Raw genomic sequence first — 57,671 nt, forward strand, 5'->3', positions numbered from 1 at the left:
AACCACCCGTTAGACGGGTGGTTATGATTTATATACTGCTACCAGCAATCAGACTCACTGGAAGTACATAATCACGATTAACTGTTTTGCCTTTAATTTTCTTGAGAAGAATTTCGACACAAAGTTTAGCAATTTCATCCAAAGGTTGTTGGATAGTTGCTAACTCTGGGTAGAAGTGACGGATAAAGGCGGTACCGTCATAACCGATGATTTTTAGGTCATCTGGGATAGAAAGTCCCAATTGTCTAGCTATCTTCATAACCAAGATAGCTGTTAAATCGTCCGAAACAAAGATGCCATCTGGTTTTTCACGAGAGATAATAGATTTGATTTCTAATTCTCGTCGCATGAGAGACAAATCGTTTGGAACAGGACAAATAATACCTTCCTTGTCCAATTCATAATTAAAACCTAGTTGACGAAGTCCTGTTGGAGAATCCGAATTATCATAGCCTGTAATCATGACAATGCGTTGACAGCCAGCCTTGACCATAGCTCTTGCGGCTAACTTGCCACCTTCAAAGTTGTCAGACGAAACAATAGGAATCTTTGGGGCGAGATTACGGTCGAAGGCAACGATGGGAGCTTCAACCTTCTCATAATCCTCAATACCAAGATTGTGACTAGATGAGATGATGCCGTCACATTGGTTGGCGGCGAGCATCTCCAAATAGTCCCTCTCCTTGTTAGGATCATGCTCACTATTACAAATAATGGTTTTATAACCTTGCTTAAAGAGTTCATCCTCAAGACGTTCAATAAGTTCGGCATAAAATACATTGGAAATATTTGGGAAAATCAAGCCAACGAGTTTGGCCGACTTTCCTTGAAGACCTCGAGCTAAATTATTAGGTTTATAGTTGAGTTCTTGCATAGCAGCGTGAACTTTGTCAATGGTCTTCTGTGAGAGGTAGCCCTTTTTGTTTATGACGCGAGAAACTGTGGTTGGGCTCACACCAGCCAGTTCGGCAACGTCAGTAAGCTTTGCGACCATAAATCACCTTAGTATTTCAAGTCGAAGTAGTGTCCAGAAACGTTTCCTGACGTTACTTTGATACCAGTTTGTTCTGCACTTGGGAAAACACGACTAGTGAAGACTTTCTCACCTTTGTTGAAGTAAATTTCAACGATTGAGTTATCTACAAAGATGTTTGCTGTTGCAGCTTGACCGGCATCAAGTGTACATTCACGACTTGTTCCAAAGTCAGTAGCATATTGTTCACCAGCTTTAGAACGGTCAAGGATAACTTTTCCGTTTTCAGTATCAACTGTAAGTGACAAGCCATTTCCTTCTTGGTCTGCGAAGAGGACAAGTTCTGTTTGAGTGTTAGCTTCAAAGTTAAGTTCAAGCTCGTAAGTGTTAGTTGTTGCCGTTTTTTCAGAGAAATCTTCTTGGCTAGCACGTAAGCTTGTAATGGCTTCGACTGGATATTGGTAGAGTTTGCCATCTTTAATAGACAATTCTTTAACCAAGCTCATAGCCCCTTGGTAGTCGTATTTGTCAGTTGGATAGTCCACATCTGGAAGACCGATCCAGCTGACAATAAGGGCACGACCATCTGGAGTATTAAAGCCTTGAGTTGCATATGCTTCAAATCCGTAGTCCAAGTTGATAATTGGTGTGCCATCAACGAGGGCAGGTTTTTCTGTGTCGAAATCTTGGAAAATCTTATAAGTGTTAGGGTAGATGTTACCGTAGTCAAGTTCAGCTTTATCGAGACCTTGTGGGCTATAAAGAAGAACAGGTTTGTCATCTACAAAGACAAGGTTAGGACACTCAACCATGTACTCTGACCCAGTGCCACCAAAGTCAAGATTACCAACCTCAACCCAGTTTTCGACATCATTGTCTACTGCCTTGTAAAGTTTGATATAACCTTGTTTATCGTGGTTTTGAGCACCTACGATAGCGTAGAATTGTCCCTTGTAATCGAAGATTTGAGGGTCACGGAAGTGCCCAGTAGCGTCAGCAGGTTGTTTGATAAGAACCTTGTCGAATTTTTCGATTTTGCCGTCTTTATCCATCCAAGCGCCGATTTGACGTGGGTCACGAACCCAGTTTTCATCACGAACGTTCCCAGTATAGAAGATAAAGAGTTTATCACCGATTTGATAAGCAGAACCTGAGTAGGCACCGTGGCTATCATTTTCATGGTCTGGCAAGAGTTTGACACCAGTTTCTGTAAAGTGAACCAAATCTTCAGTTTCAGTATGCACCCATTGTTTCAAACCATGAGCAGCTCCAAATGGCCAACTTTGGTAGAAAAGTTGGAACTTACCATTAAAGTAAGAAAAACCGTTTGGATCATTAAGAAGCCCTGTTTCTGGTTCGATATGGTAACTTGCACGCCAAGGTGATTTAGCGACATTTTCTCTAATCTTTGTTTTTTCTTCGTCTGTCCAATCTGCGTATGGACGGTAACGAACTTCTGTTGGTAGATTCATATTTAGTAATCTCCTAATCTATTTGTTAATAATATAGTAAACGTTTTACCTAGAAAAATCAACGATTTATCATAAAAAAACAAAAAATTATGCTAAACGGTTGACATATGACAGAAAGATGCTAAAATAGTTACCGTAAAGAAAAGCTAAACGCTTTCATACCAAATTTTATTAAGGAGAATTTTGCAAATGGATAACAAACAAATTGCAAAAGAAGTCATCGATGCCCTCGGTGGACGTGAAAACGTCAACAGTGTTGCTCACTGTGCGACTCGTCTACGTGTGATGGTTAAAGATGAAAACAAAATCAATAAAGAAAAGGCTGAGAACATTGAAAAAGTTCAAGGTGCTTTCTTCAACTCAGGTCAATACCAAATGATTTTTGGTACAGGTACTGTTAACAAGATTTACGACGAAGTCGTTGCTCAAGGTCTTCCAACAGCATCTAAAGACGAACAAAAAGCAGAAGCTGCTAAACAAGGGAACTGGTTCCAACGTGCTATCCGTTCATTCGGTGACGTTTTCGTTCCATTGCTTCCAGCTATCGTAGCGACTGGTCTTTTCATGGGTATCCGTGGAGCAATCAATAACGATACAGTTCTTGGTTTGTTCGGTACAACATCAAAAGCTTTTGCTGCTACTGATTTCTATACTTACACAGTTGTATTGACAGATACAGCCTTCGCCTTCTTCCCAGCCTTGATTTGTTGGTCGGCCTTTAACGTATTTGGTGGTTCACCACTTCTTGGTTTGGTTCTTGGTTTGATGATGGTTAACAACGCCCTTCCTAACGCTTGGGATGTTGCATCAGGTGCTGCTAAACCAATCTACTTCTTTGATTTTATTCCAGTAGTAGGTTACCAAAACTCAGTGCTTCCAGCCTTCTTCGTAGGTTTGCTTGGTGCTAAGTTCGAGCAATGGGTTCGTAAATGGGTTCCAGACGTTCTTGACCTTCTCTTGCGTCCACTTATCGTCTTCGCAGTAATGTCAGCTTTGGCCCTCTTTATCATTGGCCCTGTCTTCCATACTGTTGAAAGCTATGTTCTTGCTGCTACAGAATGGATTCTTAACTTGCCATTTGGTCTTGCTGGTCTTGTCCTTGGTGGAGTTCACCAAGTTATCGTCGTTACAGGGGTTCACCACGTCTTTAACTTGCTTGAAGCTAACCTCATTGCTAATACTGGTAAAGATCCACTTAACGCTATCATCACAGCTGCTATGACTGCCCAAGCTGGTGCGACACTTGCAGTGGGTGTTAAAACTAAAGATGCTAAATTGAAAGCACTTGCTTTCCCTGCAACTCTTTCAGCGGTACTTGGTATCACTGAGCCAGCTATCTTTGGGGTTAACCTTCGTTTCGGTAAACCATTTATCATGGGTCTTATCGCCGGTGCTGCTGGTGGTTGGTTGGCATCAATCCTTAACCTTGCTGGTACAGGATTTGGTGTAACAATCGTTCCTGGTACACTTCTTTACCTTAACGGTCAAGTACTTAAATATGTTCTTATGGTACTTGTAACACTTGCTCTTGGTTTTGCTCTTACTTGGATCTTCGGTTACAAAGAGGAAGAAGTTGAAGCTCAAAAAGAAGTTGTTGCTGAAGATATTGCATCTGCAGAATCAACTCCAGTTGCATTGCAAGCTGAAACAATCGCTGCACCACTTAAAGGTGAAGTTGTAGCTTTGGAAAATGTTAATGACCCAGTCTTCTCATCAGGAGCTATGGGGAAAGGTGCCGCTATCAAACCTTCAGGTAACCAAGTAGTCGCACCATTTGATGGTGAAGTGCAAATCGCCTTCCCAACAGGTCACGCTTACGGTCTTAAATCTGATAAAGGTGCTGAAGTGCTTATCCACATCGGTATCGACACTGTCTCACTTGACGGTAAAGGATTTGATGCTAAAGTTCAAGCAAATCAACGTATTAAAAAAGGTGATGTTTTGGCTACCTTCGATAGCTCAGTAATCACTGAAGCAGGTCTTGACGATACAACTATGGTAATCGTTACAAACACTGCAGACTTCGAAGATGTTTCATCAGTAGCGACTGGTTCAGTTGCTGAAGGTGCAGACTTCATCGCAGTTAAATAATAAGCTAAAAAAGTCGAAGCCAATTCGGCTTTTTTAGTTAAATGGCTCATAAAGAAAAGTATGAAGCAGAGCAGTCTGTGTCTCCTTAAAGAAGGTCTCATTTAGATTGTCTTTTGCCTAGCTTTTCTTTATAATAGTATAAATAGTTATTATTGATCATAAAAGGAGATAGCTTTACCTATGGCTAAACTATACGGAAGCTTGGAAGCTGGTGGTACAAAATTTGTTTGTGCTGTCGGTGATGAGAAATTCCAAGTCGTTGAAAAAACTCAATTCCCAACAACTACACCTTATGAAACAATTGATCGTACGATTGAATTTTTCAAACGTTATGAAGACCAATTGGCTGGAATCGCTATTGGTTCATTCGGTCCAATTGATGTTGATCCAAACTCTGAAACATATGGTTTTGTGACTTCAACACCAAAACCACATTGGTCAAATGTTGACCTTCTTGGTTTGATTGCTAAAGAGTTTAATGTTCCTTTCTACTTTACGACTGATGTTAACTCATCTGCTTATGGTGAGACACTTGTTCGTAAAGGTGTTAAGAGCCTTGTTTACTACACTATCGGAACAGGTATCGGAGCCGGTGCTATTCAAAATGGTGAATTCATTGGTGGTATGGGTCATACTGAAGCTGGTCACGTATATGTACCGCTTCATCCAAATGATGTTTCTAATGAATTTAACGGAACTTGTCCATTCCACCGTGGATGTTTGGAAGGTTTGGCTGCTGGACCATCGCTCGAAGCTCGTACAGGTATTCGTGGTGAATTGATTGATCAGCATTCTGAAGTTTGGGATGTTCAAGCTTACTACATTGCTCAAGCGGCTGTCCAAGCAACAGTCCTTTACCGTCCTGAAGTTATCGTCTTTGGTGGTGGTGTTATGGGGCAAGAACACATGCTTCGTCGTGTTCGTGAAAAATTCACAGCTCTTTTGAATGGTTACCTTCCAGTACCAGATGTAAATGAGTATATTGTGACACCTGCTGTTTCAGGTAATGGCTCTGCAACACTTGGTAACTTCGCACTTGCTAAAGACGTAGCTGACAAGCATGCAAACAAATAAACAAAATATGTAAAATCGCTTTAAGAGATAATCTTAAGGCGTTTTGCTCTATACAGGAGGAAGTAATGGAACCTTTATTTTTAGATTCACCAATGCATGAGAAAATCTGGGGAGGGAACCGCCTCAAGGCAGAGTTTGGTTACGATATTCCCAGTGAACACACTGGTGAATACTGGGCAATTTCTGCCCATCCTAATGGTGTATCCTATATCAAAAATGGAAAATATGCTGGTTTCCACCTGGCAGAGCTTTACAAGGATAAACCAGAACTTTTTGGGAACCCCAAGACTAGTGTTTTTCCTTTATTGACCAAGATTTTGGACGCTAATGACTGGCTCTCAGTACAAGTACACCCTGATGATGCTTATGGACTAGAGCATGAAGGTGAGCTAGGAAAGACAGAATGTTGGTATATTATTGATGCTGAAGAGGGTGCAGAGATTATTTATGGTCACAAGGCTAAGACAAAGGAAGAATTAGCGTCCTTAATTGAAGCAGGTGATTGGGACGGACTTTTGTCGAAAACTCCTGTTAAAAAAGGTGACTTTTTCTTTGTACCAAGTGGTACCATGCATGCTATTGGTCCAGGTATCCTGATCTTAGAGACTCAACAATCTAGCGACACCACTTACCGTGTCTATGATTTTGATCGTAAGGATGATCAGGGCAATAAACGTGAGCTTCATATTCAACAGTCTCTTGATGTCTTGAATCTAGGGGACCCAGAAAATAGCGTTCCAACAACTGTTAAGACCTTGCAATTAGAGTCGACTTGTTTGACATCAAACTCCTTCTTCACCGTATATAAATGGAAACTCAGTGGCTTGGTTGACTTCAAACAATCAGCTCCTTATTTGCTTTGTTCGGTACTTTCTGGCAATGGGACTATGACTATCGATTCACGCATTTATTGTCTAAAAAAAGGTGATCACTTCATTCTTCCAAATGATGTGACAGATTGGGAAATTGATGGACAATTGGAGATGATTGTCAGTCACCCTAACGAGGCTTAAGTATGAGTAATGAAAAAGTTTTAGCTGCACTATTTGAGCGTATTGAGATCGGCAAATCCTATTATTTTGAGGGAGCTTACTATCGTCTAAAAGACTATGGAGATCACATTTATGGCTTACAACGGGCCATTCCTGGGATGTGCGGTGAAAAAACGGCCTCCCCTAGCATCAAATTTTACTGGAAAAATGGTGTCTTGGACTATCAATTCTACGTTGATTTTGAAGCTAGCCCTATGATAATGAAGGCCTATAGCGGCACCGACCATGCCTTCTTTGAACAGGCTTTTGAAAATCTCTTGCATGATTTTGAGGATATCCTAGAGAGCCAAGAGAACTCTAAGAAGTAGTTTTAAAGCATTATTGTCGATATTTTCAGTGAATCTAATAAAAAAGTTTTACTTTATTTGCGAATCCATTGTGAAAGCCCTTAAACTAGGGCTTTTTTCTTTGTCAATCCTTGAGTGATTTCTTGTTTAAAGGGGGCTTTTGTGGTAAAATATGGAGATAAAGACTGTCGAAAGGAAAAAAGATGGCAAATATATTACGCAAAATCATTGAAAATGATAAAGGCGAAATTAAGAAACTAGAAAAAACTGCCAAGAAAGTCGAGAGCTATGCTGATGCAATGGCAGCTCTTTCAGATGAAGAACTTCAGGCAAAAACAGAAGAATTTAAAAAACGATATCAAAACGGAGAAAGCCTAGACCAACTCTTGCCAGAGGCATTTGCAGTTGTTCGTGAAGGGGCAAAACGTGTCCTTGGACTTTTCCCATATCGTGTGCAAATCATGGGTGGTATTGTTCTTCACCATGGTGATGTACCAGAGATGCGTACAGGGGAAGGGAAAACCCTGACTGCGACAATGCCTGTTTACCTAAATGCTATTTCAGGTGAAGGTGTGCACGTTATCACCGTTAACGAATACCTCTCAGAGCGTGATGCGACTGAAATGGGTGAGCTTTATAGTTGGCTTGGTTTGTCAGTAGGGATTAACCTTTCAGCCAAATCACCAGCTGAAAAACGTGAAGCTTATAACTGTGACATCACTTACTCAACCAACTCAGAGGTAGGTTTCGACTATCTTCGTGATAACATGGTTGTTCGTAAGGAAAACATGGTACAACGTCCATTGAACTATGCCTTGGTCGATGAGGTTGACTCAGTTCTTATCGACGAAGCTCGTACACCATTGATTGTATCAGGTCCTGTAAGTTCAGAAACTAATCAGTTATATCACCGTGCGGATGCCTTTGTTAAGACCTTGACAGAGGATGATTATGCCATTGATATTCCAACAAAAACGATTGGTTTGAATGACTCAGGTATTGACAAGGCTGAAGAATTCTTTAACTTGGACAACTTGTACGATATTGACAATGTTGCCTTGACTCACTATATTGACAATGCCCTTCGTGCCAACTACATCATGTTGCATGATATTGACTATGTGGTAAGTCCTGAGCAAGAAATTCTTATCGTCGACCAATTTACAGGTCGTACCATGGAAGGTCGTCGTTTCTCAGATGGACTCCACCAAGCCATTGAAGCAAAAGAAGGTGTACCGGTTCAAGAAGAAACGAAGACATCTGCCTCAATCACTTACCAAAATATGTTCCGTATGTACAAGAAATTGTCAGGGATGACTGGTACTGGTAAGACTGAGGAAGATGAATTCCGTGAAATCTATAACATGCGAATCATTCCGATTCCAACTAACCGTCCAATTCAACGTATTGACCACGACGACCTTCTTTACCCAACCTTGGATGCTAAATTCCGTGCTGTGGTACAAGATGTTAAACGTCGTTATGAAAAGGGACAGCCAGTCCTTGTTGGTACGGTTGCCGTTGAAACATCTGACTTGATTTCTAAGATGTTGGTTGAAGCAGGCATTCCTCATGAAGTGCTTAATGCTAAAAACCACGAAAAAGAAGCGCATATTATCATGAATGCGGGTCAACGTGGTGCCGTTACGATTGCGACCAACATGGCCGGTCGTGGTACCGACATCAAACTTGGTGAAGGTGTTCTTGACCTTGGTGGACTCTGTGTCATTGGTACAGAGCGTCACGAAAGCCGTCGTATCGATAACCAGTTGCGTGGTCGTGCGGGACGTCAAGGGGACCCAGGGGAATCTCAATTCTACCTTTCACTTGAAGACGAATTGATGCGTCGTTTCGGTTCTGATCGTATCAAACAAGTCTTGGAACGTTTGAATGCTGATGATGAAGATATTGTTATCAAATCACGTATGTTGACACGCCAAGTGGAAGCGGCTCAAAAACGTGTCGAAGGAAATAACTACGATACTCGTAAACAAGTCCTTCAGTACGATGACGTTATGCGTGAACAACGTGAAATCATCTACGCTGAGCGTTATGATGTTATCACAGCGGAACGTGACCTTGAACCTGAGATTAAGGCTATGATTAGGCGTACGATTAACCGTACGGTAGATGGTCACAGTCGCAATGATCAAGAGGAAGCTCTTAAAGGTATCTTGAACTTTGCTCGTCAGGCTTTGGTTCCTGAGAATGCCATCTCACTTGAAGATTTACAAGAAGTGGGAGAGGTAACGAAACGTAGTGTTAATTATGACGCTATTAAAGTTTACTTGAATGAGTTAGCAGATGATGTTTATGATCGTCAAATCAAGAAATTGCGTTCAGAGGAAGCTATCCGCGAATTCCAAAAAGTCTTGATTTTGATGGTTGTTGATAACAAGTGGACGGACCACATCGATGCCCTAGATCAATTACGTAATGCCGTTGGTTTGCGTGGTTATGCACAAAACAACCCAATCGTTGAGTATCAATCTGAAGGGTTCAAGATGTTCCAAGATATGATTGGGGCAATTGAATATGATGTGACACGTACAATGATGAAAGCACAAATTCATGAGCAATCTCGTGAAAATGTGAATGAACGTGTTTCGACAACAGCAACAGGCAATATCCAGGCCCACCAAGCAGATGCTAATGGTCAAGAAATTGACTTTAGTAAGGTTGGTCGTAATGACTTCTGTCCATGTGGCTCTGGTAAGAAATTTAAAAATTGTCACGGTCGTAAACAATTTTAGGAAAAAATAGGTAATTATTATGGTTTTTAAAGCAGTAAGTGAAAAAATTGATTTTGATGCAGTTAAAGAATCAACGACATTAACAGGTGAAGCCCTTGCCAAGAAACAAGCTCGTGATAAAGAGCTTGAAGCAATCATCAAGGGTGAAGATGACCGTACGCTTTTGGTTATCGGTCCATGTTCATCTGATAATGAAGAAGCTGTTCTTGATTATGCTCACCGTTTGGCTAAACTTCAAGAAGAAGTTAAAGATAAAGTCTTTATGGTTATGCGTGTCTATACAGCTAAACCTCGTACAAATGGTGATGGCTATAAAGGACTTGTACACCAACCTGATGCTGAAGGTAAACCAAACCTAATCAATGGTATCAAGGCTGTGCGTAATCTTCACTACCGTGTTATCACTGAAACTGGTATCACAACTGCTGATGAAATGCTTTACCCAGAAAACCTTCCTTTGGTAGATGACCTTGTGTCATATATTGCCATCGGTGCACGTTCTGTAGAAGACCAACAACACCGTTTTGTTGCATCAGGTATTGATGTTCCAACTGGTATGAAGAACCCAACATCAGGGAACCTTAACGTCATGTTTAATGGTATCTACGCTGCACAAAACAAACAAAACTTCCTCTTTAACGGTGAAGAAGTTGAAACTTCAGGTAACCCATTGGCACACGTTATTCTTCGTGGTTCAACGAATGAATATGGTAAAAACGTGCCTAACTTCTACTATGATGATGTTCTTGAAACAATCGAACACTATGAACAAATGGGCCTTGAAAATCCATTCATCGTTATTGATACAAACCATGATAACTCAGGTAAACGTTACTTGGAACAAATCCGTATCGTTCGTCAAACCTTGATTAACCGTGACTGGAATGAAAAAATCAACAAAGTTGCACGTGGTTTCATGATTGAATCTTACCTTGAAGATGGCCGTCAAGATGCGCCAGATGTCTATGGTAAATCAATCACTGACCCATGTCTTGGTTGGGATAAGACAGAAGAATTGATTCGTGAAATCCACGATACTTTGTCAAAATAATAAGGTAACAGAAACCATATATGGGGAGTGAACCGTTTGGATGACCAAGCGGTTCGCTCTCTTTTCACAAAGAGAGGGAAATAAATGGGAATTCATCAAAATAGTCCGCTGATTGATGTAGCGGAGGTAAGGAAATTACACGCTCTTACGGGAGACGCTCTAGTAACTAAACAGGCTAATGATGAGGCTTTGGCAAAAATTATCAAGGGTGAGGACAAACGTATTCTCTTGGTTATTGGTCCATGTTCGTCTGATAATGAAGAAGCTGTTCTTGACTATGCTCACCGTTTGGCCAAACTTCAGGAAGAAGTGAAAGATAAAATCTTTATTGTTATGCGTGTTTATACAGCTAAACCACGTACTAATGGGGATGGTTATAAGGGGCTTATCCACCAACCAGACGCAGAGGGTGATGTAGACCTTCTTGCTGGAGTTAAGGCGGTTCGCCACCTTCAGTCACGTATTATTACTGAAACAGGCCTCCCAATCGCTGATGAGATGCTTTATCCGTCAAATCTTTCCTTCTTTGATGACCTGCTTAGCTACCACGCTGTTGGAGCACGTTCGGTTGAGGACCAAGAACACCGCTTTGTAGCTTCAGGTATTGATGTGCCAATTGGTTTGAAGAACCCAACGTCAGGGAATTTGAATGTCATGTTTAATGGTATCTATGCTGCGCAGAACCAACAGCATTTCCTTTACAATGGCGCTGAAGTTAAAACAGATGGTAACCCACTCGCTCACGCTATCTTGCGTGGTGCCAACAATGAAAATGGACAGAACATTGTCAACTACCATTACGAAGACTTGGTTAAGGCTTTGGACAAGTATAGTGCATTTAATTTGGAAAACCCATTTATTCTTGTTGATACTAACCATGATAACTCAGGTAAAAACTTCATGGAACAAGTTCGCATTGTGCGTGAAGTCCTTCTTAACCGTGAGTGGGATGAGCGTATCGCGGATGCCGTGCGTGGCTTTATGATTGAGTCTTACCTTGAGGATGGTCGTCAAGACACACCTGAAGTTTACGGTAAATCAATCACAGATCCATGTCTTGGTTGGGATAAGACAGATAGCCTTATTCGTGAAATCCACAATCGACTTTCGTAACAATTATGATTTTTGGACATGGTATAGACTTGCAGGAAATTTCAGCAGTTAAAAAGGCTTATGACCGCAATCCACGCTTTGCAAAAAAGGTATTGACACCAAAAGAGTGGGAGCGTTTTGAATCCCTTTCTGGCAATCGTCAGATGTCCTATTTAGCAGGTCGCTGGGCTGGTAAGGAAGCATTTTCAAAGGCCTGGGGTACAGGTATTGGAGCAGTCGGCTTTAAGGATATTGAAATTTTGACCAATGACAAGGGAGCTCCAGTGGTGACCCAGTCGCCTTTTGAAGGCAATGTCTTTATCTCGATTTCCCATAGCGGTGATTTTGTTCAGGCAAGTGTCATTTTAGAAAAAAACTAAGAGATAGATGTTGGAAGAGGATAGCTTATGATCTCAAGTTTACATCGACCAACCTTGGCAAAGGTTGATCTATCAGCAATTTCAGAAAATATTGAACAAGTGGTTAGCCACATTCCTAAAAAGGTGCAGACTTTTGCAGTTGTTAAGGCCAATGCCTATGGTCATGGTGCTGTTACGGTGGCCAAGTATTTGTCTAAACAGGTAGATGGTTTTTGTGTTTCCAACCTAGACGAGGCACTTGAACTCCGTCAGGCTGGCTTAGAGCAACCGATACTCATTTTAGGAGTCGTCTTGCCAGACGAGGTTCCTTTGGCTATTCAAGAAAACATCACTCTGACGGTAGCTTCGCTTGAGTGGTTGAAAATGGCTAAGGATCAAGGGCTTGATTTGACTGGTTTGACCTGTCATATTAAGATTGATTCAGGCATGGGACGCATTGGGGTGCGTAGCCAAGGAGATGCAGATAGTTTGATTGCTGGTCTGAAGGCACTTGGTGCGGATGTCGAAGGTATTTTTACCCATTTTGCAACAGCTGATGAAGCAGATGATAGTAAATTCAAGCGTCAATTGGCCTTCTTCACGGATTTGGTTAATAACTTGGTGGACCGCCCTCGCTTGGTACATGCTAGCAACTCTGCGACAAGTATCTGGCATGCAGAAACAGTCTTTAATGCGGTACGTCTGGGTGTCGTCATCTATGGTCTCAATCCTAGTGGCAGTGTTTTAGACCTTCCATATAACATTCGTCCTGCTTTAAGTTTGGAGACAGCACTTGTTCATGTTAAGACTCTGCCAGCAGGTCAAGATGTGGGTTATGGTGCAACGTATACGACGACAGCTGATGAGGTTATTGGAACCATTCCGATTGGCTATGCGGATGGTTGGACCAGAGATTTACAAGGTTTCCACGTTATTGTGGATGGACAGCTTTGTCCAATTGTTGGGCGTGTGTCTATGGACCAGATCACTGTTCGCCTTCCTAAGGTTTATCCCCTAGGAACTCCTGTCACTCTTATGGGTGAAAATGGGGGAGCAAGTATCACTGCGACAGAGGTGGCTGAAAAACGCGGCACTATCAACTATGAGGTCCTTTGTTTGCTTAGTGATCGTGTACCTCGTAGCTATGACTAATATAAATAACGAGAAATCCAGTTTGATACTGGATTTTTTGATTTTAGTGAAGTCCATTTTCATGTGTTATAATAGCTGATAAGGCTTCCTCTTTCACGAGGAGAAGAACACGATAGAAATGATAGAGGATATGATTCAACTAGATTCACCGATTGCGGATTTGAAAGGCTTTGGTCCTAAGTCCGCTGAAAAATTTACCAAATTAGATTTGCACACGGTTGGGGACCTCTTGCTTTATTTTCCTTTCCGATATGAAGATTTTAAGAGTAAGTCTATCTTTGAACTGATGGATGGCGAAAAGGCTGTTATTACGGGAACGGTGGTGACCCCTGCCAATGTGCAATATTATGGCTTTAAACGTAATCGTCTGAGTTTTAAAATCAAGCAAGGAGAGGCAGTGATTGCCATTAGTTTCTTCAACCAGCCTTATCTTGTGGACAAGATTGAGATGGGGGCAGAAGTGGCTATTTTTGGCAAATGGGACCAGAAGAAGTCGGCTGTGACTGGTATGAAAGTATTGGCTCAAGTTGAGGACGATATGCAGCCGGTCTATCATGTGGCCCAGGGTGTTAGTCAGGCCCAGCTGATAAAGGCAATAAAGGCAGCTTTTGATAGTGGGGCTCTTAATTTGTTGGAGGAGAGTCTCCCACAGGTGCTGCTGGACAAGTACCGTCTTATGGGACGCCAAGAGGCTGTGCGTGCTATGCATTTTCCGAAAGATTTGGCTGAATATAAGCAGGCTTTACGTAGGACCAAGTTTGAGGAGCTCTTTTATTTCCAGATGAATTTACAGGTGCTGAAGGCTGAGAATAAGTCCGAAACCAATGGTCTAGCAATTGCTTACGATGAAGCCAAAATTAAGGCCAAAATTGCAGAATTACCATTTCCCTTGACAGAGGCCCAACAGCGCAGTTTATCGGAAATCCTAGCTGATATGAAATCTGGAGCTCATATGAACCGTCTTTTGCAAGGAGATGTGGGTTCAGGGAAAACAGTTATCGCTAGCCTGGCTATGTATGGGGCTTATACGGCAGGATTGCAGTCTGCCCTCATGGTACCGACGGAAATCTTAGCAGAGCAGCATTATCAGAGTTTGCAGGGGCTTTTTCCTGAGCTAGAGGTAGTGCTCCTAACTTCTGGGATGAAGGCGGCGGACAAAAAAGTAGCTCTTTCCAAAATCGAATCTGGGGAGGCTCAGATGATCGTGGGGACTCACTCACTGATTCAGGATGCTGTGACTTATCACAGGCTTGGGCTAGTAATTACTGATGAACAGCACCGTTTTGGGGTTAATCAACGTCGTATTTTCCGTGAGAAAGGTGATAATCCTGATGTCCTTATGATGACAGCGACCCCTATTCCTAGGACCTTGGCGATCACTGCCTTTGGGGAGATGGATGTGTCAATCATTGACCAGATGCCAGCAGGACGTAAGCCTATTATTACCCGTTGGGTTAAACATGAGCAACTAGATACCGTACTGACTTGGATCAAGGGAGAGTTGGAAAAAGATGCTCAGGTCTATTTTATTTCACCTTTGATTGAAGAGTCTGAGGCTCTCGATTTGAAAAATGCGGTGGCCCTTCATCAGGAACTCACAGATTTCTTTGGGGATTCAGCTACAGTGGCTCTGATGCACGGTCGCATGAAAAATGATGAAAAAGACCAAATTATGCAAGATTTCAAGGATAAAAAATCTCAAATTTTAGTATCAACCACAGTTATCGAAGTGGGGGTTAACGTGCCAAATGCTACGGTTATGGTCATTATGGATGCCGACCGCTTTGGACTTAGCCAGCTGCACCAACTTCGTGGCCGTGTAGGTCGTGGCCATAAGCAGTCCTACTGTGTTTTGGTGGCTAATCCTAAAAATGATACCGGGAAAAAACGCATGCAAGCCATGTGTGAGACTACGGATGGTTTTGTTCTAGCAGAAGAGGACCTTAAAATGCGTGGTTCAGGAGAGATCTTTGGGACACGTCAGTCAGGAATTCCTGAATTTCAAGTGGCTGATATTGTGGAAGACTACAATATCTTAGAAGAAGCAAGGCGCGTGGCCAGCCAAATTGTGTCTGACCCTAACTGGCGCGAGAATCCTGATTGGCAGGTGCTTGGAGCTCATTTGAGAAGCCAAGGCGAGTTTGATTGAGGAGGAAACCCATGAAAAAGAAACGGTTAAAACTCGATTTTTTTGCGATCTTGCATCCCTTATTTCTTATGATGTTAGGTCTCCTGTTTTATTTTTTCGCCTTCATCTTGATTTGGTTTATTACCGAATTGGCAAAGCTGATAGAAGGAAAGACGGACTTTCATACTCTATATCTTTATTCACTTCTTATCTCTCTAGTTTGTTCGGTATTACTGATTATGTACGTCGCGGGTTTTATAGCTCAACTGATTATCCATATACAGCATCAAAAGGAAAGGACGCTTTTGCCGGTCTGGTGTATGCTTACGGCTGTACTGATGCTTGTGCCCCTATTCGAAGATTTTAGTATCTTAGGCTCGTCCTGGAATTTTAAAGGGTATTTTCTTTCCATAGTTGCCTACATTGCCTATCTCTTTACAAAGCTACCCAAGGTTATTGAAAGTTACCGTTATCATGCGACAATTCGCTATGCCGTTTGGGTGGCTCTGGTCTTGGGAATTATTTTATCCATGATTTAGACAGAAAAACTCTCAGTAAACTCACTGAGAGTTTTAAGTTTCCTTCAAGCTTATTACAAGCTTTCTTTAAGTTAGGACACCTATAATAAAACCATCAAAACGAGATAGGTTTTGATAATAAAACGTTTTGGCTAAGCCAAACCATTCCTAAAAAGGAGGACATAACAATGACAGTAAAAATTAAAGTAACCTACAACCGAAATTTCCAGAAGCATCCTCAAGACTTTAAGGTTTATCAAAACTAGTATTGATGCTAGGAAGAGGCTAAATTTACCCATATTCTACAACTTTCATCCCTTATTTTCCAAAATCCCTTTTTCCTTTTTTTCATAACGTAGAATCCCTCTTCTTAAACTCATAAAAAGTCTAGACGGAAGCATGACCAGTCTAGGCGATTAACATAAGTAAGCTAACCAGTTGAGATTTTCTTGACTGGTTTTTATTTTTTGATTTTTAGACAAAAAATATCGAAAAACGATAAAAATGTGTTGACAAGGAGAAATAAAGAGTGTAATATATAATTATCGATAAACGGTAATAAGTTTTCGATAAAGATAATCTTATTCGCGAAAAAGAGAAATTATATACCAAAAACTATTTAATAAAGGAAATACTTATCATGAAAACACTTAAATCAATCATCAACGCAGTTCTTATTCTTCTTATGGCAATCTACGGTCTTGCAATGCTTACTTTACTTATCCTTCCTTTTGTGGATGTGACTAATCTTTTCCCAGGTGCTGAGGTTCATTATCTTTCTGGATGGGGTTACTGGCTTGTATCAGAGTTACAATTCGCCTTCTATCTTGCCTTGATTTGTCTCCTTCGTAAAGAGTTTAAAGACTTTACTTGGAAGGCATTTTGGACAGAAGATTTTTCTCTCTTCTTGAAAAAGGCTGCTCTTCTAACCTTTGTGCCATCAGCCTTGAATATCTTCTTACAGTTGGGAACGACTAATCACCTTGTAGTGGACTTCAGCACATCAGTCTGGCTCCTCTTGGTCTCTCTAGCTTGTGATGCTGTCCGTCTTCGTAAGGGACAAACAGCTGTCAAATAATTGAAGGAATCTTATTTGAAAAGTAGTAAAATCTTACCTATAAACTAGTATTTTATATTGATATTCGATATAATTGATACTGTTAATAGTTAGCTAATGATTTAGTATGAGGTCAAGGGCTCCTAGAGGCACCTTGGCTTTTTCTAGTCTATGCTCAAAGAAATCAAATGAATTTACAATCGAGGTAACACATGACAACTATCTTATTTTATTTTTTAATCATCCTAGCCTTGGCTGGCTCTAGTTATTATGGTTGGAGATCGGCCAAAAGTGCTAAAAATCGTCAGGAAACGCAAGAACAGAAACGTCTACGTAGTATTCTCCTGTTCGTTAATGTCCTCCTTTTTGCGGGCTTTTTAAGTCTTGTTATTACCATTCTTAATGATGCCTTTATCCTGACTGGTCATGAAGGACTCTTACACCAAGGTTTGCGTATGCTTCTTGGTTCGGGAGTTACCGTGAAAAGTACTAGCACTAGTCTGACGCTTTTTACAGCAACCATTGATTTCCTTCGTATGTCAGTCAACATAGGCTTCTTGTTGTGTCTACGTGCCTTTCTGATTAATCTTTATCGTTCTGATATTTTTATCGCTAAAAATGCTAAGTTGGTTCGTTGGTCAGCACATTTGCTAGTTCTTGGGGCCTTTATCAATAATGGTATCTTTACATTTGGGACAGGCAACCAGAGTTATAGTTTTTTTAACATAAGTTATTTGCTAGTTAGCTTTGTTCTCTATGCTGTTGCCATGATTTTGACTAAGGCTAATGCCATTGCTGAGGAAAATGAGTACACGATTTAGGAGGGGCTTATGATTATTGTCAATTTGGACGTTGAACTTGCCAAGAAGAAGATGCGCTCGGGTGAGCTGGCAGAACGTATTGGTATTACCCCAGCCAATCTCTCGGTTCTTAAGACAGGCAAGGCTAAGGCAATCCGTTTTACAACACTGGATGCTATTTGTAAGGAGTTAGATTGCCAACCAGGAGATATTCTTGAATATAGACCAGACGAAGAAAACTAAAAGCCTGAAGCAGTTCAGTCACCTTTCTAGTGACCATGCTTCAAGCTTTTTATTTTTTCTTCAACCATGCGACCAAGGCTAGACTGGCTAGCACGGTGCCACAGACCATGGCGATATGTGTTTTTGAGACTGTCAGCTCATAGTGGAAATCTTTATTTTCCAATTTATCGGTTGCTTCAATACTAAGTTTCATGTCTTATCCCTCGATATAGTCTTTCAATTCTTGGTCTTTGAGTCCCGCACTGAGTGCGATGAGGAGTTTGAGGCGAGCCTTTGGTGCGTTGAGTTCTTTAACAAACATAACGCCAGCTTCTTGGAGTTTGACTCCCCCGCCTTCATAGGCGTAAACAGGTTCGGCGATACCGTTGAAGCAGCGGGAAACGAGCACAACAGGGACACCTTTTTCCATAAGATTTGTGATTTCTCCTGCAGCTAGTGGTGGGAGATTTCCGGCACCTAGTGCCTCGATAACTACACCGTCAATCTTTTCAGGGTCTAGGAGACTAATAATCCCATCTCCGATACCCATCCCAGCATAGGCCTTGATGATTGGTACTGTTCCTGTGATTTGTTCCAAGTCAAAGCGAACACGAGGCTCAGCAGTTTTGAACCAGAGGATGTCATGCTTCATGATGATACCTAGTGGACCATGAGTTGGTGTGTGGAAGGTTGCCACGTTTGTGGTATGGGTCTTAGTCACATACTTGGCTGCATGGATTTCATCATTCATAACGACCAGGATTCCTTTGTCAGCGGCCTTGTCGTCGCTAGCAACACGTAGGGCTGAGAGATAGTTATAGACCCCGTCGCTACCTAGTTCGTTCGACGAACGCATGGCACCGGTTAGGACGATTGGAATCTCAGGGACGGCCATGGTGTCTAGGAAGTAGGCTGTCTCTTCCAGAGTATCTGTTCCGTGGGTGATGACCACACCATCATATTGCCCAGCTGTTTTCTTGATTTTTTTGTAAATATCCAGCATGTGGTAGGGTGTGATATGTGGGCTAGGGATATTAAGAAAATCGAGAACGGTTAGTTCTAAATTGTCTAAATCAAGCCCTACATGGTTCATGGGATTATCAGCATTTTGACTGACCTTGCCATCATTATCTGCTGACATGGAAATTGTTCCTCCAGTGTGAAGGACTAGGATTTTTTTTTTTTCATTTATATTACTCACCATTGTATTATGTGTTATAATTTATTTTAGCATAAAATGTTAGAAGGAGGGGAGCTCTGTGGCCATTAAAGCAGTCTTTTTTGATATTGATGGGACTTTTCTAAATGACCGAAAACGCGTGTCTAGTTCAACCAAAAAAGCCATCAGTCAAATGAAGGAAGATGGTATCTTAGTTGGTTTGGCAACAGGTCGTGGTCCAGGATTTGTTCAGCCTTTCATGGACAATCTGGGTCTGGATTTTGCAGTCACTTATAATGGTCAATATATTTTGACTCATGACAAGGTCCTGTATCAAAATCAGCTCCCTAAATCAACAGTCTACAACTTGATTCGCTATGCCACCAAGCACCGTAGAGAGATTTCTCTAGGGACTAGCACAGGTCTTGTTGGTTCCAATATTATTAGTATGGGGACGAGTAAGTTTGGGCAAATCGTTAGCCGTATTGTCCCTAAGTCCTGGGCTAAGATGGTGGAACGTAGTTTCAAGTCTTTGATTCGTCGTTTCAAGCCACAAAGTATTGAGACTCTTAAGACTATCATGCGTGAGCCTATTTATCAGGTGGTTATGGTAGCGACGGTGGGGGAAACACAAGATATTGAAGAAAAGTTTCCTCATGTGAAGATTACCCGTTCAAGCCCTTATTCAGCCGATATTATTTCAGCGGACCAATCTAAGTTGAAAGGTATCGCTCATTTAGGTGAGGTTTTTGGTTTCGAACTCAGTGAGGTTATGGCCTTTGGGGATTCGGAAAATGACCTAGAAATGCTGTCTGGCGTCGGCATTGGTGTTGCCATGGGTAATGGTGAAGACGAGCTGAAAGACCAGGCTACCCATGTCACTGACACTAATAACCAGAATGGGATTGCCAAAGCCTTATCTCACTACGGTTTGATTCACTTTGAGACAGAAAATTCATTTACCAGTGATGATGACAACTTCAACAAGGTTAAGGATTTCCACCATTTGATGGATGGTTCAACTACCGACATGCCTCGTGTTTACGGTATTGAGGAAGCTAGTCACCGTTCGGACTTCAAGTTGGAAGAAATTGTCGAGTTTATATATGCTTCATCAGGTGGGGACAAGCGTGTCTTTGGTCAGGCTGTTCTGGATTTGCATGCTGCTCTTGATAAGGCAGCCCTCAAAGTTAGTTCTAAAGAGCACTCAGAGTCAACGATGGTTGGTCAGGTGGATGCTTTGACTGACTTGCTTTACTTGACCTATGGTTCATTTGTCCTTATGGGGGTTGATCCTAAACCTTTCTTTGATACGGTTCATGAGGCTAATATGGGTAAAATTTTCCCAGATGGCAAGGCTCATTTTGATCCTGTGACCCATAAAATTCTTAAGCCAAGTGACTGGGAAGAGCGATTTGCACCAGAACCACACATTAAACGAGAGCTGGATCGTCAGATTCAAAAATCTCTACAAAGAAATAAGTAAGAAGATATAAAGGTTTGGACAGTTTGCTCCAAGCCTTTTTCTAATAAAAATGACATTTATTAATGTCTTTATTTGTGATAAAATAAAGACATTCTATGTATTTTTAAGGAGATTATTATGACTAAAGCAGATTGGTTAGACTTTTTTGAAGCCATCAACGGTCGTTCAGCGACTGAAGAAGAAATTGCAGCAGCACTTGCAGCTGGTGAGTTCCAAGATGACGCACCAGCAGTAGAAACTGCTCCAGTACAAGAAGCGCCAGCACAACCAGCTTTCGCTAATGTTCAAGAAACACCAGTTCAAGAGGCGCAACCACAGCCAACTTTCGCTGGTACCCAAGAAGCGCAACCACAGCCGACTTTTGCGAGTGCACAAGACGCACAAGCGCAAGCTTCTTTTGCAAATGCTCAGGCAGCCCAACCTCAACCAACCTTTGCGGGCGCTCAAGCTGCTCCAGTACAAGGTGTGCCAAATCAAGCAGCGCAACCACAAGCTGGTTTTGCCAATGCTCAAGCTGGTCAACAAGCAGCTTTTGCTAACGGTCAACCTCTTCAACCAGGTCAAAACGTTCAATTTATCAATGGACAAGCCGTAGTTGTTCCAGCACAACCATCAGCATTTGCGACAACTTTCAAAAACTACTGGACATGGTTGCTTAATGCATGGCGTCGTCCAGCTGACATGACAGATTATGGTAAACACAATGGTTGGCTTAACTATATCTTCTTGTCACTTTTCACTGGATTTGCATCATTTGCAATTTTGAGCGCTATGGCACGTAAACTTGTTAGCTCAGTTGTATCAACAACAAATGCATTGTCTAGTCTGTTTGGTTCTTATGGAACAGATAGTTATTCATCTTCAATTTCAAGTCATACGTCTAGCATTGGTTTTGGAGCTTTCTTCGCAAGTATCCTAGCTGCCTTCCTCTTCATCTTTGCCTTTATCTTGGCAGGATTTGTGACACGTAAGGCCATCTTCCGTGATCCTGAGACTACTTTCTTGAATAGCTTTGACCGTTTTGGTCGCTTGACATCATTGGCCTTGCCAATCTTGCTCGTAACAATCTTGTTTGGAGCTATTGGACTTGTTGGCTTCCCTAGCTTCTTGTTTAATATCGTTAGTGTTTTGTTTGTACTGGCTAACATCTTTACAATTGTACCTGTAAAAACGGCTTGGAAGGCTGATAAGTTCTATCAATTGATCTTGGCAGCACTGTTGAATGGTGTGATTTTGGTAATTTTGTTTGCAATCGTATTTGCTATCATGTCATCATTTTTAATAGGTCTTTTATTCTAAGTAAACCTCTAGCATTTTTTGAAAAAGTAAGTTTATAGGAGTCTTTATGGCAACAAAAGAAAAGTGGATTGATTTATTTGAAAAGGCAGTTGGTCGTCCGCCCCATGCTTTGGAGATTGAAGAAGGCCAGAAAGCAGACTTTGACTTAAAGGCTATTAAAGGCATTGCGGCAATGGGCTTGGACCAAGAAGCCACTCCTTCTGAACCAACAGAAGAAGTGGATGAGTATGACGTTGCCGAGGAAGTATTTGAAGATGTACCGCTTGGTGACGAAGAGGAAACGACTCCTTTAGAAACAGAGGAGCTTGCACCAGTATCTCAAGCTGATCAAGGTCAAGCCGAAGAAAATTCCGAAGCCGCTTCTAAAGAAGCACAAGCTATCTGGATGAAGGCTTTTAAAACCTATGTTGGGCGTCAACCTCTTCCTGAGGAATTCCTACTTGGTAAGTCTTCAGGTTATGATGTGTCAACCATCCATCAATTTATCTCAGATGGTAAGGCTGCGAAACCAGCCAAGCCAGCTATGACTAAAGGAAAGAAAATCCTGATTATTGCTGGTGTTGTTGCAGCAGTCTTAGCACTTGCTGGTTACGGCTTTGGTTCTTATTACTACTCACGTGGTCAAGTAGCAGAACGTTATGAAGCAGCAGCCAAGAAGAGCTTTAAAGATAGCTTGGAATACCAAGTATGGTCTGATACTAAAAAGGAAATTAAAACATCTGAAGTCAAGTACACAGACACTAAAAGTACACAAGCCTATAGCAAGAGCCAACTCATGTCTGGCGAACGTATGCAAAAGGTTGGACGTCAGTTCCTTATTTTTCCTAAGTGGCGAGTCGTGGTAGATCCTGGAACAGTTGATTTGACCGTTAATACAGCTGATTTGAATGTGACCATTAACGGGGTTTCTTACGCGACCACAGATGGCAATAACTACACGGCTAAATTGAATCATCTCTATCCAGGAACCTACAATTTTGTGGCTTCTGGTAAGGTCAATGATCAAGATATCACTGTCTCATCTGAGGAAAATGTGACCTCTAAAACAGAAGTCAATCTTTCAGTAGAGTATCTCAGCTTTACTGTTAAGTCTAATCTTAAGGATGGAGACCTCTATGTTGGTGGTACTAAGGTTGGAACCCTTAACTCAGGGAAACTAGATGTTAACAAGGTAGCAGTAGCTGGATCATCAGCCGTTTATGTTAAGAAGAATTTCGAAGATGGCAGCTCTATCAAAACAGAGACACTGTCTATTAAGAAAATCTCTGAAGGTCAAACGGTTACTCTAGATGCTGATGGAGTTCTTGATCGTGATACGGCAGATCGTCTCTTGACTGCTGCCTACGGTAAATTTGGTAGCTACGCTTCTAATCACAACACGACACCAGATGGTGTATCCGACATTTTCCTTAATGGTACTGATGATACCATGTACAAGGATGTAACGGCTGACATTGACAAAAATACTACAGGTGCTAAAAACCGTGCCGCTGATAGTATTTCTTTCTCAGACGTTGACGTCACAGAAGTCGTTCAGACTGGTGAGAAGACCTTCAAGGTGACCTTCACAGCAGTTTATGATTTCTATTATGGTTATGATTCGAAATTCAAGTCATCAGGAGATATCAAAGATAAAATCTCTTGGTCATGTAATGTGGAATATGTTGGTGACGATAGTGACTCTAGCAGTAGTAGTTCTGACTACAGCAACTATCGTATCAACGGCAAGGCTGGTGAATCACAAAATGTGAGCCGTGAAAATACTGTGAAATAACAGTTGCTTGCTCAGTTCGTTAGCATTGAACAGATTACAAATAGGAGGCTAGACCTCCACACTAAAAATGAGAGCCTGGTAATTGCCAGGTTCTTTTGTTTGTCTGTTTTTACCTCTTAGGGGCTAAACTGTGCCACTTACCTAAAAGGCCTTGTTTTGTGTAAAGCACTTGTTATAATGGAACCATCAAAAGGACAGGAAAGGAGTCTTATGAAAGTTAGAATCGAATTAGACCCATCCATGGATGAGCCTGAAATCTTGATTCGAGCTCCTCGGTTAACACAGGAATTAGCCCAGCTCCAAGAGTCTATTCTAAAGCAAAAGTTAGTTCCTTTAGCCTTTTACAAGGATCGCAGTGAATATTTTCTGGATTTGGCAGATATTCTCTTTTTTGAAACAGACGGGGAGAAAATTTATGGTCATACTAAGGATGAGGCCTATGAGGTAAAGCAAAAGCTCTACGAATTGGAAGACTTGCTTCCGATTGCCTTTTGTCGGATTTCCAAATCGACGATTGTTAATGCTAAACAGATTTATTCTTTGGAGAAGTCTTTTTCAGGGACCAGTACGGTGAATTTCTATCAGACCCATAAGCAGGTCCATGTATCAAGACGTTACTATCAAGTTTTAAAAGAACGACTAAACGAAATGAGGTAAGATAATGAGAAAGAAATTAATTGGGGTCCTCTTGATCCTTTTGGCAGCTTTGGTAATTGTACAAGACTATTTTATAAAATGGGAAATTAGTATTTGGATGTTGGCCTGGGTAGTCTTATTGGCAATTTTGTCCCTTTCTAGTCTTTTGAAGCGACATTTTGGTCTTGGTTTCGCCTATGGCATTGTGGCTCTATTTTCACTTAATGGACAGTTCCATTTTCTTCCAGTATCTAATTCGGTCCTTATCTTTTCTTCCATTCTTGCAGTTATTGGCTTGAACATTCTCTTCAATTCTTCTAGTAAAACAAAGAATCGTTTTGGACTGGGTTCTACTGGCTCAGACGCTAATAATGGTGGAAATGATATTGATGTCACTTTTTCAGCAGTGACCAAATATCTCAATGACCAGCAATTTACGCATGGGAGTGCGGATGTTAGTTTAGGACAGGCTTCCGTTTATTTGGATAATTGCCGTATTGAGGGGCCATCTGCCCAGTTTGATGTGGACGTTTCTCTTGGAAGTCTTAGTCTCTATGTGCCCAGTGATTGGCGAGTACATGTGAATGTGGATAACTCTCTTTCAGCTGTACAGCATGAGGAAAATCCTAGTAACCTGACTAGCAAGGACTTCTACATCAAAGGAGATGTTTCCTTGGGTAATTTAGAAATTATTTATGTTGGTGAGAGTTCGATTAATTAAGTTAGTGGAGGGAACCTCTGATTAATATAATACCTATTGTTTTATCTCATCTCCTGTGATAAGATAGGCTCAATCTATTTTCAGGAGGGTCAAGACATGGTTTCTACTATTGGTATTGTGAGCTTATCTAGTGGAATTATCGGTGAAGACTTTGTCAAGCACGAAGTGGACTTGGGTATTCAACGTCTCAAGGACCTTGGACTCAATCCTATCTTTTTACCTCATTCGCTAAAAGGCTTAGATTTTATCAAAGAACATCCTGAAGCTCGTGCAGAGGATTTGATTCATGCCTTTTCTGATGATAGCATCGACATGATTCTATGTGCCATTGGTGGAGACGATACCTATCGCTTGCTACCCTACCTCTTTGAAAATGACCAACTACAAAAGGTTATCAAACCAAAGATTTTTCTCGGTTTCTCGGATACAACCATGAACCACCTCATGTTGCATAAGCTAGGGGTCAAGACTTTTTACGGCCAATCATTTTTAGCAGACATTTGTGAGTTAGACAAAGAGATGTTGCTACATTTTCTAAAAACGTTCTAATGTAAAGTCTTTCCTTAGAATCCCGAGGTTTTGTCCTTGAATCCAAGTTGTTTTTCTGTTATACTAATAAAGTAATAAGGAGAAATATATATGACTAAACAGAGAATTAATCAAGTTGTTGGTTCAATTGGTGCCTTTATCGGGATTATTGTATTTATAGCCTACATCCCTCAAATTTTTGCCAATTTACAAGGGAACAAAGCTCAACCATTCCAACCTTTATCAGCAGCTGTCTCTTGCTTAATCTGGGTCATTTATGGATGGACACAAGAGCCTAAGAAAGACTGGATTCTAATCATTCCAAACTCAGCCGGGGTTATCCTTGGCGGACTGACTTTCCTTACTGCTCTATAAGAATACAACTACTATAAAAAGCAACCACATCGAGCGGTTGCTTTTTTACTATTTTCTCGATCTAAAAGTCTTCTTCTGACTCTAATTCTTGTTGTTTTATCTCATCTCCTGTGATAAGATAGGCTCAATCTATTTTCAGGAGGGTCAAGACATGGTTTCTACTATTGGTATTGTGAGCTTATCTAGTGGAATTATCGGTGAAGACTTTGTCAAGCACGAAGTGGACTTGGGTATTCAACGTCTCAAGGACCTGGGACTCAATCCTATCTTTTTGCCCCATTCACTAAAAGGCTTAGATTTTATCAAAGAACATCCTGAAGCTCGTGCAGAGGATTTGATTCATGCCTTTTCTGATGATAGCATCGACATGATTCTATGTGCCATTGGTGGAGACGATACCTATCGCTTGCTACCCTACCTCTTTGAAAATGACCAACTACAAAAGGTTATCAAACCAAAGATTTTTCTCGGTTTCTCGGATACAACCATGAACCACCTCATGTTGCATAAGCTAGGGGTCAAGACTTTTTACGGCCAATCATTTTTAGCAGACATTTGTGAGTTAGACAAAGAAATGTTGCCATATAGCCTCCACTACTTCAAGGAATTGATTGAGACGGGAAGAATCTCGGAAATTCGCCCTAGTGACGTTTGGTATGAGGAAAGAACTGACTTCAGTCCCAAAGCCTTGGGAACTCCTCGTGTCAGCCATGCAAATACAGGTTTTGACTTGTTACAAGGCAATGCTAAGTTCGAGGGGGAACTCCTCGGCGGTTGCCTCGAATCCCTCTACGATATTTTTGACAACTCTCTACACGCAGATAGCACAGACCTCTGCCAAAAATACAAACTTTTCCCTGACTTATCCGACTGGGAAGGAAAGATTCTATTGCTAGAAACAAGTGAAGAAAAGCCTGAACCTGATGATTTCAAAAAAATGTTGCAAACTTTAAAAGAAACTGGGATATTTGAGGTCGTCAGTGGACTCTTGGTCGGGAAACCTATGGATGAAACCTTCTATGACGACTATAAAGAGGCACTATTGGATATCATTGATAGCAATATCCCAATTGTCTATAATCTGAATGTCGGACACGCAACTCCAAGAGCGATTGTTCCCTTTGGAGTCCACGCCCATGTAGATGCAAAGAAGCAAGTCATTCGCTTTGACTATAACAAAGAAAGCTGAGATAAGACTCTCAGCTTTTTTTAGAAAGTAGGAGTATCTTAGTTGCTATAAAGCATGACACTTTAAGTGGATAATACTCCTGTATTTCTAAGTTCATCCAGTCTATCAGATTGATTGAGACTCAAGGGAGTGGGACAAGGAACAATTTTTAAAAAGTTGTTCGGTCCTACTCCCTTTTTTCCTATTTTATAGTCTCTTTATTTGTGATAATATAGTATAGTGAAAAAAACTAGACTGGAATAACTTTACTCTTTTGGAGTTTTATGTGACAGCGATGAATAGAGACAATCTAAGCGGATGCCTGCTTGGAGCTATAGTCAAGAAAACTCAAAATGAGGAATGAGGCTAGAAGGGAAATTGTTATGAGAAAAAAAGCGATTGGTATTGATTTAGGGACAACGAATTCCGTTATGGCTGTTGTTCGTGAAGATGTGCCAGAGATTATTCCGATGGGGACGAATGACGATCAGGTCTTACGTTCAGCGGTTTACTTCTCAAATATTAGTGGCCAAAACCATGTATCTTTTGGTAAAGAAGCCATCGAGCGTGGGACAGAAATCGGAAGTACAGAAAACTTTAAATTTGACTTCAAACGTGACATCGGGCGTCCGATTGCTAGTGATACACCAGACCACACACGTGTCAATTCTATTATTCTTTCGGCCTTGGTTTTGAACGAATTCCGTAAACGCGCCTATGTCGTTGGTCAGGAGATGGGACAAGCAGACGGTATCAAGGATGCTGTCATCACCGTGCCTGCCTACTTTACGTCAGATCAACGTGCGGCAACGAAGAATGCTGGTCGTATCGCAGGATTTAACGTCTTGCGTATTATCAATGAGCCTACAGCTGCGGCCATTGCCTATGCCCACACTAAAAGTGCCCAAGGAAATGTCTTGGTCTTTGACCTTGGTGGAGGAACTTTTGATGTTACCATCATGCGCGTGGCTGATCATGCCTATGATATTTTAGCGACTGACGGGAATTCACGCCTTGGTGGGATTGACTTTGATAAGCGTCTTGTGGGCTACATCATGCAGGAGTTGGAAAAACAAGGGGTCAATATGACTAACCTTTCCGAGAAGGAAAAAATTCAACTTCAATATAAGGCTGAGCAGATTAAGACTAGTCTATCTGTGAATGACCAAGCTCTCTATGAGCATTATGTCAATGGTCAAGGTTACGGTGTCTTGATTACTCAAGCAATTTTCAATGAAATTACCTTGGACCTCCTCAAAGATACTGAAATCAAGGTACAATCTACCCTTCAAGCGTCTGGCTTGAAATGGGAAGAAATCGACCATATCCTGCTTGTGGGTGGTTCAACACGTATGCCAATGATTCGTCAAATGATTCGTTTGATGAGTGGTTTGGAACCTAAGTTTGACCTTAATCCAGACACTATCGTGGCACAGGGGGCATCTATTTTGGCCGACCTTATCGTCAATAACGAGGTTAGCTTCTCTGAGCACCAGGATGGTAAGACAACTGAGACAGACAGAGTAGTTGTCAAGGATGTGACCTCTCAGGGAATAGGTCTGCTCTTCAAGAAAAATCCAAACAAGAACTACAGCTTTGTGGGTGACTACTATAATAGTGTCGTGGTTCCACGTAACTCGGTCTTGCCTTTGGCAGTGACCAAGGATCTCTTTGCGGTCGTGGATGGACAGAGTAAGTTCAAGCTTCGTATCACAGAAGGAAATTATGAAAATCCATTTGCTGTGAAGATTTTGGGACAAGTGGAAGGACAAGTGCCACAACCTCGTCAGAAAGGCGAGCTTTTGGCACAAGTCACCTATGCCTTCGATTCAGAACAAATTGTTACCGTAACAGTGTCTGATCCTCGAAGCAATACTGTTGTGGCACGCTTTTCAGTCAACGCACAAGTCAACCAAACCCAAGAAGTGGTTAAGGAAGACTTGTCAGAACTTCAAGCTATTTTTGCTAAATTTATCTCATGATAGACTACTACAAAGCAATTGATACAGAGACAGGACAGGAAGTATCTTATTTAAGAGAGGTCAGTAACCGTATCTCTCCAGAGATGTCGGCTCAAGATTGTTTCGTGGCACTTTCCTTTTTACGTGAAGAGCTGGAGGAGCTCTGGACAAATGGTACCTTGGATAAAGAGGGAGAGCGTTTGCGTAGTGAGCTCTACACGATTCGCTCAATCTTTTTCTCAGACCATGAGAAGTTACAATACGACCGAAAACTCAGACAGGCTCAGAGAAAGGCATTGGAAGCTGAAAAGGGGACGACCACTGATACTAGCAATGTAACAGGTAAAAAGGAAATCCCTTTTGAACCTGTTGCGGTGACTCAGACTAAAGAGTCATCTCTTAAAAATTACCTCTTTGCGGCCTTCGCCTTTGTGATTCTACTAAGCTTGATTCTCTTTTTCAATATCAATGTCATCGTTCTTATTATCGGAGCCATTCTAATTGTGGCTTTGATGTTACTTATGTCTTAGGAGATATTAATGGAAACCAATCAATTAACATTTGAACATATCTGTTTCAAATATAAGGGAAATGATAACCAGCTCTTTACAGATTTGGATGTTACTATGGAGACTGGCCAAGTTGTCGGTATCTTGGGTGCCTCTGGTTCAGGGAAAACAACCTTAACTGAGATTCTCCTTGGCCAGCTTAAACCGACTTGCCAACAATTTCGTATTTTAGAAAATGGCAAACCTGTGACTGCGGGTTCACGCTCTTGGTCCTATGTACCTCAACAAAATCTCCTACGTGAGTACCTCAAGGTATCTGAGACCTTTGATTTTTATGCGGACCACCATCTGAAAGGGAGTGGTAAGCTGACTAAAAAGCATCGCATTGCAGGCATCATGGATGATTTAGGCTTGACGGAATTTGCTAATAAGAAGATCTCAGAGCTTTCTGGTGGGCAAAAACGCCGTGTCTCTATTGGTATTGAGCTTCTTAGCCCTAGTCCCTACTTTATTCTTGATGAGCCATCTTCAGGTTTGGATGCCCTTAGTGATCGTAATCTCTTACGTACCTTGAAAATCTTGGCTAAATCAGCTAACAAGTCTATTGTGGTTATTACCCACAACACAGAAAATTTGGCTATTTTTGACAAGATTATCTTCTTGTCTAAGGGACGTCCGACATTTGCAGGGACTTATGAAGAGTTGCTTTTGGAATACAAGACTAGCGATCCTTATATGATTCGTAAATATATGGATATGAATATCGCAGATATCTACCAAGAGCTCAATGCTTCAACACGTATTTACAAGATTTAGGGAGACTTATGAACGCAGCATTACGATTAAGTTGGTATAAATTTAAACACCACTACATGGATTTTGTGAAGGTTCTTCTGGGCATTGTCGCTTTCGAAGGCTTAATCCTCTATATTCAGGACAAGGGATTTTTGAAAGATTTCGAAACAACTCGAATGACCCTCTTTCTCTTGCTTTTTTCAACCAGTCTCTTGATTGTGGTTCAAAACAGTATTTATATTTCTAAGGAACGCTCGGTCCTCAACCGTGACTTTTTCTCAGGTTTGAGTCGTTCGGCCTTTGCCTTGGCTAGTATGGGGATTCACGCCTTCTTTGCCGTTTTGGAAACTATTGTCTTTATCCTATCTTACTCTGTTTTTAGTAAGTTCTTTGACAAGGAGTTTCCAGACGCTGGTCATATTTTTGGTTCCTACCGTTGGGAAGTTGGGATTACAGTGCTTCTGGTTTTCTTGGCTTCGCATTTCATTGCCCTTTTTATCTCAGCCTTGGTTGGCAAATCTGAGATTACCTCTGTTATCCTAGCAGTTGTTGTGGGAATCATGCAATTTTCATTGTCAGGAACTATCCTATCTTTGCCAAAAGCGATTGATTGGGTACAAAAATTTATCTATCTAGGTTATGGGCACAAGCTTTTTGGGATTTCTAGTGACTTGTCAGACTTGCCATCTAGCTTGGCTAAGTACAGGGTCCCTGTTCCTAAGAGCCAGTTGGAGGCTTTTCAAGGGTCTACAGGTGAATTCTGGGGCCAATGGTGGGCTTTGGTACTTCATTGCCTCGTTTATGCCCTACTCTTTTTCGTCACACTTCAGAAGAAGGAGAAATAAATGCAACAATATGATGAATGGCTGATTGACTTCCAAGTGCAGTATGGTCGCAAGCCAAGTGATAAGGAAGTTGCCGAAGCTGCTAAGACTGGTTTTGCTCTTTCTAGTGGTTTGAGCAGACAGAAAAATTCTAAATTCAGACAAGTTTTGTCTAAGGTTGGTTTGGGTGATCTCAAGTTTAGCTGGTTTTTAGTTTTGGAAATTTTGCTCTTGATTTGTATCGCCCTCTTTGGCTATGTTGTTGGCTATCTATTTATCTAGGAGGACCTCATGAAACAGTTTAAACATAAAAAGTTTATCGGTTTGGCCTTGCTTGTCTTTTTGGTCTTCATGGTACTTGGAAAATACACTCAGAGCACGGCTTTTACATCGTCTTCAAGAGTTTATGCCACAACCGTTGTCGATAAGAATACCGGGAACAAGGTGCGTTTTGAAGTTCGTAAGATCAAGGGAGACAAATACGAAGTCAAAAATACGGAGACCGGGGATACTTATCAGGCTAATGCCCAATCCGGCGAAGACCGTTCTTTGAGCTTTAAGTTGCCTGGAACTAACGGTAGCTCAGACGGTACTATCCGTATCACACCAAGTATGGTACCTGGAGGAGATGCGAAGGTTGAAATGACTGAATCAGATACCTATACTCAGGTTGAGGGAGGCTCTGAAGTCGTTGAGTCTAGCGAGGCTTCGTCTAGTTCTTCAAGTAGCCAAGTTAAAAGCATTATTAAGGATATTTTGGAATCAAGTAGTTCATCCTCTGGTAGCGATGCAAGCTCAGAATCGTCTTCTAACGATCCAAATAAGCCAAATGCAGATATCAAGACTAAGACTGATGTCAATGGTGATAAGGAAACCACTTATATTGCAGACTATTCGACTGAAGACATTAAGTCCATCACGGAAGCCTTTGGGAAATGGCTTTATCAGTCTGATTATGCCAAGGATGCTGTTTTAGTTCAAAGCAGCTTTGACAGTATTACCAAGGTCAATGATGGTAGTCCAACCTTCCTTTCATTTAAGGCACCTAAGGAAAAAGGTAGCAGCCAAACGATTACCATCCTTGCTAATCTCATCAATGCGGATGGCTATGAACATATTACTGGTGTTCCGAGTGGTATCATCAATGGCAAGGAAGTCTCAAACTATGATTTTAAGGACTACAAAAACACGGTTGATTCCTTTGCTTTAGGGATTAATGACAATAGTGGTAAGACCGCAGACTATAGCCCGACATCATCCTTCCGTCTTTATACCTTGAAGGATAAGAAACATGCTATGTATGAAGACGATGCTGCTGAACAAAAAGCCCTCTTTAAGGACTTCTCAGCTGATGACAAGACTGGTGGCAATTATAATGGCTACAACAAGCTCTATAAGGATTTGGTTGACCAAGATAAGGATTCTTACCAAATCGTTCTAGGTTCCAACGGTACCGTTTATTATGTGACGAACTACTGGAAGGGTAATTACGATAAGAAGGCTGTTCAGACCTATAAGGTAGCACCAGATGACATGCAAGAGGCTTACCAAGAGTTGCTCAAGCATTACTCTAGTGCTGACAAGTCTGAAAGCTCAGAATCTTCAAGTTCTTCACAGTCATCAGAGTCATCGTCAAGCTCATCAGAAGCTAAGACAGAATCAAAAACGGAAACCAAGACCGAGCAAACAGGCATGGATGTTAATGCTATCAAGGATAATAACTTCCAAAGCCTCGAAGGTACTTGGAAGAATGGGAATGGTAGTAGTTTGACATTTTCTAAGAATCAAGTAACTGCACCAACAGATTATGAGGTTCAAAATGCTAATTCCAGTCTTGAAAATGGCTACCTGAGAGCGAGCCTAAGAACAGGAATGTATGGCGCAATAATCTTTTTCATCCCTAAAGGTACGACATTACCGAATGTGTCAGGAAATAATCCTGATGCTTCAGATAATACTAAAGACCGTATCCTAGTGACCCAATCAGGGGATGCACAATCTGACGCCAAACAATTCTACTACAAGGCTGACTAGACTTTAGGCTTAAAAGTAAGTCTCAAAAAAGTAGTTTTATAATCTAAAAGTTGAGATAAAATTGTCTCAACTTTTTTATGTTACATTTGTAACTTTAATTTAATAGTAAGTCTATCTTCTATAAATAAATGGATTCTTAGAGGTATTATAGACTTTATTAGAAAATTAATTATTGTGAAAACTTACAAAAAGCTATATAATGAGTAGTGTTGTAAAAAGGGCTTCCTAGGGGATTTTTGAGGAAGTTTCTTAAATCAGATTAGAGGGAGAGGGGGAAAAGAATGACTTCTATTATTGAATCGCTACTTGCTGTTTTTAAAGATTTTCATTGGCTGGTATCTATAGACACGCTCTTGATTTTCTTTGTCAATTATCTGATGTTTCATGCAGCTGGTAGGGTCAAGATTTCTTGGTGGCTACTTTTATTAGGTGGTCTTTTGTCAGTTGTTGTGACTCCCCTTCTTCCTATGGGATTCAAGTTTTTACTTAATCCTCTTATTTTATTTTGTTTTAGTTATTACAAACGTCCAGACTTGCCATGGATAGAGCCGGTATTTAATAGTTTTTATGCCTGGGGGACAACCAATATCATTATACGAGGCTTGTCATTAATCGTCTTTCCTTTACTTTTGGGAGCCGACTTGATGAGCCGTATTCCAGAATCTTTAACGGAGTTTATATGTGTGGTAGTTACCTATCCTCTTTACCTTTTGGTTCACCGTTTTATTGGTTATGAATATTTGCAGGTCGAGGAAAAGGAGCGCTTACGCATTCACTTCACCCCTATTGTTATTGGGGTTAGCTTTGCCTTTCTTTCATACGGGCTTCTAAATGATTTCATGCCTTACTTTGCTAGTATCTGGCCTGTGGAAGTGGTTAACAATTATGCCAAGTTGATCGTTCTATTAGCAACAGGAGCCTTCTTCATTGTTGTTTCCTATGCTAACCAGTGGATTAAGGATGAACTTTTTCTGGAGTTGAAAGAGGAGCAGGAGCGTCATTTCCAGAGCTTACAGGAATCTAGTAGGCATATCCTCCATCTTTATCAGGAGCTATACCGTGATGGAGTGCCTAAGGTAGTCGTACCTAAGAAGGCTAAAACCGTTCTGGCTACTAGTCAAGAGGGAGACACTCAGAACCTATCTGATGAAGAGGTTCCCTTCAGCAAGGTTATGCCAGATATTTCTAACCTGCTTTCTCAATTGTTACGTTCCGTCATTGAGAGTAAGTATATGGAGTTTCATGCTGTTGGCGTTGATTTTATCATGGAGGTTCCAGACCCTATATCCCCAGTTCATATCGATGTGGTGGATTTATCAGCTGTTCTAACGACCTTCTTGGACAATGCCTTGTTGAGAGCTCATGGTCAAGAAAATAGTTTAGTTCGTATGTCTTATTACCAAAGAGGTGAGGTCCAGGTCCTCTCTGTAGAGACAACCCTTTCGCAAGATAGTGCCAAGGCGCCCCACGAGGCGTATGAGAGTCACTTATCAATCAATGAGCAGCTCGAAGATATTATGGAGCGTTACCCTCAGTCTAAACTTAGCTTTAAGAATGATAAGTTCATCTATAGACAGCAATTTGAATACTAAAGACTTGTAAAAAAAATATAGAAAGGAGATTCGATGTTTGAATCGTTTTTGGGAATAAATTTTTTAAATCTCTATGATACAGATGCCTTTCTAGCCATTCAGCTTATTTTAACTCTGACGATAAATTGTGCCATTTTCAAACGAATGACAGACATTCGTATCTCCTGGACGGTCTTCTTGACCTTAGCCCTGTTAGATGTAGTCATTCAGTATAATATTACTAACATGATTATGGTTTTTGATGTCTTTATCCTGATGATTTTGGCCTTTCTTGCTAAAGGGAAGACCTTGTCGGTGACCCAGTATGCTTTTCATACCTTGTTTCCAGTGGTGACGTCAGATTTACTTTATCGTTTATTGGGACTCTTCTTTATTCCCCTTCTCTTGAATCTCCCTGTCGCTGAGGTAGGGTCAAATGCTCTTTTCTATCTCTTATCTTACGGTTTGATTTTGCCACTTTATTTTGTATTTGATCGTTTCTTGGGCTTGGATTTGAAGCGTTGGAAGGTCTATAGCGATGACTCTTTCCAGAACCTCCAGATTTCTAGAAGAGTTGCTATAGCAATGGCCATTTATTTATTGGGAATCTATCTCAGTGTGAATTTAGACAGTTGGTTCCTCGGCTATTCTTCAGAGGTGGAATTGAGATTTCGGATGCTCTGGGTTCTCTTGTCTGCAGTGGCTTTCATTTTCCTAATTGCCCATCTTAATCAACTGTCTCGGCAGTATTTGGAAGAGAGTTTGGCCATGGAGGAAAAGAGGCATTTGAATAGTTTGACCAAGGCCAACCAAAAGATTGATCTTCTCTACAATGAGTTGTTACAATACAGACAGTCTTATCAGACGGTTGTGGAACAATTTTCAGAGGAAGTACGTGACCAGGAAGAGGCTCTTGCTGAACAGGTGTACCAGAATGTCCTTAGAGAGAGTGCCAAGGAGTTTGAGCGTTTCCGTGTCGTTGATAATCCTAAGCTGGAAAATATTCAGTCCCTCCCCTTACGTAGTCTTCTTTCGGCTCGTATGATGGAGGCTAAACGTAGTAATATTCCAGTGACTTGTGATATTCCTGAGGAGATTTCAGGGTTTACCATGAATGTGGTTGACTTGACCTTGCTGGTGTCTATTTTCTTTAGTAATGCGATTGATGAGAGTAAGCAGGTACCTGCCAGTCAAATCAATTTTAGTTTCCATCGACATGATAAGGATGGAAGTTACCATTTCGTCATGGAAAATAGGACGCGAGAAGAAAAAGTTGACCTTGATGCCATTATGCAGGAAGAAAACCAGAAGAAGACCTCAGGTCTTAACCTCCACTCAGCCAAGGATATTCTTAGGAAGTATAGTGATGCCAATTTGATTACAAGCAGTGGTGATTACCTCTTCAAACAGGAATTGATTTTTAAATAAAGATGTAGAGCTAAATCAGAGGATTTGGCTTTTTTTTTTTAGGTACAGGTCCATAAAGGAGGGCTCTTTGATGTTGAGCTTGTGCTTATGTGTGAAACTTAGTACATCGGAGGAGAAAGGGGCGAGGGAGGAGTCTGATTGTTGCTTCATTCTGTGTTATAATAGCAAGGATTAGTGGTTGTTAGCACTAAGTGAATGGCAATTCTTACTTAGTCTAACGACTGGTGTAGAGATAAGAAAGGGACGTCTTATGAAATTACTTTATACGGATATGTCTCAGGATTTAACAGAAATTCTGACGGAGCAGGCAACCAGCTATGCTCAAAAGGGAAAGAGGGTCTTTTATATTGCCCCTAATGCCCTGTCATTTGAGAAGGAGCGTAAGGTCTTGGAATACCTGCCTCAGTCAGCATCCTTTGAGATTACGGTGACTCGTTTTACTCAGATGGCGAGATATTTTATTCTCAATACGAGCAACCCAAAGACTCAGCTGGATGATACTGGTCTGGCAATGATTTTTTACAAGGTGTTGTCGCATATGGGCGATGATGAGCTCAAGGTTTATGGCCGTTTGCGCAAGGATAGTAACTTTATTAATCAATTGGTAGACCTTTATAAAGAGTTGCAGCAGGCTAATATGACGGTTCTGGATTTGCAGCATTTGGATCAGGTTGAAAAACAAGAGGATTTGCTCAGGATTTTCAGTGCGGCTCAGTATCTCTTGTTGGCAGGAGATTTTGATAATCAATCAAAACTCAGTGCCTTCTTCAAGGAAATTACCTCAGGCCATCTGGATAAGGCCCTGAGTGACACGGTTTTGGTCATTGATGGCTTTACGCGTTTCTCTGCCGAGGAGGAGGCCCTAGTTGCCCTCTTGAATGATAAGTGCCACCAGATTGTCATTGGGACTTATGCCAGTCAAAAAGCTTATAGGGCTAACTTTGTTTATGGCAATGTTTATCAGGCCTCAGTGGATTTTTTGAGAACTTTGGCTCAGACCTATAAGGTGACACCCGACTATGTGACGACAGACAAAGAGGGCAATTCTTCTTTTGCGCGCATTAGTCGTCTTTTGGAGAGCCGTCATGATTTTAGTACGATGGATGAGCAGCTGACTGCTCAGGACAAGCAAGCCTTGCAGGTCTGGGAAGTGGTCAACCAAAAGGAAGAGGTGGCTCAGGTTGCCAAGAGTATTCGTCAGTTGCTGGCAGATGGCAAGCGCTATAAGGATATTTTGGTCTTACTTGGTGATGAGGAGAGTTATAAGCTTCAGGTGGGGCAGATTTTCCGAAAATTTGATATTCCCTATTATTTCGGTAAGGAAGAAACCATGTCTAGCCATCCTTTGGTACAGTTTGTGGATTCGCTGGAACGTATCAAGCGCTATAATTATCGTGCCGAGGATTTGCTTAATCTCGTAAAATCCGGTCTCTATGGCGGTTTTGCTCAAGAGGATTTAGATCTTTTTGAGTATTATGTCAATTTTGCAGACATCAAGGGGCGTCACAAGTTCTTGTCTGATTTTACGGCCAATAGTCGTGATAAGTATGATTTAGACCAGCTTAATGCCTTGCGCTCACAACTGGTAGAGCCCTTGGACAAGTTGCTTAATAGTCGCAAACAAAAGGGTTCTAGTCTACTCAAGAAACTAGTGGTCTTTTTAGAGGTTGTGCAAGTGCCAAGCCAAATGGCTAGTTTGACTGCCAAGGCCAGTGAGGCGGAAAAAGAACAGAACGAACAGGTCTGGAAGGCTTTCACACAACTCTTGGAGCAGGTTGAGACTATTTTTGGGGAAGAAACACTGTCAGTGGACGACTTTTTGTCCATTTTGCGTTCAGGAATGTTGGCCTGTGATTACCGTACGGTCCCAGCCACTGTCGATGTGGTCAATGTGAAGAAATACGATTTGATTCAACCACATTCTGCTCCTTATGTTTTTGCCTTGGGGATGACCCAGTCACATTTTCCAAAAGTAGGTCAAAATAAGAGTCTCCTGTCTGATGAGGAACGTAGTCGTATCAATGAGGCGACGGATGAACACAGGAGTTTGGATATTGTTACGCAGAGCAATAGTCAGCGGGGGCATTTTGTAGCTATGTCACTTTTTAATGCGGCTAGTGAACAATTGGTGCTTAGTCAGCCACAAATTCTCAATGAGACTCAAGATGACATGTCGGTTTATTTGAAAGAGCTGCTTGACCTTGGACTTTCTTTGGTTGAAAAGGGACGTAATCGTTTTGAGGCTAAGGGGGACCAGATTGGGAACTACAAGGACCTTCTATCAACTGTCATTGCCCTTAACAGCAGTCATCTAGATGCTGATTTGGATAAGGAAACGCAGACTTTCTGGTTAGTTGCTGTGCGTTATCTCCGTAAGCGACTTGATAAGGACCAAGTCTTGATTCCAAATGTGATTGACGATGTGACGACAACCAAGGTGGATGATCAAGTCATGCAGCTAGTCTTTCCGGGGGAAGAACCACTGAAATTATCAGCCTCGGCTCTGACGACCTTCTATAACAACCAATATCTTTATTTCTTGCGTTATGTTTTGGGGCTTGAAGAGTTGGAGTCCATTCATCCAGATGCTCGACACCATGGGACTTACTTGCACCGTGTCTTTGAGCGTGTCATGGGTGATTCTTCGTCAGAAAACTTCGATGATAAATTGGAAAAGGCTATTGCTCAGACCAATCAGGAACAACCCTTTGAACTTCTCTATACAGAGGACCAAGAGAGTCGCCTGTCTCGTCAGATTTTGGAAGATATCGCTCGTTCAACTGCCAGTGTTTTGCGTGATAATGCGGCTGTTAAGGTTGAGCGTGAGGAAGCCAAGTTTGATTTGCTTTTAGCAAATAGCATCAAGATTACAGGGATTATTGACCGTGTGGACCGTTTAACGGATGGGGCTCTGGGTGTCGTTGACTACAAATCAGGTAAAAATGTCTTTGACATTCAGAAATTCTACAATGGCCTCAGTCCGCAGTTGGTAACCTATCTAGAAGCCCTCCGCCAGACCTATAAGGTTGATGCTGATCAGCTTTTTGGTGCCATGTATCTTCACATGCAGGACCCACAGCTTAGCTTAGCTCAGTTTGGTCTGGATAAGCTAGCAGCTCAGGCTCATAAGGAATTGACCTATAAGGGACTTTTTGTGGCTTCAGAAACAGAGCATCTGGCTGGTGGAAACTATGATTTACAAAAGACTGTCACCTATGACAAGGAGGACCTAGAAAACTTGCTAGACTACAATATCAAGCTCTTTACAAGTGCTGCTGAAGTTATTCGAAGCGGGAATTTTGCGGTTAATCCTTATACCGAGGATGGCAAGTCTGTTCAAGGGGATCAAATCAAGGCAATTACTCATTTTGAGGCCGACCGCCACATGGGACAGGCTCGAAAGCTCCTGCGTTTACCAAGTAAGGGCAAGAAGGAAGCTTATTTGGAGCTGATGGCAAAAGATGAGGACTATAATGAGATGCAAGTTGCTGAAAAAATCGTCCCCTTTCTAGTCACTGATCAAGCTGTGACAGCAGACAAAAAAGACCAGGAGGACAACCATGTTGACTAAAGCTTTTTTAAGTCCAACAGAGATTAAGGAACGCATTGCCCAAGAAGCAGCTTCTGACAAGGAACGCAAGTTAACACCTGAGCAGATTGAGGCCATTTACAGTAATGGTAGTAATATTCTTGTGTCAGCTTCGGCGGGATCAGGAAAAACCTTTGTCATGGTTGAGCGTATCCTTGATATGATTGGACGTGGTGTTGGCATTGACCAACTCTTTATCTCAACCTTTACGGTAAAGGCCGCAGGTGAGTTAAAAGAGCGTCTGGAAAAACGTCTGACAGAGCAGCTGGGACAGGTAGAGACAGATGAAGAGCGTGCCTTTCTTTCAGATCAGATTGCCAAGATTGGAACGGCTGATATTGGAACTATGGATGCCTTCACCCAGAAATTGGTCAATCAGTATGGCTATCTCCTGGGTGTGTCACCTATTTTCCGCATTATGACAGATCCTGCCGAGCAGACACTTATGAAAAATGAGGTTTATGCCGATCTTTTCAACGATTACATGCAAGGGAAAGATGCCCAACTTTTCCAAAAATTGGTCCGCAACTTCGCAGGAAATGGCAAGACTAGTAAGGCCTTTCGTGATTTAGTTTACGATGTCTATAACTTTTCTCAGGCTACTGCGGGTCCTGAAAAATGGCTACGTCAAAATCTTTTAAAAGGGCAGGTAGAGGCCAATCCAGAAAAGGCTAAAGCTGAGCTTTTAGAGGGTCTCAAAGATGGCTTGTTGGCTGATTTCTTAGACTTCTTAAGAGACCATCTAGGTCTAGCTCAGCGTGAGTTTGCCAAGGCCAAGTATCTGAATAATGTGTCAGATGCCATTAGCCTTCTTGAAGGAGCCTTGGCCAATGACCAAACGGATATGGAGGACTTGCTCAAACAACTCTTGACTTTGTCAGGAGGTACTGGTTTGACCAATATGACCCGTCCTAAAGACGAGGAACTCAAGGCCTACAAGGAAGCTTACAACAAGACCAAAAATGAGTTTGTGGCCCAGTTGCGAGAGGTTGATACCCAGCTAACGGTCCTCGAGGTTTTGACCAAGCATAATGATGACATCCTACCTCTGTTGGAGTTGCTTCAGGCCTTTGTACTTGATTTTTCGGACCAGTATTTACAGGCCAAGATTCAGGAAAATGCTTTTGAATTCTCGGATATTGCCCATTTTGCCATCCGTATTTTGGAGGAAAATCCAGAGGTGGCAGCCAGCTACCGTGACCGTTACCATGAAGTGATGGTAGACGAGTATCAGGATAATAGCCATACCCAAGAACGTATGTTGGAACTCCTATCTAACGGCCACAACCGATTCATAGTGGGAGATATCAAACAATCCATCTATCGTTTCCGTCAGGCAGACCCTCAGATTTTTAATGGCAAGTTCCAGCTCTTCCTTGAAAATCCAGATGCAGGTAAGTTGATTCTTCTTAAAGAGAACTTCCGTAGTCAATCTGAAGTTCTTGATGCGACTAATGGTGTTTTCAGCCACCTCATGGACCAGGAAATCGGGGACATCCTCTATGACAAGACTCACATACTGTTAGCGGGTAGCGATAAGCAAAAAGAACCCCATCCTGAAAATGAGACAGAAGTTCTGATTTACAATAGTGATGAAGCTAGTGTGACTCCTGACGAGGAAGGTGCTGATCAACCTATCAGTAGTGGCGAGATTTCCTTGGTTATTAAAGAAATCATCAAACTTCACGAGCAGGGTGTCCGTTTTGAGGACATTACCCTTCTAGCACCAACCCGTAACACCTATCTGGACTTGATGGCAAATTTCGAGGAGCACGGAATTCCCTTGGTTCCTGACGAGTACAAGTCAAGCTACCTAGAGTCACTAGAAGTTATGATTATGTTGGACACCCTTCGTGCCATCAATAATCCTCTCAATGACTACGCCTTGGTTGCCCTCCTTCGTTCACCTATGTTTAACTTCAACGAGGATGAGCTGGCTCGTATCGCTGTTCAGGCTGATAAAGGACAATTCTATGACAAGCTTCTTGCAGCTCATACTAAATCAGGACTTCATCCAGAAGTCGTGACGAAAGGACTTGAGGCCAAGTTGACTCTCTTCATTGAGACTCTGGCAGATTGGCGTGATTACAGTAAGTGGCACTCGCTCTATGACCTCATCTGGAAGATTTACGACGATCGCTTCTATTATGATTATGTTGGCAGTCTTCCACGAGCTGAGCAACGTCAGGCCAATCTCTACGCCCTTGCCTTGCGTGCCAATGCCTATGAAAAGACTGGCTTTAAGGGACTTTCTCGTTTTATTGGTATGATTGATAAAATCATTTCTAGCGGTAACGACCTAGAGGAAGTGACAGACTTGGTTCCCAAAAATGCTGTTAGCCTCATGACCATTCACAAGTCCAAGGGACTAGAGTTCAAGTATGTCTTTGTCTTGCAGATGAATCGCAAGTTCATTGGTCACAGCAAGGATGGCCTAAGTGGTAAGTATATTATCAACCGTGAAAAAGGACTTGGCATTAAGTATCTAGCTGATCTCAAAGACCAGGTAAACACTAATTTGCCTAAGTTAAATGTTGTTCTCGAGACCTTAACCTTCCAAGAAAATCGTAGGGAAGAGCGTCGAGCAAGTATCTCAGAAGAGATGCGTCTGCTCTATGTTGCAATGACCCGTGCAGAGAAAAAACTCTACCTAGTTGGTAAGGGCAGTAAGGAGAAATTGACCCAGCAATTTGGCACGGATGTTGAAAATAATCGCCTACCAGTAGCTCTACGTGACCAAATCGCTACTTATCAGGATTGGGTTATGGCTTTGGATACTGCCTTTATGAGAAAGGATCTCAAGTTTACTGTTCGCTTTGTTGAGGCTGAGGAGTTGACTCCAGAGGCTATTGGTCAGGTTGAAGTTCAAGCGGCAGTAGATGCTGATGATCTATCTAACAATCGCCAGACGGAAGACATTAAGCGTGCCCTAACGGTCTTAGAAAGTGTTGAAAAACTCAACCAACTTTATGCACCAGCGATTGACCTGCCATCTGTGCGTACGCCCAGCCAGCTCAAAGCCTTCTACGAACCTGTCATGGATACCGAAGGGGTGGATATTATGGACAAGAAAGAGGAGGTGCAACCTCTTGAGACATCCACTAGCTTTGAGCTTCCAGATTTTGGGCAAAAAACCAAGGTCACTGGAGCTGTAGTTGGTTCAGCCACCCATGAACTCATGCAACGTTTGATTCTTTCTGACAAGGTGGCTCTTCAAGATTTGACACAGGCCTTGAGTCGAGTATCGGCAGATAATCAAGTCAAGGCGCGTGTGCAGTTAGAAAAGCTACTAGGCTTTTTTGACACCGAACTTGGAAAGCTCATTCTAGCTAACCGTGATAAGTTGCGTCGCGAAGCACCGTTTGCTATGTTGGCAGAAGATCCAACTAGTAAGGAGGACTTTGTCGTCCGTGGTATCATCGATGGCTACCTACTTCTTGAAGATCGTATTGTCCTCTTTGACTATAAGACAGACCGCTTCACTCAACCTAGTGAGCTTAAGGAACGCTACAAAGGGCAAATGAGCCTCTATGCTAAAGCACTCAGCCAAGCCTATCAAATAGATAAGATTGATAAATACCTTATTCTCCTAGGTGGAAAAAACTTGGAAGTCGTAGAAGTATAAGCTATAGCATAACCATTCTTTCAGAGTGAAAGAGTGGTTTTTTGTCTTTCAATTCCACCAAAAAAGACCGGTGTGCACACACCAGTCTTTTCGATAGATTTCCATCAGTATTGTAAGTTCGTTAAAATATTAGAGGATGGAAATAGTTATGAAAAAAAGTATCTTGTAGGTTGCTTAAGCCTACAAGGGTTATTATAACAAACTCATCTTAGTCTAAACAAGGTTAGAAAAATTAGAATTAAACACCACAAACATTACTAGTTTTTAATAATTAGAATCCATAACACCAATAAATAGAGACAAAAACCGCCAGCATTAGACTGACGGTATTTGTTTATTTTAATTCTAATATCAACTAATCAAAGGAACCACCCAATTGACCCAGGCCCAGGAAATAGGCATAACCAGAATCATGGCTGGAATCATGTCTGCTGTTGGGAATTGACGCAGTTTCATAATACGAAAACCAGTCGCAATCATGAGGAAGCCCCCACAAGCCTTAAAGTCTCCAATCATGGCTTTTGTTGTTAGAGGAAGAATGAAACCAGCACTCACAAAGAGGAGGAAGAAAACGATAAATTGTGGAATGGCAATCATGGAGACGATGTAGCCTAGACTACAAGAGAAAATCATGGCTGTAAAGAAATCTAGGATAGATTTGGAAATCAAGATGGAGGAATCGCCTGTCATCCCAGACTCAAGGCTACCGTAAATTCCTGTACCACTCGCACAAAAAAGGACGATAACTGTCAAGAGCTGTGCATAAAACTCATCGTGAGCTAACCCTGTTTGTTTGCTTGGTGTAATCTTGGACAAGCCTTTTTCCATAAGTCCAGCTCCCTTGTTGATGAGGTTTCCAAACTTTAGGGCCAGTCCAATGATGGTACCAATAACCACCGCGAAGATAACTGCAGGCATATTAACCATATTCATAATAGCACTAATTCCCATAACCATAGAGGCTAGGCCAAAGATAAGGTTAAGATTGTCCTTGAAATCGTCTCTGAGATAATCCCCAAAGAGTCCTCCAGCGATTCCTCCTAAGATAATAGATAGCGAGTTGATGATAATTCCAGTTGGCACCAGTGATTTTCCTCCTATTATTCTAAATACTATAAGTTTAGCATTATCAAAGACCGAATGCAAAATTGTCTCGTTTTTACAAACGTTTTCTTGAAATTGTACCTTTGAAATGATACAATAAATGAGAAGGTAACGAAATAGCCTTATCTAAACCTATTGTCGGCATTATTAGAGTATTGTTCATGAAAAACATAGCAATAATTCTAATTTATAATTTAATATAAAGTGTAAAATGAGACTATTGTTAAATAGATTCTCAAGAAAGGATAAAAGATGATTCGTTTTGAACACGTAACGAAACGTTATGAAGATAAAGATGCTCTCTCAGATCTTAACCTCGAGATTCGAGATGGTGAGATTTTTGGTCTAATCGGTCACAATGGAGCTGGTAAGACCACGACCATTTCTATTTTGACGTCTATCATTGAAGCTAGCTACGGTGAAGTTTACGTTGATGATATGGCCCTCAGTCAACATCGTGATGCCATCAAGAAAAAAATCGCTTATGTGCCAGATTCACCGGACCTATTCCTAAATTTGACTGCCAATGACTATTGGTACTTCTTGACACGTATCTATGATTTGGAAGCTAGTCAAGTCGAGGAACGTTTGACTAATCTCATGGCTACCTTTGACCTAACGGAGAGTCGTTATAACCTCATTTCTTCCTTCTCTCATGGTATGCGTCAGAAAGTTGTTGTCATCGGTGCCCTTTTGGTTAATCCACAGATTTGGGTTTTGGATGAGCCTCTGACTGGTCTGGATCCACAGGCGTCTTATGATTTGAAGGAAGCCATGCGTCATCATGCCAAGGAAGGTAATAGTGTCCTTTTCTCAACCCACGTTTTAAGTGTAGCTGAGCAGCTCTGTAATCGGATTGCTATTTTGAAGAAAGGGAAACTTATCTTCCAAGGGTCTCTAGCTGAACTGAAGTCTCAGTACCCTGACAAGGATTTGGAAACTATTTATCTGGAAATGGCTGGACGTAAGATTGAGGAGGTATAGTCATGAACTGGAACCATGTTTGGGAGCTTTTTAAAATCAATCTCCTCTATGCTAATCCTCAAGCAGTAACTAACCTACAGAAACGTCAGGAGAAAAAGAAAAAAGCCAATTTCTCCATCGTTAATGCCATGCTTAGACAACAACTCTTGATTCTAGTTGTTTTTACGGTTGTTTATAGCTATCTTTTTGTAGGTGTCGATTATAAGGCCAATCCTGGAGTCTTAACCCTATATCTCTTGACTTTTTCAATCATGGGGCTTCTCCAGACCTTCACGGCTCTCTATAGTACCTTTTATGACAGTAAGGATAGCAAGGCTTATCTGCCTCTTCCCTTGAAGCCAGCGGAAGTTTTTTTGGCCAAGACCTTGTCAGGCTCTATGGTTGGCATGACCTTCATGGTGCCTATCCTTAGTCTTCTTATCCTAGCTTACTGGCAATTTATTGGCCCATTGGGGATAGTCGTTGGGCTTCTGACCTTTATCGTTTCTCTCTTTATCAATCTCGTTTTTTCAGTGATTCTGTCTAATAGTATTGGAACGCTGATTGTTCGCAGTTCTCATAAAAAACTCTATTCAACCATTTTGATGACCCTGTCAACCCTATTGATTATGTTCCCTATCATGATGGTTGGCTTTCTTAATGGTTATATTAAGGGGTCTGGACATATCGATTTTCCCTTGTTGCCTTATCTAAGAGGTTACTATGATGTTGTAGCTGCCCCTCTATCTCCAGAGGCTCTGCTAAATTTCTATCTTCCTCTTGTTGTAGTGCTTATCTTGGGCTTTTGGTTTTATAAGGTCAGAATGCCTCGTTATTTCCACGAAGCCATTTATAACCAAAAGGCTAGAAAGCCTCAGGCCAAAGCTGTTACTCGAAGCCAAAGACAGGTCTTGATCCGCCATCATTTATCTACTTTGGGGAATTCAACCCTCATTATCAATACCTATGTGGTGCCGGTCTTATATATGATCATGTTAGGTGGGGGTGCGGTATTTTTGAAAGATCTGGGCCCAGACTATTTCGGACTCCTGCTTTTGGTCGGAATTGCCTTTGGTTTCTTTTCAGCTCAACCAACAAGTTTTCTTGGTGTAGCAACATCCTTAGAGGGGACAAACTTTGACTTTATTCGTAGCCTGCCAATCAATACGGGTGACTATCTTCGTCAAAAGTTCTGGCTTTTCTATGCCTTGCAAGTCGGTGTATCCCTCTTACTAGGAGGACTTGGTTTAATCTTCCTTGCACATCTCCATCTGATTTTGGTAGCAAGTTTCACTCTTGGTTTTCTCGTAACAACCTATCTTGTAGGTGGTTATTACTTTGAACGTGACCTTAAATTGTTGGAAGTGAATTGGCAGGAAGTTACCCAGCTCTTCAATCGAGGTGGCGGACAGTGGCTCTATATGGGTATCTTTATTCTTACAATTTTCATCGCTGCCTTGCTAGGAGGTATTGTTTTCTTTGCAAGTAAGTTCTGGATTGCCTTAGTAGTCAATGCTATAGTATCTGGGCTTATAGCTTTAGTTGTCCTAATCGTTTATCTCTTTGTTGATCGCAGACGTTGGAAACGTATTAGAGCCATGTTTTTTGCCTAGAACAAACTGTTTAAAGAGTCTCTCCGATTGGAGGGATTCTTTTTTAATGAAAATCCTTAATATGTAAACTTATGCATTATATATGTTAAAATACCTGAATTTAGTGTATAATCATAAACATGAAACGAAATTTTGACTCAGTAAAACGCCTGGTTATCAAAATCGGGACTAGCTCTCTGGTTTTGCCATCAGGGAAAATTAATCTTGAAAAAATCGATCAATTAGCTTTTGTTATTTCTAGCTTGCATAATAAAGGAATTGAGGTTGTCCTCGTATCCTCTGGTGCCATGGGCTTTGGTCTCAATGTCCTAGACCTAGACAAGCGACCGGCTGAAGTCGGTAAGCAACAGGCTGTCTCAAGTGTAGGACAGGTGGCTATGATGAGCCTATATTCTCAGGTCTTTTCACATTACCAGACCAAGGTATCTCAGTTGCTTTTGACGCGTGATGTGGTTGAGTATCCCGAGAGTTTGGCCAATGCCATCAATGCTTTTGAGAGCCTCTTCGAGCTTGGGGTTGTCCCAGTTGTTAATGAGAATGACGCTGTCAGCGTAGATGAAATGGATCATGCGACTAAATTTGGGGACAATGACCGCTTGTCTGCTATTGTTGCTAAGATTGTTGGTGCAGACCTACTCATCATGCTGTCAGATATTGATGGGCTCTTTGATAAGAACCCAAATGTTTATGAGGATGCGACCCTTCGTAGCTATGTTCCAGAGATTACTGAGGAAATTCTGGCCTCAGCTGGTGGTGCCGGTAGTAAATTTGGTACAGGTGGTATGATGAGTAAGATTAAATCCGCCCAGATGGTTTTTGAAAATCATAGCCAAATGGTTTTGATGAATGGTGAAAATCCACGTGACATCCTTCGTGTCCTAGAAGGAGCCAAGATTGGTACACTCTTTAAACAGGAGGACTAAGATGACATATATCGATACACTAGGCCAACAGGCCAAGGTGGCAGGTCGTCAGATTGCTAAATTATCAACAGCAGCTAAAAATGACCTTCTAAATCAGGTAGCTAAAGCTCTAGTAGCTGAGAGTGCCTATATTATCGCTGAAAATGCTAAGGATATGGCCAATGCCAAGGAAAATGGTATTTCAGAGATTATGCAAGATCGCTTGCTCTTAACGGAAGACCGTATCGCAGGGATTGCTGAGGGTGTCCGTCAGGTGGCAGATCTTCAGGACCCAATCGGTCAAGTAGTTCGTGGCTATACGAATCTGGATGGTCTCAAAATCATTCAAAAGCGTGTTCCTATGGGTGTTATCGCTATGATTTTTGAGAGCCGTCCCAATGTCTCAATCGATGCCTTTAGCCTTGCCTTTAAAACCAATAATGCCATTATTCTTCGTGGAGGACGTGATGCCATCAATTCCAACAAGGCCTTGGTTACAGTAGCTCGTAAGGCTTTGGAAAATGCGGGTATCACAGCAGATGCCGTTCAGCTGGTTGAAGATACCTCTCATGAGGTAGCAGAAGAACTTATGGCGGCGACTAAGTATGTAGACTTGCTCATCCCTCGTGGCGGAGCCCGTCTCATTCAAACGGTTAAAGAAAAAGCCAAAGTTCCAGTCATTGAAACGGGTGTTGGTAACTGTCATATTTATGTGGATAAATATGCTAACTTAGATATGGCGACACAGATTGTCATCAATGCCAAAACCCAACGACCAAGTGTTTGTAATGCTGCAGAATCTCTCGTTGTTCATGCTGATATTGCGGAAGACTTCTTGCCTAACTTGGAAAAAGCTATTTCAAAAGTTCAGGCTGTTGAGTTCCGTGCGGATGAAAAGGCTTTGAAACTTATGGAAAAATCCGTACCCGCTTCACCAGAAGATTTTGCGACAGAGTTTCTTGACTATATTATGTCTGTTAAAGTGGTAGATAGCCTTGATGAGGCTATTAAATGGATTAATACTTACACGACATCGCATTCAGAGGCTATTGTGACTCAGGATATCAGTCGTGCGGAGCAATTCCAAGATGATGTTGACGCTGCAGCTGTCTATGTTAATGCCTCAACCCGCTTTACAGATGGATTCGTCTTTGGACTGGGTGCTGAAATCGGAATCTCAACCCAAAAAATGCACGCCCGTGGTCCAATGGGACTGGAGGCCCTAACGTCAACCAAGTTCTATATTAACGGACAAGGACAAATTAGAGAATAACCCATAAAGCTCCATGAAGGAGCTTTTTTAGTTGGTTTGCTAGACGACAGGTCTTCTGATATACTGGTAGTATCAAGGATGAGGAGATTTTGCCATGTTTAAAGCTTATAAGAAGTATTGGATGGGCTATTTCGATTTTACGGGACGTTCAAGCCGCTCAGATTATTGGTTGGCAGTTCTAGCAAATACTATAGTAACTATCATTTTATTTAGCATACTTATAGTTGTAATTGTTTTTGATAGTCCCGATAGTCCTTACCATGTTATTCTCAACATACTGTATCTGCTTGTAATGACCTATTTTCCTGCTAGTTTTATCCCATCTATTGCTCTTCAAGTTCGTCGCTTGCGTGATGCAGGCTATCACTGGGCTTTGATTTTTTTTTACGTTTTGCCTTTGTGATAGGTGGGATTGTACTTTTAATTTTGTTCTGTCAGCCAACTAAAGTGGAATACCCATTTAATAATTTCAATAACCCACAGCAATAAAAGTGCTTAGCAGCCTTATAGGCTGTTCCTTAGTCGATTTGCCAGAAGATTGGTCTTTTGGTATAGTAGAAGTATCAAAAATGAGGAGATTTTATTATGATCGAAGCTTATAAGAAGTTTTGGAAGGGCTATGTAGATTTTGAAGGCCGTTCAACACGTTCAGATTATTGGTTTGCGTATTTGGCAAATATGTTAACTGTCATTGCTTTTTATGTGTTGCTAGCAATATTTGGAGGACTTGCAGGTGTAACAGAATCAACCTTTTTAACCGTTATTTCATTTATCCTCCTACTTATCTTTTTTGCCTATGGTATTGCTGCGTGTTTACCTGGTATTGCTGTAACAGTTCGACGTTTACGTGATGCTGGCTACAATTGGCCGTATATTTTTGTTGTATTTATCCCACTTGTAGGTCCTATTATCTTCATTGTTTTGTTGTGTAAACCAACTAAAGTGGAATACCCATTCAACAACTTCAATAATCCACAACAATAATAATGACTTAACAGCCTGGCTAGGCTGTTTTTTTAATTGATTTCTCAAGCTCCTCTTCTCTTGTTATACTGAGAGCAACATAAAAAGGGGGGATTTTATTATGATTGAAGCCTACAAAAAATTTTGGAAGGGCTATGATGATTTTACGGGCCGTTCAACACCTTCAGATTACTGGTTTGCATATTCGGCACATGTATTGATTTTCTTTGCTTCTTATTTGCTCCTAGCAGTGTTTCAAAGAATGGCGGTAGATGAATTATCTTTACTTACTAATGAAGTTATTTTCCTACTTATCTTTTTTGCCTATGGTGTTGCTACGGTTTTACCTGGTATTGCTATAACTGTTCGTCGTTTGCGTGATGCTGGCTATAATTGGCTATATATTTTTATTCCTTTAATTCCATTTGTCGGTATTTTTATCTTAATTTTTCTACTATGTCAACCAACAAAAGTAGATGAGCCTTTCAATAACTTCAATAATCCACAATAATCAATAATAATGATAATCAACCAACTCTTTGAGTTGGTTTTTTGATGCCAAAAAAGTTTTATGTTAATGTTGCACATTTTAATATTTCTGATATAATCTTATCTGAGACTAATCGATACTAAAAATATATTTAAGAAATGTGAATACTCTATGAAACTACTTCGTCAATTAAAAGAAAAACGTTACCTTATTTTGGCATTTACTCTACCGGCTATTCTTTTGGCTTTGGCAATTGTCTTTTTGCAACCTGCACACAATCATGCTAAGGTCCAAGTCAAGGTTGGTACTAAGCAGTCATCGTCTAGCAAACCTAAGGCCTCATCCAAATCATCGAGCTCTAGCTCTTCGTCATCTTCTTCAACCTCAAGTGAGTCTTCAAGTGAATCGTCGTCAGCAAGCTCAACGGTAGAAGCAGCTAGTCAGACAGAAGCAAGCTCAACTCCTGCGGTAGCGTCAACGCCAACACCATCTTCAGCACAAGAGACTTATCAAGCGCCCCAATATAACTATGTGCCACCAACAACTTATACAGAGTCACATAGTGAGTCTTCAAGCTATACAGCACCTGCCTACAGCGCAGATGTTAGCTCTGGGACAACAGAATAGGGGTAAGAGAAAAGGAATTTAGGATTAGAAATGAAAAATAAAGTTTTAGCATTAGTAACAGGATTATCTAGTTTAGTCCTATTAGCCGCTTGTTCAAACCAGCAAAATGGGTTGACTTCGACGACTTCATCTTCATCAGTAGAACAGTCACAATCAAGTAGTAGTGAAAGCTCTAGCACAAGTACTAGCTCAAACTCTAGTCAAGAGAAAAAGGTAGATACCTCTGCCTATGATAGCATCATTAGTAAGTACCAAACGGCCGTGGCCAACAACCAAACGGATGACTCACTTAATTTTCTTGTTGTGAACTATGCTAATTCTCAAACAAGTCCTGCCTCAACGGTCTATACTTACCGTGATTTGGATGGTAATGGTGTTGATGAGTTGGTTCTTGCTTTTAAGCCAGGTAGACTCTTTAAAGAACATGTGATTACGGATATTTACACTATCTCTAAGGATAGTGGTCAGGTGATTCGTCTAACAGAAGGTCCACAACTGGGCATGTTGGGTGAGCGCATGACTTTGGCCTACCTCAAGGATAATACCTTTAGCTACTATGGTAGTGCTGGTGCTATGGCTGGTGGAGGTTCTGGCTACCGCTTTAGTAGTGATGGTCAGTCTCTTGTAAAAGAGGACAGTGATTCGGGTGCAGAGAAGGCTGATCTTTCGAATTGGGATTGGAAGGATCTGAGCAGTGCCTCTACTAATAGTAGTTCTAGCACATCGTCGCAAACACAAACAAGTTCAACAGCCCTCAAGCCTGATGAACTCAAAAACGGCAACTACAAATCGGCTGTAGGGACATGGAAATCTTCAAATGGACAGACTATTACCATTACTTCGGATGGACAGTTGAATCTCTGGGGTTCTACTTACCCTATCGACAAAGTCTCATCCAATCAATATGTGTCTGGCATATATAGTCTGACTTATGTTGATTCCAATCCAACAGGTAATACTCCAATTCAGCTTTGTCCTAAGGGCGTTAGCGATGCAAGTGATGCGGGGGATAACAGTAAAGACCGTATCCTAGCGACGAATGGGATGCCATCTCAGGAAGACTATTATTACAGAGTGGATTAATCTTATCAAATGATATAGGAACTAAAGAGTCAGGCCTTGGGTCTGGCTTTTTTACTATCCTGTCAACTTACAGAACGAGACAATTTCTCCATTCTTGTGCTATAATAAAAGTTATGACTAATGAATTTCACCATGTAACCGTTCTTTTACACGAAACTGTTGATATGCTTGATATCAAGCCCGACGGCATCTATGTTGATGCGACCTTGGGTGGCGCAGGACATTCGTCTTATCTTTTGTCGCAATTATCTGAAAAGGGTCATTTGTACTGCTTTGATCAGGACCAAAAGGCTATTGATAATGCTCAAGTGCGTCTTAAGGACTATATTGATAAGGGTATGGTGACTTTCATCAAGGATAATTTCCGTAATCTCAAGTCCAATCTTGAAGCCTTGGGGGTATCTGAAATTGATGGCATTCTCTATGACTTGGGTGTCTCTAGCCCACAGTTGGATGAGCGTGAGCGTGGTTTCTCCTATAAACAGGATGCCAAGCTGGATATGCGCATGAATGAGGAGGCGAGCTTGACCGCTTATGATGTGGTCAATACCTATCCTTATAACGATTTGGTGCGTATTTTCTTCAAGTATGGTGAGGACAAGTTCTCTAAACAGATTGCACGTAAGATTGAACAGGCTCGTCAGGTTAAACCAATTGAGACCACGACGGAACTGGCGGAAATCATTAAATCAGCTAAGCCTGCTAAGGAATTGAAGAAGAAGGGTCATCCAGCCAAGCAAATTTTCCAAGCTATTCGCATCGAAGTGAACGATGAGCTTGGTGCTGCGGATGAGTCTATTCAAGAGGCCTTGGATTTACTTGCTGTAGATGGTCGTATTTCGGTCATTACCTTCCATTCTTTGGAGGATCGATTGACTAAACAGCTTTTCAAGGAAGCCAGTACGGTAGATGTGCCTAAAGGACTGCCCTTTATTCCTGAAGACCTCCAACCTAAGGTAGCCTTAGTTAATCGCAAGCCAATCCTACCTAGTCAGGAAGAATTAGAAGCTAATAACCGCTCGCATTCTGCTAAATTGCGTGTGGCTAAAAAAATCAGGAAATAATTATGGAAAATAAGGAACATCAGATTGTCAATAGAGCCATTAGAAACCATATTCGTTTTATGACGCGTATGGAAAAGGCTTTCTATTCGGCAATTGTTTTGACAGCTATTGTGATGAGTATCGCAGTTGTATTTTTACAAGGGCGTAATCAGGCTATCAAGCAACAAATCACAGACCTTAATAGCAAGATTAGTGATGAAAAAACAGAGCTTAACAATGCTAAGCAGGCGGTTAATGAGTTGACTAACTCTGACCGTATTAAAGAGATTGCTAATAAGGCAGGCCTGTCTATTAATAACGATAGTATTAAGAGTGTGAAGTAACCAATGAACAGATTAAGAAAACTTAAACATTTATTTCTAAACTATGTCGTTAGGGATAGGCGAAAGCCAGCCCAGAATCGACAGCACGTTGGTCAGAACCTTATGGTTCTCAGCATCTTTATCTTTTTCGTCTTTATTATCAACTTTGTGGTGATTATCGGGACAGACAGTAAGTTTGGTGTCGATTTGTCGACCCAGGCTGCTAAATCTTATAACACCAAGACCACAGTGGCTGCCAAGCGTGGGACGATTTACGACCGAAATGGAAATGTTTTGGCTGAGGATTCAACCAGTTATGCCATTTACGCTATCGTGTCGACCAGCTATGTGTCAGCGACTCAAGAAAAACTCTATGTCCAAGATAGTCAGTTTGACAAAGTTGCTGATATTTTAAAGGATAAGCTAGGAATTGAAAAGAGTGATTCCTTGGCCCAATTGCGTACTAAGGGTGCCTACCAGGTTTCCTTTGGACTAAAGGGGAAGGGAATTACCTACTCTGTTAAAGAAGAACTAGAAAAAGCCTTTAAAGATGCGGGAATTAAGGGGATGGCCTTTGAAGCAACAACGTCACGAATGTATCCTAATGGAACCTTCGCGTCAGAGTTTCTTGGTCGTGCCGAAGCTGTTGAAAATAAAAAAGACGGCTCATATTCTTTGATTGGTCAAACTGGTTTGGAGCGTTCGCTTAATAGCCTCTTGACTGGGACAGATGGTGAGGCCATCTATGAAAAGGATAAAAACGGTAATACGCTTCTAGGTACGGAAACCATTACCAAGGAAGCTATCGATGGTAAGAACATCTATACAACCTTGTCAGCGCCTCTCCAAACCTTCTTAGAAACGCAGATGGATACCTTTATGGAGCAGACGCAAGGTGTCAATGCTTCAGCGACAGTTGTTAATGCTAAGACAGGTGAAATTCTTGCAACGACACAACGTCCGACCTATAATTCTGATACCCTTGAGGGACAGGCTAAGAAGAATTATGACTGGGTTAACCGTCTTTACGAAGCTCAGTATGAGCCTGGATCAACCATGAAGGTCATGCTCTTGTCAGCTGCTATTAACAATGGAAGTTTCAACCCGAATGCGACCTACAGTAATGCTAATGGTATTAAGGTTGACGACGTTGAAATTAATGACTGGTCAATCAATGAGGGTATCTCAACAGGTGGTACCATGTCATTTGCTCAAGGATTCTCTTATTCAAGTAACGTTGGTATGACCATGCTGGAACAAGAGATGGGAGACAAGGTTTGGTCTAACTACTTATCTCTTTACAAATTTGGTCTTCCTACCCGTTTTGGGATGGTCGGTGAGTCCTCAGGGGTTGTCTCTCGAAACTCTGTTAATATAGCTCAATCATCATTCGGACAAGGGATTTCAGTGACTCAGGTCCAAATGCTTCGAGCCTTTACCGCAATTTCAAATAACGGTATAATGCTGGAACCTCAATTTATCAAACAAGTTGCCGATGTTAACCAAGGCACAGCTCGTACAGCGAAGAAGGAAGTTATCGGTAAACCAGTTTCTAAGCAAGCTGCCTCTGAAACTCGTAACTATATGATTTCCGTTGGTACGGATCCAGAGTTCGGTACCCTTTACAATAAATCTGAAGGGTCACCTATTATCAAGGTTGGTAACTATGACGTAGCGGTTAAGTCTGGTACTGCCCAAGTTGCCGATGAAAAGACTGGAACGTATAAGGTTGGTTCCAATGAAACGCTCAACTCAGTTGTTGCCATGGTGCCTTCAGATGATCCAGAATACATCATGTATGTGACTGTTCTGGAGCCTAAGACTTGGGATAATAATTTTTATGCAACTGTGGTTAACCCGGTTTTGGAAGAAGCCATGTCTATGGGAGACACCCTAGATACTTCTGTGTCTGAAGGTAGTGAAAAGACCGAGGAAACGAGCTATCAAACCGGCGATATTATCGGTAAGAGTCCGGGCGAGACAGCTAACACCCTTCGTCAAAACTTGATTCATCCGATTGTTCTGGGTGTTGGTGATAAGATTGAGAAGGTTTCTGTAGATGCCAAAGCCAATATCAAGGCTAATGAACAGATTCTTATCATGACCAATGATTTCACAGAACTTCCAGACATGTATGGTTGGACCAAGAAGAACGTTGAAACCTTTGCCAAATGGAAAGGCATTAAAGTTACTTATAAGGGTGGCAAGTCAGGGACTGTTACCAAACAAAGTGTTGCGGCAGGAAAAGCCCTGTCTAAAACCAAGAAGATTACCATTACTTTAGGAGACTAAGATGACTATGAGTCTGATAGCAGGTGTGGCCGCCTTTGTGTTGACGGTGCTCGCCATGCCTCACTTTATTACTTACTACAAAATCAAGAAAATCGGTGGCCAACAAATGCATGAAGATGTGAAGCAGCATTTGGCTAAGGCTGGAACACCAACTATGGGAGGGACAGTCTTCCTAGTGGTTGCCATCTTGGTTAGCTTGATTTTTAACTTCCACGTCTTTAGCGAGGGCCACCAAGCCTATGGTGCTACAGTAGGGATTCTCTTTGTAATTTTGATTTATGGAATTATCGGCTTCCTTGATGATTTCCTTAAGATTTTCCGTCAAATCAATGAGGGACTTAAACCTTGGCAAAAGATGGCCTTGCAGATTATTGCGGGTTTGCTTTTCTACTTTATCCACGTACTCCCTAGTGGGACAGATAGCCTAGCTATTGGTGGGTTAACCATTCACCTCGGTGTCTTTTATGTTCTCTTTGTCCTATTCTGGATTGTCGGTTTCTCAAATGCTGTGAACTTGACAGACGGTATTGATGGTTTAGCTTCTATCTCTGTGGTTATCAGCTTGATTGCCTACGGGATAATCGCTTTTGTCAAGGGTGAGTTCGCTATCTTGACCATCATTATCACTATGATTGGGGCTCTTCTTGGCTTCTTCGTCTTTAACCACAAGCCAGCCAAGGTCTTTATGGGAGATGTTGGTTCCTTGTCACTTGGAGCTATGCTTGCAGTTATCTCTATTGCCCTACGTGTAGAGTGGACGTTACTCTTGATTGGTGTGGTTTATGTCTTTGAGACAGCTTCTGTCATGCTACAGGTCAGCTATTTCAAATACACTAAGCGTAAGTATGGAGTAGGTCGTCGTATTTTCCGTATGACACCATTCCACCATCACCTCGAATTGGGTGGTCTTTCAGGTAAGGGTGACAAATGGTCAGAGTGGAAGGTTGATGCTTTCCTTTGGGCAGTTGGAGCGCTTGCAAGTGCCATTACCCTTTGGATGGTTCTTGGAAATGTTATGAAATAAATGAAAAGAGCAGAAATGCTCTTTTTTTGTTATAATGATAGGGATAGACTAGATAGAAAAGAAGTAAATAAACATGTCATTTAAAGATTTTAATTTTAAAACATTTATTCAGGAGGCTCTTGACGAGATTAAGTTTAAGGAGCCAACACCTGTTCAGCAGAAATTGATTCCTGTAGTCCGTTCAGGTCGTGATTTGGTTGGTGAATCAAAGACGGGTTCAGGGAAAACACATACTTTCCTCTTGCCAATTTTTGAGAAGCTCAATCCAAAGAGTGGTGATGTTCAAGTTGTTATCACAGCGCCATCACGTGAATTGGCGACACAAATTTACCAAGCGACAAAACAGATTGCTAAACACTCTGATACAGAAATTCGTGTGGTTAACTATGTGGGTGGTACAGACAAGCA

The 57,671-nt window shown here is 41.5% G+C and carries 49 protein-coding genes and 2 pseudogenes (1 of these 51 running past the window's edge); 46 read left to right on the plus strand and 5 right to left on the minus strand.

Going from position 1 to position 57,671, the window contains the following annotated elements; all coding sequences use genetic code 11:
* Positions 1–28: 28 nt before the first annotated feature.
* Positions 29–994, minus strand: a complete 966-nt coding sequence (locus HMPREF2979_RS04385) for a LacI family DNA-binding transcriptional regulator (RefSeq protein ID WP_048674949.1) — start codon at positions 992–994, stop codon at positions 29–31.
* A gap of 8 nt (positions 995–1,002) precedes the next feature.
* Positions 1,003–2,445 carry a sucrose-6-phosphate hydrolase gene (locus tag HMPREF2979_RS04390; RefSeq protein WP_070655316.1) on the minus strand — a complete coding sequence of 481 codons (1,443 nt, stop codon included), beginning with the start codon at positions 2,443–2,445 and terminating at the stop codon, positions 1,003–1,005.
* Between the two features lie 189 nt (positions 2,446–2,634).
* Here HMPREF2979_RS04390 and HMPREF2979_RS04395 point away from each other — a divergent pair, with 189 nt between their 5' ends.
* The 14 genes from HMPREF2979_RS04395 to HMPREF2979_RS04460 all read left to right on the plus strand — a co-directional run bounded on the left by HMPREF2979_RS04395 (position 2,635) and on the right by HMPREF2979_RS04460 (position 18,102).
* Positions 2,635–4,536, plus strand: coding sequence for a sucrose-specific PTS transporter subunit IIBC (locus HMPREF2979_RS04395; protein WP_070655318.1), 1,902 nt, complete (start codon positions 2,635–2,637; stop codon positions 4,534–4,536).
* A gap of 180 nt (positions 4,537–4,716) precedes the next feature.
* On the plus strand, positions 4,717–5,610 hold the full coding sequence (gene scrK, locus HMPREF2979_RS04400) for a fructokinase ScrK (protein WP_002884717.1): 894 nt from the start codon (positions 4,717–4,719) through the stop codon (positions 5,608–5,610).
* A 65-nt stretch (positions 5,611–5,675) separates the two neighbouring features.
* On the plus strand, positions 5,676–6,623 hold the full coding sequence (manA, locus tag HMPREF2979_RS04405; RefSeq protein ID WP_070655320.1) for a mannose-6-phosphate isomerase, class I: 948 nt from the start codon (positions 5,676–5,678) through the stop codon (positions 6,621–6,623).
* Between the two features lie 2 nt (positions 6,624–6,625).
* Positions 6,626–6,970 carry a hypothetical protein gene (locus HMPREF2979_RS10070; protein ID WP_083312367.1) on the plus strand — a complete coding sequence of 115 codons (345 nt, stop codon included), beginning with the start codon at positions 6,626–6,628 and terminating at the stop codon, positions 6,968–6,970.
* 182 nt (positions 6,971–7,152) lie between these two features.
* On the plus strand, positions 7,153–9,702 hold the full coding sequence (secA, locus tag HMPREF2979_RS04415) for a preprotein translocase subunit SecA (RefSeq protein WP_049545353.1): 2,550 nt from the start codon (positions 7,153–7,155) through the stop codon (positions 9,700–9,702).
* 19 nt (positions 9,703–9,721) lie between these two features.
* A complete protein-coding gene (locus tag HMPREF2979_RS04420) occupies positions 9,722–10,753 on the plus strand; it encodes a 3-deoxy-7-phosphoheptulonate synthase (RefSeq protein WP_003094677.1) in 1,032 nt (343 codons plus the stop codon).
* A gap of 84 nt (positions 10,754–10,837) precedes the next feature.
* A complete protein-coding gene (locus tag HMPREF2979_RS04425; protein WP_070655322.1) occupies positions 10,838–11,866 on the plus strand; it encodes a 3-deoxy-7-phosphoheptulonate synthase in 1,029 nt (342 codons plus the stop codon).
* Positions 11,867–11,871: 5 nt separating this feature from the next.
* Positions 11,872–12,225: a holo-ACP synthase gene (gene acpS / locus HMPREF2979_RS04430; RefSeq protein WP_014632616.1), complete on the plus strand. Its 354-nt coding sequence runs from the start codon at positions 11,872–11,874 to the stop codon at positions 12,223–12,225.
* A 27-nt stretch (positions 12,226–12,252) separates the two neighbouring features.
* On the plus strand, positions 12,253–13,356 hold the full coding sequence (alr, locus tag HMPREF2979_RS04435; protein ID WP_021143629.1) for an alanine racemase: 1,104 nt from the start codon (positions 12,253–12,255) through the stop codon (positions 13,354–13,356).
* A 118-nt stretch (positions 13,357–13,474) separates the two neighbouring features.
* Positions 13,475–15,505, plus strand: a complete 2,031-nt coding sequence (gene recG, locus HMPREF2979_RS04440) for an ATP-dependent DNA helicase RecG (RefSeq protein ID WP_261787290.1) — start codon at positions 13,475–13,477, stop codon at positions 15,503–15,505.
* An 11-nt stretch (positions 15,506–15,516) separates the two neighbouring features.
* Positions 15,517–16,023, plus strand: a complete 507-nt coding sequence (locus HMPREF2979_RS04445; RefSeq protein ID WP_070655326.1) for a hypothetical protein — start codon at positions 15,517–15,519, stop codon at positions 16,021–16,023.
* Between the two features lie 619 nt (positions 16,024–16,642).
* Positions 16,643–17,080 carry a hypothetical protein gene (locus HMPREF2979_RS04450; RefSeq protein WP_070655328.1) on the plus strand — a complete coding sequence of 146 codons (438 nt, stop codon included), beginning with the start codon at positions 16,643–16,645 and terminating at the stop codon, positions 17,078–17,080.
* A 191-nt stretch (positions 17,081–17,271) separates the two neighbouring features.
* Positions 17,272–17,880, plus strand: coding sequence for a DUF2975 domain-containing protein (locus HMPREF2979_RS04455; RefSeq protein WP_070655332.1), 609 nt, complete (start codon positions 17,272–17,274; stop codon positions 17,878–17,880).
* A 9-nt stretch (positions 17,881–17,889) separates the two neighbouring features.
* The gene (locus HMPREF2979_RS04460) at positions 17,890–18,102 is read left to right on the plus strand and encodes a helix-turn-helix domain-containing protein (RefSeq protein ID WP_002884695.1); all 213 of its coding nucleotides are present in this window, start codon (positions 17,890–17,892) and stop codon (positions 18,100–18,102) included.
* A 49-nt stretch (positions 18,103–18,151) separates the two neighbouring features.
* Here the strand turns inward: HMPREF2979_RS04460 and HMPREF2979_RS10300 are convergent, their stop codons facing one another.
* Both HMPREF2979_RS10300 and HMPREF2979_RS04465 read right to left on the minus strand, forming a co-directional pair.
* Positions 18,152–18,295, minus strand: coding sequence for a hypothetical protein (locus tag HMPREF2979_RS10300; RefSeq protein WP_013991161.1), 144 nt, complete (start codon positions 18,293–18,295; stop codon positions 18,152–18,154).
* A 3-nt stretch (positions 18,296–18,298) separates the two neighbouring features.
* The gene (locus tag HMPREF2979_RS04465; protein ID WP_083312368.1) at positions 18,299–19,285 is read right to left on the minus strand and encodes an asparaginase; all 987 of its coding nucleotides are present in this window, start codon (positions 19,283–19,285) and stop codon (positions 18,299–18,301) included.
* 55 nt (positions 19,286–19,340) lie between these two features.
* Here HMPREF2979_RS04465 and HMPREF2979_RS04470 point away from each other — a divergent pair, with 55 nt between their 5' ends.
* From HMPREF2979_RS04470 to addA, 18 genes and pseudogenes are all read left to right on the plus strand, one after another.
* Positions 19,341–20,726, plus strand: a complete 1,386-nt coding sequence (locus HMPREF2979_RS04470) for a Cof-type HAD-IIB family hydrolase (RefSeq protein WP_070655338.1) — start codon at positions 19,341–19,343, stop codon at positions 20,724–20,726.
* Positions 20,727–20,843: 117 nt separating this feature from the next.
* Entirely contained in the window at positions 20,844–22,025 is a 1,182-nt protein-coding gene (locus tag HMPREF2979_RS04475; protein ID WP_070655340.1) for a DUF6574 domain-containing protein, read from the plus strand.
* Positions 22,026–22,071: 46 nt separating this feature from the next.
* Positions 22,072–23,799, plus strand: a complete 1,728-nt coding sequence (locus HMPREF2979_RS04480) for a zinc ribbon domain-containing protein (RefSeq protein ID WP_070655342.1) — start codon at positions 22,072–22,074, stop codon at positions 23,797–23,799.
* A gap of 210 nt (positions 23,800–24,009) precedes the next feature.
* Entirely contained in the window at positions 24,010–24,456 is a 447-nt protein-coding gene (locus tag HMPREF2979_RS04485) for a LytTR family DNA-binding domain-containing protein (RefSeq protein ID WP_060971681.1), read from the plus strand.
* A 4-nt stretch (positions 24,457–24,460) separates the two neighbouring features.
* On the plus strand, positions 24,461–25,156 hold the full coding sequence (locus tag HMPREF2979_RS04490; protein ID WP_070655345.1) for a hypothetical protein: 696 nt from the start codon (positions 24,461–24,463) through the stop codon (positions 25,154–25,156).
* Between the two features lie 96 nt (positions 25,157–25,252).
* A pseudogene (locus HMPREF2979_RS04495) lies at positions 25,253–25,696 on the plus strand (LD-carboxypeptidase); the annotation flags it as partial.
* Positions 25,697–25,795: 99 nt separating this feature from the next.
* Complete coding sequence (locus tag HMPREF2979_RS04500; protein ID WP_008535551.1) at positions 25,796–26,059, plus strand: SemiSWEET family transporter; 264 nt, start codon at positions 25,796–25,798, stop codon at positions 26,057–26,059.
* A gap of 151 nt (positions 26,060–26,210) precedes the next feature.
* On the plus strand, positions 26,211–27,248 hold the full coding sequence (locus HMPREF2979_RS04505) for a S66 family peptidase (protein WP_070655347.1): 1,038 nt from the start codon (positions 26,211–26,213) through the stop codon (positions 27,246–27,248).
* A gap of 362 nt (positions 27,249–27,610) precedes the next feature.
* On the plus strand, positions 27,611–29,209 hold the full coding sequence (locus HMPREF2979_RS04510; RefSeq protein ID WP_037598455.1) for an Hsp70 family protein: 1,599 nt from the start codon (positions 27,611–27,613) through the stop codon (positions 29,207–29,209).
* Positions 29,206–29,718 (plus strand): hypothetical protein, encoded by a 513-nt coding sequence (locus HMPREF2979_RS04515; RefSeq protein WP_070655349.1) that lies wholly within the window; start codon positions 29,206–29,208, stop codon positions 29,716–29,718. The genes HMPREF2979_RS04510 and HMPREF2979_RS04515 overlap by 4 nt, the downstream gene beginning before the upstream one ends.
* Positions 29,719–29,727: 9 nt before the next feature.
* On the plus strand, positions 29,728–30,513 hold the full coding sequence (locus HMPREF2979_RS04520) for an ATP-binding cassette domain-containing protein (protein WP_070655351.1): 786 nt from the start codon (positions 29,728–29,730) through the stop codon (positions 30,511–30,513).
* Between the two features lie 8 nt (positions 30,514–30,521).
* A complete protein-coding gene (locus tag HMPREF2979_RS04525; RefSeq protein ID WP_002891777.1) occupies positions 30,522–31,337 on the plus strand; it encodes an ABC transporter permease in 816 nt (271 codons plus the stop codon).
* Positions 31,338–31,598 (plus strand): hypothetical protein, encoded by a 261-nt coding sequence (locus tag HMPREF2979_RS04530; protein WP_002891774.1) that lies wholly within the window; start codon positions 31,338–31,340, stop codon positions 31,596–31,598.
* Positions 31,599–31,607: 9 nt separating this feature from the next.
* A complete protein-coding gene (locus tag HMPREF2979_RS04535) occupies positions 31,608–33,350 on the plus strand; it encodes a DUF6287 domain-containing protein (RefSeq protein WP_070655352.1) in 1,743 nt (580 codons plus the stop codon).
* Between the two features lie 281 nt (positions 33,351–33,631).
* Entirely contained in the window at positions 33,632–34,942 is a 1,311-nt protein-coding gene (locus HMPREF2979_RS04540; RefSeq protein ID WP_070655353.1) for an ATP-binding protein, read from the plus strand.
* A 33-nt stretch (positions 34,943–34,975) separates the two neighbouring features.
* Entirely contained in the window at positions 34,976–36,349 is a 1,374-nt protein-coding gene (locus HMPREF2979_RS04545; RefSeq protein ID WP_070655355.1) for a GHKL domain-containing protein, read from the plus strand.
* Between the two features lie 250 nt (positions 36,350–36,599).
* Positions 36,600–39,920 carry an ATP-dependent nuclease subunit B gene (rexB, locus tag HMPREF2979_RS04550; RefSeq protein ID WP_070655357.1) on the plus strand — a complete coding sequence of 1,107 codons (3,321 nt, stop codon included), beginning with the start codon at positions 36,600–36,602 and terminating at the stop codon, positions 39,918–39,920.
* Positions 39,910–43,563: a helicase-exonuclease AddAB subunit AddA gene (gene addA / locus HMPREF2979_RS04555; protein ID WP_070655359.1), complete on the plus strand. Its 3,654-nt coding sequence runs from the start codon at positions 39,910–39,912 to the stop codon at positions 43,561–43,563. Before rexB ends, addA begins: the two co-directional genes overlap by 11 nt.
* Before the next feature lie 351 nt (positions 43,564–43,914).
* Here the strand turns inward: addA and HMPREF2979_RS04560 are convergent, their stop codons facing one another.
* Positions 43,915–44,646 carry a DUF554 domain-containing protein gene (locus HMPREF2979_RS04560; protein WP_070655361.1) on the minus strand — a complete coding sequence of 244 codons (732 nt, stop codon included), beginning with the start codon at positions 44,644–44,646 and terminating at the stop codon, positions 43,915–43,917.
* Between the two features lie 273 nt (positions 44,647–44,919).
* Here HMPREF2979_RS04560 and HMPREF2979_RS04565 point away from each other — a divergent pair, with 273 nt between their 5' ends.
* The 14 genes and pseudogenes from HMPREF2979_RS04565 to HMPREF2979_RS04630 form a co-directional block, all read left to right on the plus strand.
* The gene (locus HMPREF2979_RS04565) at positions 44,920–45,651 is read left to right on the plus strand and encodes an ABC transporter ATP-binding protein (protein ID WP_064523928.1); all 732 of its coding nucleotides are present in this window, start codon (positions 44,920–44,922) and stop codon (positions 45,649–45,651) included.
* Positions 45,652–45,653: 2 nt separating this feature from the next.
* Positions 45,654–47,243, plus strand: a complete 1,590-nt coding sequence (locus HMPREF2979_RS04570; RefSeq protein WP_070655363.1) for an ABC transporter permease — start codon at positions 45,654–45,656, stop codon at positions 47,241–47,243.
* A gap of 119 nt (positions 47,244–47,362) precedes the next feature.
* A complete protein-coding gene (gene proB / locus HMPREF2979_RS04575) occupies positions 47,363–48,166 on the plus strand; it encodes a glutamate 5-kinase (protein WP_004183407.1) in 804 nt (267 codons plus the stop codon).
* A gap of 1 nt (position 48,167) precedes the next feature.
* Entirely contained in the window at positions 48,168–49,418 is a 1,251-nt protein-coding gene (locus HMPREF2979_RS04580; protein WP_070655365.1) for a glutamate-5-semialdehyde dehydrogenase, read from the plus strand.
* 94 nt (positions 49,419–49,512) lie between these two features.
* Positions 49,513–49,907, plus strand: a pseudogene (locus HMPREF2979_RS04585) (DUF805 domain-containing protein).
* Positions 49,908–50,003: 96 nt separating this feature from the next.
* Positions 50,004–50,402 (plus strand): DUF805 domain-containing protein, encoded by a 399-nt coding sequence (locus HMPREF2979_RS04590; protein ID WP_070655367.1) that lies wholly within the window; start codon positions 50,004–50,006, stop codon positions 50,400–50,402.
* Between the two features lie 100 nt (positions 50,403–50,502).
* Positions 50,503–50,892, plus strand: a complete 390-nt coding sequence (locus tag HMPREF2979_RS04595; protein WP_070655370.1) for a DUF805 domain-containing protein — start codon at positions 50,503–50,505, stop codon at positions 50,890–50,892.
* A 150-nt stretch (positions 50,893–51,042) separates the two neighbouring features.
* Positions 51,043–51,498 carry a Wzz/FepE/Etk N-terminal domain-containing protein gene (locus HMPREF2979_RS04600; RefSeq protein WP_070655372.1) on the plus strand — a complete coding sequence of 152 codons (456 nt, stop codon included), beginning with the start codon at positions 51,043–51,045 and terminating at the stop codon, positions 51,496–51,498.
* 30 nt (positions 51,499–51,528) lie between these two features.
* Positions 51,529–52,581 (plus strand): hypothetical protein, encoded by a 1,053-nt coding sequence (locus tag HMPREF2979_RS04605; RefSeq protein ID WP_070655374.1) that lies wholly within the window; start codon positions 51,529–51,531, stop codon positions 52,579–52,581.
* Positions 52,582–52,694: 113 nt separating this feature from the next.
* Positions 52,695–53,645: a 16S rRNA (cytosine(1402)-N(4))-methyltransferase RsmH gene (gene rsmH / locus HMPREF2979_RS04610; protein WP_002888254.1), complete on the plus strand. Its 951-nt coding sequence runs from the start codon at positions 52,695–52,697 to the stop codon at positions 53,643–53,645.
* A gap of 2 nt (positions 53,646–53,647) precedes the next feature.
* Positions 53,648–53,968, plus strand: coding sequence for a cell division protein FtsL (ftsL, locus tag HMPREF2979_RS04615; protein ID WP_002891750.1), 321 nt, complete (start codon positions 53,648–53,650; stop codon positions 53,966–53,968).
* Between the two features lie 3 nt (positions 53,969–53,971).
* Complete coding sequence (gene pbp2X / locus HMPREF2979_RS04620; protein WP_070655376.1) at positions 53,972–56,239, plus strand: penicillin-binding protein PBP2X; 2,268 nt, start codon at positions 53,972–53,974, stop codon at positions 56,237–56,239.
* Between the two features lies 1 nt (position 56,240).
* The gene (mraY, locus tag HMPREF2979_RS04625) at positions 56,241–57,263 is read left to right on the plus strand and encodes a phospho-N-acetylmuramoyl-pentapeptide-transferase (protein WP_070655378.1); all 1,023 of its coding nucleotides are present in this window, start codon (positions 56,241–56,243) and stop codon (positions 57,261–57,263) included.
* A gap of 73 nt (positions 57,264–57,336) precedes the next feature.
* A protein-coding gene (locus tag HMPREF2979_RS04630; RefSeq protein WP_014632645.1) for a DEAD/DEAH box helicase crosses the window boundary here: on the plus strand, positions 57,337–57,671 show its start. 1,009 nt of this gene lie beyond the right edge of the window; 335 of the gene's 1,344 nt are visible here — the first part of the coding sequence; the start codon lies at positions 57,337–57,339; the stop codon falls past the right edge of the window.

Source organism: Streptococcus sp. HMSC078H12 (assembly GCF_001814615.1).
GTDB classification, from domain to species: Bacteria; Bacillota; Bacilli; order Lactobacillales; family Streptococcaceae; genus Streptococcus; species Streptococcus salivarius_F.

Bases quoted from the DNA above. Each gene is read 5' to 3' on its own strand.
- HMPREF2979_RS04385 (WP_048674949.1), bottom strand. From the start codon at position 994: ATGGTCGCAAAGCTTACTGACGTTGCCGAACTGGCTGGTGTGAGCCCA.
- HMPREF2979_RS04390 (WP_070655316.1), bottom strand. From the start codon at position 2,445: ATGAATCTACCAACAGAAGTTCGTTACCGTCCATACGCAGATTGGACA.
- HMPREF2979_RS04395 (WP_070655318.1), top strand. From the start codon at position 2,635: ATGGATAACAAACAAATTGCAAAAGAAGTCATCGATGCCCTCGGTGGA.
- scrK (WP_002884717.1), top strand. From the start codon at position 4,717: ATGGCTAAACTATACGGAAGCTTGGAAGCTGGTGGTACAAAATTTGTT.
- manA (WP_070655320.1), top strand. From the start codon at position 5,676: ATGGAACCTTTATTTTTAGATTCACCAATGCATGAGAAAATCTGGGGA.
- HMPREF2979_RS10070 (WP_083312367.1), top strand. From the start codon at position 6,626: ATGAGTAATGAAAAAGTTTTAGCTGCACTATTTGAGCGTATTGAGATC.
- secA (WP_049545353.1), top strand. From the start codon at position 7,153: ATGGCAAATATATTACGCAAAATCATTGAAAATGATAAAGGCGAAATT.
- HMPREF2979_RS04420 (WP_003094677.1), top strand. From the start codon at position 9,722: ATGGTTTTTAAAGCAGTAAGTGAAAAAATTGATTTTGATGCAGTTAAA.
- HMPREF2979_RS04425 (WP_070655322.1), top strand. From the start codon at position 10,838: ATGGGAATTCATCAAAATAGTCCGCTGATTGATGTAGCGGAGGTAAGG.
- acpS (WP_014632616.1), top strand. From the start codon at position 11,872: ATGATTTTTGGACATGGTATAGACTTGCAGGAAATTTCAGCAGTTAAA.
- alr (WP_021143629.1), top strand. From the start codon at position 12,253: ATGATCTCAAGTTTACATCGACCAACCTTGGCAAAGGTTGATCTATCA.
- recG (WP_261787290.1), top strand. From the start codon at position 13,475: ATGATAGAGGATATGATTCAACTAGATTCACCGATTGCGGATTTGAAA.
- HMPREF2979_RS04445 (WP_070655326.1), top strand. From the start codon at position 15,517: ATGAAAAAGAAACGGTTAAAACTCGATTTTTTTGCGATCTTGCATCCC.
- HMPREF2979_RS04450 (WP_070655328.1), top strand. From the start codon at position 16,643: ATGAAAACACTTAAATCAATCATCAACGCAGTTCTTATTCTTCTTATG.
- HMPREF2979_RS04455 (WP_070655332.1), top strand. From the start codon at position 17,272: ATGACAACTATCTTATTTTATTTTTTAATCATCCTAGCCTTGGCTGGC.
- HMPREF2979_RS04460 (WP_002884695.1), top strand. From the start codon at position 17,890: ATGATTATTGTCAATTTGGACGTTGAACTTGCCAAGAAGAAGATGCGC.
- HMPREF2979_RS10300 (WP_013991161.1), bottom strand. From the start codon at position 18,295: ATGAAACTTAGTATTGAAGCAACCGATAAATTGGAAAATAAAGATTTC.
- HMPREF2979_RS04465 (WP_083312368.1), bottom strand. From the start codon at position 19,285: ATGGTGAGTAATATAAATGAAAAAAAAAAAATCCTAGTCCTTCACACT.
- HMPREF2979_RS04475 (WP_070655340.1), top strand. From the start codon at position 20,844: ATGACTAAAGCAGATTGGTTAGACTTTTTTGAAGCCATCAACGGTCGT.
- HMPREF2979_RS04480 (WP_070655342.1), top strand. From the start codon at position 22,072: ATGGCAACAAAAGAAAAGTGGATTGATTTATTTGAAAAGGCAGTTGGT.
- HMPREF2979_RS04485 (WP_060971681.1), top strand. From the start codon at position 24,010: ATGAAAGTTAGAATCGAATTAGACCCATCCATGGATGAGCCTGAAATC.
- HMPREF2979_RS04490 (WP_070655345.1), top strand. From the start codon at position 24,461: ATGAGAAAGAAATTAATTGGGGTCCTCTTGATCCTTTTGGCAGCTTTG.
- HMPREF2979_RS04500 (WP_008535551.1), top strand. From the start codon at position 25,796: ATGACTAAACAGAGAATTAATCAAGTTGTTGGTTCAATTGGTGCCTTT.
- HMPREF2979_RS04505 (WP_070655347.1), top strand. From the start codon at position 26,211: ATGGTTTCTACTATTGGTATTGTGAGCTTATCTAGTGGAATTATCGGT.
- HMPREF2979_RS04510 (WP_037598455.1), top strand. From the start codon at position 27,611: ATGAGAAAAAAAGCGATTGGTATTGATTTAGGGACAACGAATTCCGTT.
- HMPREF2979_RS04515 (WP_070655349.1), top strand. From the start codon at position 29,206: ATGATAGACTACTACAAAGCAATTGATACAGAGACAGGACAGGAAGTA.
- HMPREF2979_RS04520 (WP_070655351.1), top strand. From the start codon at position 29,728: ATGGAAACCAATCAATTAACATTTGAACATATCTGTTTCAAATATAAG.
- HMPREF2979_RS04525 (WP_002891777.1), top strand. From the start codon at position 30,522: ATGAACGCAGCATTACGATTAAGTTGGTATAAATTTAAACACCACTAC.
- HMPREF2979_RS04530 (WP_002891774.1), top strand. From the start codon at position 31,338: ATGCAACAATATGATGAATGGCTGATTGACTTCCAAGTGCAGTATGGT.
- HMPREF2979_RS04535 (WP_070655352.1), top strand. From the start codon at position 31,608: ATGAAACAGTTTAAACATAAAAAGTTTATCGGTTTGGCCTTGCTTGTC.
- HMPREF2979_RS04540 (WP_070655353.1), top strand. From the start codon at position 33,632: ATGACTTCTATTATTGAATCGCTACTTGCTGTTTTTAAAGATTTTCAT.
- HMPREF2979_RS04545 (WP_070655355.1), top strand. From the start codon at position 34,976: ATGTTTGAATCGTTTTTGGGAATAAATTTTTTAAATCTCTATGATACA.
- rexB (WP_070655357.1), top strand. From the start codon at position 36,600: ATGAAATTACTTTATACGGATATGTCTCAGGATTTAACAGAAATTCTG.
- addA (WP_070655359.1), top strand. From the start codon at position 39,910: ATGTTGACTAAAGCTTTTTTAAGTCCAACAGAGATTAAGGAACGCATT.
- HMPREF2979_RS04565 (WP_064523928.1), top strand. From the start codon at position 44,920: ATGATTCGTTTTGAACACGTAACGAAACGTTATGAAGATAAAGATGCT.
- HMPREF2979_RS04570 (WP_070655363.1), top strand. From the start codon at position 45,654: ATGAACTGGAACCATGTTTGGGAGCTTTTTAAAATCAATCTCCTCTAT.
- proB (WP_004183407.1), top strand. From the start codon at position 47,363: ATGAAACGAAATTTTGACTCAGTAAAACGCCTGGTTATCAAAATCGGG.
- HMPREF2979_RS04580 (WP_070655365.1), top strand. From the start codon at position 48,168: ATGACATATATCGATACACTAGGCCAACAGGCCAAGGTGGCAGGTCGT.
- HMPREF2979_RS04590 (WP_070655367.1), top strand. From the start codon at position 50,004: ATGATCGAAGCTTATAAGAAGTTTTGGAAGGGCTATGTAGATTTTGAA.
- HMPREF2979_RS04595 (WP_070655370.1), top strand. From the start codon at position 50,503: ATGATTGAAGCCTACAAAAAATTTTGGAAGGGCTATGATGATTTTACG.
- HMPREF2979_RS04600 (WP_070655372.1), top strand. From the start codon at position 51,043: ATGAAACTACTTCGTCAATTAAAAGAAAAACGTTACCTTATTTTGGCA.
- HMPREF2979_RS04605 (WP_070655374.1), top strand. From the start codon at position 51,529: ATGAAAAATAAAGTTTTAGCATTAGTAACAGGATTATCTAGTTTAGTC.
- rsmH (WP_002888254.1), top strand. From the start codon at position 52,695: ATGACTAATGAATTTCACCATGTAACCGTTCTTTTACACGAAACTGTT.
- ftsL (WP_002891750.1), top strand. From the start codon at position 53,648: ATGGAAAATAAGGAACATCAGATTGTCAATAGAGCCATTAGAAACCAT.
- pbp2X (WP_070655376.1), top strand. From the start codon at position 53,972: ATGAACAGATTAAGAAAACTTAAACATTTATTTCTAAACTATGTCGTT.
- mraY (WP_070655378.1), top strand. From the start codon at position 56,241: ATGACTATGAGTCTGATAGCAGGTGTGGCCGCCTTTGTGTTGACGGTG.